This is a genomic window from Paraburkholderia nodosa (genome assembly GCF_001718195.1).
GTDB lineage: Bacteria > Pseudomonadota > Gammaproteobacteria > Burkholderiales > Burkholderiaceae > Paraburkholderia > Paraburkholderia nodosa_A.
Genome location: NZ_MCNV01000020.1, coordinates 1 through 57,671, shown reverse-complemented (window position 1 = coordinate 57,671; position 57,671 = coordinate 1). Strand labels below are relative to the sequence as shown.

At 66.0% G+C, this 57,671-nt stretch carries 50 protein-coding genes and 1 other RNA gene (1 of these 51 running past the window's edge); 29 read left to right on the top strand and 22 right to left on the bottom strand.

Going from position 1 to position 57,671, the window contains the following annotated elements; all coding sequences use genetic code 11:
- The 7 genes from BFD71_RS27750 to BFD71_RS27720 form a co-directional block, all read right to left on the bottom strand.
- On the bottom strand, positions 1-422 hold the 5' end (the start) of the coding sequence (locus BFD71_RS27750) for a bifunctional UDP-4-keto-pentose/UDP-xylose synthase (protein ID WP_069267530.1). The gene continues 628 nt to the left of window position 1, outside the view; 422 of the gene's 1,050 nt are visible here — the first part of the coding sequence; the start codon lies at positions 420-422; its stop codon lies beyond the left edge, outside the window.
- A complete protein-coding gene (locus BFD71_RS27745; RefSeq protein ID WP_069267529.1) occupies positions 419-1,375 on the bottom strand; it encodes a formyltransferase in 957 nt (318 codons plus the stop codon). Before BFD71_RS27745 ends, BFD71_RS27750 begins: the two co-directional genes overlap by 4 nt.
- Positions 1,372-2,478, bottom strand: a complete 1,107-nt coding sequence (locus BFD71_RS27740; protein WP_256094951.1) for a glycosyltransferase — start codon at positions 2,476-2,478, stop codon at positions 1,372-1,374. Before BFD71_RS27740 ends, BFD71_RS27745 begins: the two co-directional genes overlap by 4 nt.
- A gap of 189 nt (positions 2,479-2,667) precedes the next feature.
- Positions 2,668-3,831, bottom strand: a complete 1,164-nt coding sequence (locus tag BFD71_RS27735) for a DegT/DnrJ/EryC1/StrS family aminotransferase (RefSeq protein WP_069267608.1) — start codon at positions 3,829-3,831, stop codon at positions 2,668-2,670.
- A gap of 139 nt (positions 3,832-3,970) precedes the next feature.
- Complete coding sequence (locus BFD71_RS27730) at positions 3,971-4,342, bottom strand: SMR family transporter (protein ID WP_028204911.1); 372 nt, start codon at positions 4,340-4,342, stop codon at positions 3,971-3,973.
- Positions 4,343-4,480: 138 nt separating this feature from the next.
- A complete protein-coding gene (locus tag BFD71_RS27725) occupies positions 4,481-6,172 on the bottom strand; it encodes a glycosyltransferase family 39 protein (RefSeq protein ID WP_069267528.1) in 1,692 nt (563 codons plus the stop codon).
- Between the two features lie 158 nt (positions 6,173-6,330).
- Entirely contained in the window at positions 6,331-6,705 is a 375-nt protein-coding gene (locus BFD71_RS27720) for an Mth938-like domain-containing protein (RefSeq protein ID WP_069267527.1), read from the bottom strand.
- A gap of 539 nt (positions 6,706-7,244) precedes the next feature.
- On the opposite strand from BFD71_RS27720, the gene BFD71_RS27715 reads away from it, so the two are divergent.
- The 6 genes from BFD71_RS27715 (at position 7,245) to BFD71_RS27690 (ending at position 13,624) form a co-directional block, all read left to right on the top strand.
- Positions 7,245-8,483 carry a pyridoxal phosphate-dependent aminotransferase gene (locus BFD71_RS27715; RefSeq protein ID WP_069267526.1) on the top strand — a complete coding sequence of 413 codons (1,239 nt, stop codon included), beginning with the start codon at positions 7,245-7,247 and terminating at the stop codon, positions 8,481-8,483.
- A gap of 49 nt (positions 8,484-8,532) precedes the next feature.
- On the top strand, positions 8,533-9,864 hold the full coding sequence (locus BFD71_RS27710; RefSeq protein WP_069267525.1) for a homoserine dehydrogenase: 1,332 nt from the start codon (positions 8,533-8,535) through the stop codon (positions 9,862-9,864).
- 10 nt (positions 9,865-9,874) lie between these two features.
- Entirely contained in the window at positions 9,875-11,326 is a 1,452-nt protein-coding gene (thrC, locus tag BFD71_RS27705) for a threonine synthase (RefSeq protein ID WP_069267524.1), read from the top strand.
- A gap of 298 nt (positions 11,327-11,624) precedes the next feature.
- Positions 11,625-12,851, top strand: a complete 1,227-nt coding sequence (locus tag BFD71_RS27700) for a molybdopterin molybdotransferase MoeA (RefSeq protein ID WP_069267523.1) — start codon at positions 11,625-11,627, stop codon at positions 12,849-12,851.
- Positions 12,852-12,864: 13 nt separating this feature from the next.
- Positions 12,865-13,122, top strand: a complete 258-nt coding sequence (moaD, locus tag BFD71_RS27695; RefSeq protein WP_069267522.1) for a molybdopterin converting factor subunit 1 — start codon at positions 12,865-12,867, stop codon at positions 13,120-13,122.
- A gap of 19 nt (positions 13,123-13,141) precedes the next feature.
- Positions 13,142-13,624, top strand: coding sequence for a molybdenum cofactor biosynthesis protein MoaE (locus tag BFD71_RS27690; protein WP_069267521.1), 483 nt, complete (start codon positions 13,142-13,144; stop codon positions 13,622-13,624).
- A gap of 100 nt (positions 13,625-13,724) precedes the next feature.
- On the opposite strand, the gene BFD71_RS27685 is transcribed toward BFD71_RS27690, so the two are convergent.
- Positions 13,725-14,285: a group III truncated hemoglobin gene (locus BFD71_RS27685; protein ID WP_069267520.1), complete on the bottom strand. Its 561-nt coding sequence runs from the start codon at positions 14,283-14,285 to the stop codon at positions 13,725-13,727.
- Positions 14,286-14,494: 209 nt separating this feature from the next.
- On the opposite strand from BFD71_RS27685, the gene BFD71_RS27680 reads away from it, so the two are divergent.
- Together BFD71_RS27680 and clpB are read left to right on the top strand one after the other, a co-directional pair.
- The gene (locus BFD71_RS27680) at positions 14,495-14,995 is read left to right on the top strand and encodes an Rrf2 family transcriptional regulator (protein WP_069267519.1); all 501 of its coding nucleotides are present in this window, start codon (positions 14,495-14,497) and stop codon (positions 14,993-14,995) included.
- Between the two features lie 252 nt (positions 14,996-15,247).
- Positions 15,248-17,845 (top strand): ATP-dependent chaperone ClpB, encoded by a 2,598-nt coding sequence (gene clpB, locus BFD71_RS27675; RefSeq protein WP_069267518.1) that lies wholly within the window; start codon positions 15,248-15,250, stop codon positions 17,843-17,845.
- 120 nt (positions 17,846-17,965) lie between these two features.
- Here clpB and BFD71_RS27670 read toward each other — a convergent pair whose 3' ends face one another.
- From BFD71_RS27670 to BFD71_RS27660, 3 genes are all read right to left on the bottom strand, one after another.
- Entirely contained in the window at positions 17,966-18,496 is a 531-nt protein-coding gene (locus BFD71_RS27670; RefSeq protein WP_441830568.1) for a YidB family protein, read from the bottom strand.
- A 34-nt stretch (positions 18,497-18,530) separates the two neighbouring features.
- Entirely contained in the window at positions 18,531-19,121 is a 591-nt protein-coding gene (locus BFD71_RS27665; RefSeq protein WP_069267516.1) for a ComEA family DNA-binding protein, read from the bottom strand.
- 219 nt (positions 19,122-19,340) lie between these two features.
- On the bottom strand, positions 19,341-21,341 hold the full coding sequence (locus tag BFD71_RS27660) for a sigma-54-dependent Fis family transcriptional regulator (RefSeq protein WP_069267515.1): 2,001 nt from the start codon (positions 21,339-21,341) through the stop codon (positions 19,341-19,343).
- A 477-nt stretch (positions 21,342-21,818) separates the two neighbouring features.
- On the opposite strand from BFD71_RS27660, the gene BFD71_RS27655 reads away from it, so the two are divergent.
- From BFD71_RS27655 to lipA, 6 genes are all read left to right on the top strand, one after another.
- Positions 21,819-22,886 carry an ATP-NAD kinase family protein gene (locus BFD71_RS27655; protein ID WP_069267607.1) on the top strand — a complete coding sequence of 356 codons (1,068 nt, stop codon included), beginning with the start codon at positions 21,819-21,821 and terminating at the stop codon, positions 22,884-22,886.
- 48 nt (positions 22,887-22,934) lie between these two features.
- The gene (locus BFD71_RS27650) at positions 22,935-23,711 is read left to right on the top strand and encodes an SDR family NAD(P)-dependent oxidoreductase (protein WP_069267514.1); all 777 of its coding nucleotides are present in this window, start codon (positions 22,935-22,937) and stop codon (positions 23,709-23,711) included.
- A 69-nt stretch (positions 23,712-23,780) separates the two neighbouring features.
- The gene (locus BFD71_RS27645; RefSeq protein WP_069267513.1) at positions 23,781-24,758 is read left to right on the top strand and encodes a thiamine pyrophosphate-dependent dehydrogenase E1 component subunit alpha; all 978 of its coding nucleotides are present in this window, start codon (positions 23,781-23,783) and stop codon (positions 24,756-24,758) included.
- Between the two features lie 46 nt (positions 24,759-24,804).
- Positions 24,805-25,809, top strand: coding sequence for an alpha-ketoacid dehydrogenase subunit beta (locus BFD71_RS27640; protein ID WP_069267512.1), 1,005 nt, complete (start codon positions 24,805-24,807; stop codon positions 25,807-25,809).
- 4 nt (positions 25,810-25,813) lie between these two features.
- On the top strand, positions 25,814-26,935 hold the full coding sequence (locus BFD71_RS27635; protein WP_069267511.1) for an acetoin dehydrogenase dihydrolipoyllysine-residue acetyltransferase subunit: 1,122 nt from the start codon (positions 25,814-25,816) through the stop codon (positions 26,933-26,935).
- A 2-nt stretch (positions 26,936-26,937) separates the two neighbouring features.
- Entirely contained in the window at positions 26,938-27,936 is a 999-nt protein-coding gene (lipA, locus tag BFD71_RS27630) for a lipoyl synthase (protein ID WP_069267510.1), read from the top strand.
- A gap of 48 nt (positions 27,937-27,984) precedes the next feature.
- On the opposite strand, the gene BFD71_RS27625 is transcribed toward lipA, so the two are convergent.
- From BFD71_RS27625 to trxA, 8 genes are all read right to left on the bottom strand, one after another.
- Positions 27,985-29,355, bottom strand: coding sequence for an MATE family efflux transporter (locus BFD71_RS27625; protein WP_256094949.1), 1,371 nt, complete (start codon positions 29,353-29,355; stop codon positions 27,985-27,987).
- A gap of 4 nt (positions 29,356-29,359) precedes the next feature.
- Entirely contained in the window at positions 29,360-31,114 is a 1,755-nt protein-coding gene (locus tag BFD71_RS27620) for an ArnT family glycosyltransferase (protein ID WP_069267508.1), read from the bottom strand.
- A gap of 320 nt (positions 31,115-31,434) precedes the next feature.
- Positions 31,435-31,698 carry a type B 50S ribosomal protein L31 gene (locus BFD71_RS27615; protein WP_069267507.1) on the bottom strand — a complete coding sequence of 88 codons (264 nt, stop codon included), beginning with the start codon at positions 31,696-31,698 and terminating at the stop codon, positions 31,435-31,437.
- Between the two features lie 157 nt (positions 31,699-31,855).
- Complete coding sequence (locus tag BFD71_RS27610; protein ID WP_069267506.1) at positions 31,856-32,692, bottom strand: M90 family metallopeptidase; 837 nt, start codon at positions 32,690-32,692, stop codon at positions 31,856-31,858.
- Between the two features lie 35 nt (positions 32,693-32,727).
- On the bottom strand, positions 32,728-34,284 hold the full coding sequence (locus BFD71_RS27605; RefSeq protein ID WP_069267505.1) for an MFS transporter: 1,557 nt from the start codon (positions 34,282-34,284) through the stop codon (positions 32,728-32,730).
- Entirely contained in the window at positions 34,281-34,832 is a 552-nt protein-coding gene (locus tag BFD71_RS27600; RefSeq protein ID WP_069267504.1) for a MerR family transcriptional regulator, read from the bottom strand. The genes BFD71_RS27605 and BFD71_RS27600 overlap by 4 nt, the downstream gene beginning before the upstream one ends.
- Positions 34,833-34,995: 163 nt before the next feature.
- The gene (gene rho, locus BFD71_RS27595; protein WP_027818379.1) at positions 34,996-36,258 is read right to left on the bottom strand and encodes a transcription termination factor Rho; all 1,263 of its coding nucleotides are present in this window, start codon (positions 36,256-36,258) and stop codon (positions 34,996-34,998) included.
- Positions 36,259-36,561: 303 nt separating this feature from the next.
- A complete protein-coding gene (gene trxA / locus BFD71_RS27590) occupies positions 36,562-36,888 on the bottom strand; it encodes a thioredoxin TrxA (protein ID WP_069267503.1) in 327 nt (108 codons plus the stop codon).
- A gap of 455 nt (positions 36,889-37,343) precedes the next feature.
- Between trxA and ffs the strand changes: the two genes are divergently transcribed.
- From ffs to BFD71_RS27565, 5 genes are all read left to right on the top strand, one after another.
- Positions 37,344-37,442: signal recognition particle sRNA small type (ffs, locus tag BFD71_RS27585), an RNA gene on the top strand.
- Between the two features lie 219 nt (positions 37,443-37,661).
- Positions 37,662-40,043: a DNA polymerase III subunit gamma/tau gene (gene dnaX / locus BFD71_RS27580; RefSeq protein ID WP_069267502.1), complete on the top strand. Its 2,382-nt coding sequence runs from the start codon at positions 37,662-37,664 to the stop codon at positions 40,041-40,043.
- Between the two features lie 84 nt (positions 40,044-40,127).
- Positions 40,128-40,454, top strand: a complete 327-nt coding sequence (locus BFD71_RS27575) for a YbaB/EbfC family nucleoid-associated protein (protein ID WP_069267501.1) — start codon at positions 40,128-40,130, stop codon at positions 40,452-40,454.
- Between the two features lie 217 nt (positions 40,455-40,671).
- A complete protein-coding gene (gene recR, locus BFD71_RS27570; protein WP_028204939.1) occupies positions 40,672-41,268 on the top strand; it encodes a recombination mediator RecR in 597 nt (198 codons plus the stop codon).
- Between the two features lie 71 nt (positions 41,269-41,339).
- Positions 41,340-42,620, top strand: coding sequence for a CaiB/BaiF CoA transferase family protein (locus BFD71_RS27565; protein ID WP_069267500.1), 1,281 nt, complete (start codon positions 41,340-41,342; stop codon positions 42,618-42,620).
- 82 nt (positions 42,621-42,702) lie between these two features.
- On the opposite strand, the gene BFD71_RS27560 is transcribed toward BFD71_RS27565, so the two are convergent.
- The gene (locus BFD71_RS27560) at positions 42,703-43,674 is read right to left on the bottom strand and encodes an NADPH:quinone oxidoreductase family protein (protein ID WP_069267499.1); all 972 of its coding nucleotides are present in this window, start codon (positions 43,672-43,674) and stop codon (positions 42,703-42,705) included.
- Positions 43,675-43,944: 270 nt separating this feature from the next.
- Between BFD71_RS27560 and surE the strand changes: the two genes are divergently transcribed.
- Genes surE through BFD71_RS27535 form a run of 5 tightly spaced genes read left to right on the top strand, consistent with a single transcriptional unit; the run spans position 43,945 to position 48,612 of the window.
- Positions 43,945-44,706: a 5'/3'-nucleotidase SurE gene (gene surE, locus BFD71_RS27555; RefSeq protein ID WP_069267606.1), complete on the top strand. Its 762-nt coding sequence runs from the start codon at positions 43,945-43,947 to the stop codon at positions 44,704-44,706.
- Positions 44,703-45,764, top strand: a complete 1,062-nt coding sequence (locus BFD71_RS27550; protein ID WP_069267498.1) for a protein-L-isoaspartate(D-aspartate) O-methyltransferase — start codon at positions 44,703-44,705, stop codon at positions 45,762-45,764. The genes surE and BFD71_RS27550 overlap by 4 nt, the downstream gene beginning before the upstream one ends.
- Before the next feature lie 5 nt (positions 45,765-45,769).
- Positions 45,770-46,693: a peptidoglycan DD-metalloendopeptidase family protein gene (locus tag BFD71_RS27545; protein WP_069267497.1), complete on the top strand. Its 924-nt coding sequence runs from the start codon at positions 45,770-45,772 to the stop codon at positions 46,691-46,693.
- A 13-nt stretch (positions 46,694-46,706) separates the two neighbouring features.
- The gene (rpoS, locus tag BFD71_RS27540) at positions 46,707-47,813 is read left to right on the top strand and encodes an RNA polymerase sigma factor RpoS (protein ID WP_069267496.1); all 1,107 of its coding nucleotides are present in this window, start codon (positions 46,707-46,709) and stop codon (positions 47,811-47,813) included.
- 19 nt (positions 47,814-47,832) lie between these two features.
- Positions 47,833-48,612: a 3'-5' exonuclease gene (locus BFD71_RS27535; RefSeq protein ID WP_069267495.1), complete on the top strand. Its 780-nt coding sequence runs from the start codon at positions 47,833-47,835 to the stop codon at positions 48,610-48,612.
- 15 nt (positions 48,613-48,627) lie between these two features.
- Here BFD71_RS27535 and BFD71_RS27530 read toward each other — a convergent pair whose 3' ends face one another.
- Positions 48,628-49,509 (bottom strand): endonuclease/exonuclease/phosphatase family protein, encoded by an 882-nt coding sequence (locus BFD71_RS27530; RefSeq protein ID WP_069267494.1) that lies wholly within the window; start codon positions 49,507-49,509, stop codon positions 48,628-48,630.
- 391 nt (positions 49,510-49,900) lie between these two features.
- On the opposite strand from BFD71_RS27530, the gene rlmD reads away from it, so the two are divergent.
- Positions 49,901-51,205, top strand: coding sequence for a 23S rRNA (uracil(1939)-C(5))-methyltransferase RlmD (rlmD, locus tag BFD71_RS27525; RefSeq protein ID WP_441830567.1), 1,305 nt, complete (start codon positions 49,901-49,903; stop codon positions 51,203-51,205).
- A gap of 119 nt (positions 51,206-51,324) precedes the next feature.
- Here rlmD and BFD71_RS27520 read toward each other — a convergent pair whose 3' ends face one another.
- Positions 51,325-52,164 (bottom strand): outer membrane protein assembly factor BamD, encoded by an 840-nt coding sequence (locus BFD71_RS27520; protein WP_069267493.1) that lies wholly within the window; start codon positions 52,162-52,164, stop codon positions 51,325-51,327.
- Positions 52,165-52,262: 98 nt separating this feature from the next.
- Here BFD71_RS27520 and BFD71_RS27515 point away from each other — a divergent pair, with 98 nt between their 5' ends.
- The 4 genes from BFD71_RS27515 to BFD71_RS27500 all read left to right on the top strand — a co-directional run.
- Positions 52,263-53,510, top strand: a complete 1,248-nt coding sequence (locus tag BFD71_RS27515; protein ID WP_069267492.1) for an RluA family pseudouridine synthase — start codon at positions 52,263-52,265, stop codon at positions 53,508-53,510.
- Complete coding sequence (gene pgeF, locus BFD71_RS27510) at positions 53,507-54,376, top strand: peptidoglycan editing factor PgeF (RefSeq protein WP_069267491.1); 870 nt, start codon at positions 53,507-53,509, stop codon at positions 54,374-54,376. Before BFD71_RS27515 ends, pgeF begins: the two co-directional genes overlap by 4 nt.
- 509 nt (positions 54,377-54,885) lie before the next feature.
- Positions 54,886-56,820 (top strand): class I poly(R)-hydroxyalkanoic acid synthase, encoded by a 1,935-nt coding sequence (gene phaC, locus BFD71_RS27505; RefSeq protein WP_069267490.1) that lies wholly within the window; start codon positions 54,886-54,888, stop codon positions 56,818-56,820.
- Positions 56,821-56,910: 90 nt separating this feature from the next.
- On the top strand, positions 56,911-57,671 hold a 761-nt coding region (locus tag BFD71_RS27500), incomplete at its 3' end, for an acetyl-CoA C-acyltransferase (RefSeq protein WP_141710818.1).

Sequence of the window (57,671 nt, the reverse complement as noted above, 5' to 3'; positions counted from 1 at the left end):
CCGTAGGTCAGGGCGGACGCATCCGGGTCGAACTGCTCGTCCGAGCACATGCCATAGACTTCCGATGTCGACGGGAAGACGAGGTGCTTGCGGTACTTCACGGCCGAACGCACGATCGGCAGGTTCGCTTCGAAGTCGAGCTCGAACACGCGCAGCGGCTGCTGCACGTAGGTGGCGGGCGTCGCGATGGCGACCAGCGGCAGGATCACGTCGCACTTCTTGACGTGGTACTCGACCCACTCCTTGTTGATCGTGATGTCGCCTTCGAAGAAGTGCATCCGCTCATGCTTGACGAGGTCGCCGAGGCGATCCGTCTGCATGTCCATGCCGAACACTTCCCAGTTCGTGCTTTCGAGGATGCGCTTGGAGAGGTGGTGGCCGATAAAGCCGTTCACACCCAGGATCAGAACTTTTTTGGTCATGGACGGGGGACAGATGAAATGAGTTCGGAGAACGCGGCGGGGCTGATGACGGTCTCCTGACCGTTATGCTGATGCCGCAGTTCGTGGATCGCGATGGCGCGTGCGTCGCCACAAACGGCGAAAAGCGCATTATCGCTTACGTGGATGCCCACGGGCAATCCGGCGAGGGTGCGGACCCTTTCGGCGTCTTGCGAGCCGGGGCGCACGAGACGCGCGCGGGCAATCACGAAACGTTCGTTGCCGATGTCGGTGAACGCGCCCGGATAGGGCGGCGCGACGGCGCGGATCAGGTTGTACACGTGCTGCGCGCTCTCGCCGAAGTCGATGCGGCCGTCTTCCGGCTTGCGCCCGCCGTAATAGCTGCCCTTCGTGAGATCGTTCGGCAGATGCGGCGCCTCGCCCGCGATCAGCGCGGGCAGCACGCGCCAGAGCGTCTGCTCGGCGGCGACCGTCACCTTGTCGAAGACCTGCGCGGCGGTGTCGTCGGGCAGGATCGGCACCGGGGTCTGCGCGACGATCGCGCCCGCGTCGGGCTTCGCGCCCATTTCGTGCAGCGTGGCGCCCGTTTCGGTTTCGCCGTTGAGCACGGCCCAGTTCGTGGGCACGCGGCCGCGGTATTTCGGCAGGAGCGAGCCGTGCACGTTGTACGCGCCGCGCCCGGCGAGGGCGAGCAGGTCCACGGGCAGCATGTGCCGGTAGTAGAACGAGAAGATGAAGTCCGGGCGCGCTGCCGAAACGGCCGCGCGCAACTCGGCGCTCTTCGGGTCGGCGGGCGTGACGACTTCGATGCCATGCTCCTCGGCCACCGACTTCACGCTGCCGAACCAGATGTTTTCGGTCGGGCTGTCTTCATGCGTGACGACGAGCGCAACGTCGACGCCGCCCGCGAGCAACACCTGCAGACAGCGCACGCCCACGTTGTGATACGCGAACACAACGGCGCGCGGTTTCATTGGCCGGCTCCTTCATTGGCCGCGTTCGTGGTGGCCGGCCTCGCAGCCGCACCTGCCGCTCGCGCGGGTTCAGCCGGCTGCGCGAAGGCGGCCGCCTGCATGAAATCCTGGCGCGGCGTATCGACGACGGCGCGGCCATTGCGCTCCTCGAGGATCGTCTGGATCAGGTAACGCGGACGCGCGCGCACCTGCTGGTAGATGCGGCCGATGTACTCGCCGAGCAGCCCGAGCGCGAAGATGATCACGCCGAGCAGGAAGAACGTGATGGCGAAGAGCGTGAAGACGCCTTGCACTTCCGCGCCGAGGACGAAGCGGCGAATCAGCAGCAGCAGGAAGAGGCCCGCCGAGCCGAGCGAGAGGATCACGCCGATGAACGAGAGCCACTGCAGCGGCACGACGGAGAAGCCCGTCACGAGGTCGAAATTCAGGCGAATGAGGCTGTAGAGCGAGTACTTCGATTCGCCCGCGAAGCGCTCCTCGTGCGCGACCTCCACCTCGACCGGGTTCTGCGAGAACGTGTACGCGAGCGCCGGGATGAAGGTGTTGATTTCGCCGCAGCGGTTGATCGTGTCGATGATGCGGCGGTTGTACGCGCGCAGCATGCAGCCCTGATCGGTCATCTTGATGCGCGTGATGCGCTCGCGCAGACGGTTCATCGCCTGCGAGGCCTTGCGCCGCCAGAGGCTGTCCTGGCGCTGCTTGCGGATGGTGCCGACGTAGTCGTAGCCCTCGCGCATCTTCTCGACGAGCTTGCCGATTTCCTCGGGCGGATTCTGCAGATCGGCGTCGAGCGTGATGACGATCTCGCCGCGGGCCTGCTCGAAGCCCGCGAGAATCGCCATGTGCTGGCCGTAGTTGCCGTTGAGCAGGATCGCGCGCGTGGTATCGGGCCGCGCGCGGAACTGCTCCGCGAGCATCGCGGCCGAGCGGTCGCGGCTGCCGTCGTTGATGAAGATCACTTCGTACGAGGTGCCGAGCTTGTCGAGCGCCGGATACAGGCGCGCGAACAGCTCGGGAAGGCCAGCTTCCTCGTTGTAGACCGGAATGATGACCGAGACTTCCGGCGTGTCCGGGGTCAAGGTGCCTTGTTCCGTTTGACTCATGTGTGCGTCGATTCCGTTATTGGATGCTGCGGTTTGCTGCATGCGCAAATCGGCGGCGCATGCGCCGCGCCGTCCGCCTGCGTTTCCCCTGTGTCGACCCGAGTTGGCGCTTTAGCGCTGCCACGGGTCCCATGCCCGTCAGAGCGGCGTTATCCCGTCCCCGACTTCCGTTACTGCCTGTTTTGCCAACTACTTCGCAAACTTCGCGCAAATCTCGTTCACTGCGCTGCACACGCGCGCCACGTCGGCTTCGGTCATCTGCGTGAAGAGCGGCAGCGTGACCGTGCTCGCACCGAAGCGCTCCGCGTGCGGGAACATGCCCGCCTTGAAACCACGCTCGCGGTAGAGCGTGAAGAGGTGGATGGCCGGGTAATGCACGCCCGAGCCGATGCCGCGCTCCTTGAGTTCGCCCATGAAACCGGCGCGGTCGATCGCGAGCGTGTCGAGCGGCAGCGTGATCTGGAACATGTGCCAGTTGCTGTTGGCGAAATCGGCGAGCGGCAGGCCGACGCCGAGCTTAACCGCCGCGCCGCCTTCGAAGCCCGCGAAGTAAGCCCGCGCAAGCTCGCGGCGCTGCCGGATGAAACGCTCGATGTGCTTGAGCTGGCCGAGCCCGACGCGCGCCGCCACATCCGTGAGATTGTACTTGCCGCCGAGCACGTCGCAGTCCATGCCGTCGAAGCCCGTGCGCGTAATGCCCTGGAGACGGTATTTCTGCGCGAGCACGGCCTCGGCTTCGTCGTTGAGGACGAGCGCGCCGCCTTCGATCGACGTGAGGTTCTTGTTGGCGTGGAAGCTGAACGAGACGATGTCGCCGATCGCGCCGATGCGCTTGCCGTTCCAGCTCGAGCCGAACGCCTGCGCGGCGTCCTCGATTACGCGCAGCTTGTGCTGGCGGGCGATCGCGTAGAGCCGGTCCATGTCGACGGGCAGGCCCGAGAGAAAGACCGGGATGATGGCTTTGGTCTTCGGCGTGATGGCGGCTTCGAGCTTGTCGAGATCGATGTTGCGCGTGACGGGATCGATGTCGGCGAACACCGGCGTCGCGCCCACCTCGTAGATCACGTTGCTCGTGGAAACCCACGACGCGGGCGTCGTGATGACTTCGTCGCCGGGACCCACGCCGGCAAGGCGCAAACCGATTTCGAGCGTCGCCGTGCCCGAGTTGAAGGTGCGCACCGGACGGCCGCCGCAATACTCCGAGAGCGCCGCTTCGAACGCCTGGTTCTGCGGGCCGGTCGTGATCCAGCCCGAACGCAGTACGTCGGCGACGCCCTGGATGGTTTCCTCGTCGATTTCGGGACGCACGAACGGCAGGAACGGAAGGGTCGACTGCGGGGATGACTGGGTCATGAGTGCTTGCTCTTTGCTCGTCAGAAAGTGGGGCCGGGCGGCAAGGCCGCCGCGGCGCATCTTACGAAATACTTATATGGGCGCAATATGCCGCGCTGCAAGCGGCCTCGCCACGCGCGCCACAGCGCGCCGCGGCGCGTCAGCTGCGCGCCAGCACGAACACGCCGATCAGGATGATGCCGATGCCCACGAGCCGCTGCACGCTCAGCACCTCGCCGAACAGATACCACGCCGCGAACGCGTTGACCACGTAGCCGAGCGAGAGCATCGGGTAGGCGATCGAGACGTCCACGCGCGAGAGCCCGACGATCCACACGACCACGCTGAACACGTAGCAGGTGAGGCCGCCGAGAATCGGCACTTGCGTCGCGAGCTTCAGGCCAATGGGCAAGATGTTCGCACGGCTGAATTCGAAGTGTCCAACGGCATTGACACCCGCTTTCAGCAACAGTTGCGCGCAGGCGTTGAGGCCGACGCCGGCGAGGATGCAGATGAGGGAAATCGGATTCATCGGAAAGGGTGGTTCAACGGGTTGTCGGGTTGGGGCGGGAGCCCGGGCCAAGCCGCGCAGGGCGGCCGGCCCGGGTAGGCCGAACCGGCGCGGCGCGGCCCGATTATCGCCCATGCGTCAATCGGGGCCAGGAAGCGCTCAGGATTGCGGCTTTTCAACGATCACGCGCCGCGCGTCGCGCGCGACAACCTGCATCGGCAGGCCCTGCGCGGCCAGCTCTTCGTAGCGCTTCACGGGAAGCAGCGCGAGCGCATAGCGGTCGGACTTCCAGCGCGCCTCCCAGTCGGCAATGGTCGGCACCCATTTTTGCGGCTCCTCGGAGATGCCGAAGGCCAGCTCGTCGGTGACCTCGACCATCGTCATCGTATGGCGCACGTAGAAAGGCATCGTATGGTCGAGTACGCCCACCGAGTAGAACGGCGTGTCGGGCGGCAGCTTCGCAATGGCGGCGCGCACAGCGGGCGCGAGCGGCGCGCCGGAACTCAGCGTGCCGAACACGTCGTGGCCCGTGCCCGCAATGGTCGCGAGCAGCAGCCACGCGGTGCCGAGCGCAACCGCTGGCGCGCGCGCACCGGTTTCGGGCGTGCGCTTCGCCCGGTTCAGGCGCAGGCCGACCATGGTGACGACGAAGGCCACCGCGGCCGCGCCGAACACCCAGACCTGGAACTCCCGGTAGAGCGCGTTGGGATTGCGCGCGTCGCCGAGCCGCGTGAGCACGAACGAGCCCGCCATCAGCGCGACGGCGAACACCGCGTAGCCCGCGAGGTGCTTGTTCCACTGGGCGCGCGTCATGACCGGCAGATACATGCCGATGATGAGCGCCACGGGCGGCGCGATCGGCAGGACGTAGGAGACGAGCTTCGAGTGCGAGGCGCTGAAGAACAGGAAAATGAACACCGTCCACACGAGCATCAGCATGACGGGCGAGAACCCGTTGGGCTGGCGCGGCGCGCGCAGCGCATGGCGCACGCTCTGCACGCTCACCGAAAGCCACGGCAGGAAGCCCACCAGCATGACCGGCACGAAGTAGTAGAACGGGCCGGGGCGGTTCTGCGCGGGCGTGAGGTAGCGCTGGAACTGCTGGACGATGAAGAAGAAGTTGAAGAACTCGGGATTGCGCTGCTGCACGAGGATGAACCACGGCGACACGATCGCGAAGAAGACGATCAGACCGCTCACGAGATAGAGGCGCTTCCAGAGCGCCCAGTCGCGCGAAATCGCCGTATAGAGCACCAGCACGGCGCCTGGCAGGATCAGGCCGACGAGGCCCTTGGACAGCACCGCCATCGCCATGGCGGCCCAGCACACCCACATCCACAGGCGCGCGTTCGCCTTGGGCAGGGTCGGGCGCTGGGCGAGCAGCAGCGCACACAGCGTGAGTTGCATCCAGAACGCCAGGCCCATGTCGAGCGTGTTGAAGTGGCCCATCAGGTTCCAGTACGGCGCGCAGGCGAGCACGACCGCGGCGAAGAAGCCCGTGGCGGCGTTGAACACGCGCGCGCCGGTGAAGCCGATCAGCAGCACGCCCGCGAAGCCGGTGAGCGCCGTGTAGAGGCGCGCCTGCCACTCGCCGATGCCGAACCACGCGAACGTGAGCGCGTTCATCCAGGTTTGCAGCGGCGGCTTTTCGAAGTACTTGTAGTCGTTGTAGCGCGGCGTGATCCAGTCGCCGCTCGCGAGCATTTCGCGCGCCATTTCGGCGTAGCGGCCTTCGTCGCTCGGCAGCAGGTGGCGCCAGCCGAGCGGCAGGAACCAGATCACGGCGAGGGCGAGGATCAGTAGCAGGATCGCGCTGCGGTTGAGCGGTAGCCTCGATGGCGTATCGTTCATGGGTTTCAGCCTGTTCTTGTTGCAGTCGTTGCGGTCGGGGTGCGAAGCGCGCGCTGGCCGCGCACGGTGTGCGGCCGGGTCCGGGGCGCGCGCTACGCACACGGCGCGCAAGTGTACTACGCCGCCGCGCGGCGACCTGATGGCAAGCTTAAGGGGCGTCAGCTTTCGATCAGAAGCGCGGCCGCCACACGGCGGCCTTCGGCCATGAGGATGTTGTAGGTGCGGCAGGCGGCCTTGAAGTCCATCGCCTCCACACCGATGCGCTTCCTGGCGAGCGCCGCGGTCAGGCGCGGATGCGGAAAGCGCAACCGCTCCCCGCTGCCGAAGACGACCACTTCGGGGTTCAGCGGCACAAGCAGCTCGAAGAGTTCGGGCGTGAGGGCGTCGAACGACTGCACCGGCCAGGGGGTGACCGGCGATTCGGGCATCACGATGATGCTGCCCGTATGGCGTTCGAGGTTCACTTCGACGTAGTCGGCGCCGTAACCGGTCACGGTGTTCAGCGCGGCGCTGGAGTCCTGGTGTAATTTCAAAACGGGGTTCCGGGGTAAGGGCAGGTCGGGTGCGCAAGCGAGGGGCGCATATCCTGTGCCGCCGCCGGCCTCGGCGAACCGCCTTGCAGCCCGCCGTGTCACCCGCTTCGCGACCCGCCTCGTGGCCGATTGCGCATTGCGGAAGTTGGTCAAAATCCGCTAAATTATAGCTTTTTAGCCGCCGCTGCGGCGGCGCCCGCGGGTAGACCGCGCCGGCAGGCCGCTACGCGCGCCATCCGCGCATCGGGCGAGGGCAGCCACAAGCTGCTGGGGCGGTTTTGGGGTAGTCGGGTCGGCCAGCGCACGCTTTGCGAAGCGTCGCGCGTGCGCCCGGTGCTCCCCACGCAATCGTGCACGGCCTTTGTCCCGCCGGGGGCGCGCCCCTCCGGCTCCCTTGCATGTCCTGTCCACCAAGGCGCCATCCGCCGGCCGGTCGACGGCATTTCAGCCTGTTCCAGCCCTTTTACCGCGTCTTACTCGCCTCTGACGCCCTGACTGATTCTCTGACCGCTTTACTGACCGATAACCGATAGCCCGCCGTGAAACCGATTCTCAAATCCAACAAGCTGCAGAACGTTTGCTACGACATCCGCGGGCCGGTGCTCGAGCACGCGAAGCGCCTCGAAGAAGAAGGCCACCGCATCATCAAGCTGAACATCGGCAATCTCGCGCCGTTCGGTTTCGACGCGCCCGACGAAGTCATTCAGGACATGATCCTGAACCTGCCGGGCTCCTCGGGCTATTCGGATTCGAAGGGCGTGTTCGCCGCGCGCAAGGCGATCATGCATTACGCGCAGCAAAAGGGCATCAAGGGCGTCGAGCTCGACGACATCTACATCGGTAACGGCGCGTCCGAACTGATCGTGATGGCCATGCAGGCGCTCCTGAACGACGGCGACGAAGTGCTGCTGCCCGCGCCCGACTATCCGCTGTGGACGGCGGCGGTGAGCCTTTCGGGCGGCACGCCCGTGCACTACATCTGCGACGAGTCGAACGCGTGGATGCCCGACCTCGACGACATCCGCTCGAAGATCACGCCGAACACGCGCGCGATCGTCGTCATCAACCCGAACAACCCGACCGGCGCGCTCTATTCGGACGACCTGCTGCGCGGGCTCGTTGCGATCGCGCGCGAGCACGGCCTGATCCTGTTCGCCGACGAGGTCTACGACAAGATCATCTACGACGGCAAGACGCACACGGCGCTCGGCTCGCTCTCGGAAGACGTGATCACCGTCACGCTCAACAGCCTGTCGAAGAGCTATCGCGCGTGCGGCTACCGCGCGGGCTGGATGTTCCTCTCGGGCATGACGGGGGAAAACCGCCGCCGCTCGAAGGACTACACGGAAGGTCTCGGCATTCTCGCCTCGATGCGCCTGTGCGCGAACGTGCCGGGCCAGTACGCGATCCAGACGGCGCTGGGCGGCTACCAGAGCATCAACGAGCTGATCCAGCCGGGCGGGCGCCTCTATCGCCAGCGCGAACTGGCGTACAACATGCTCACGGCCATCCCGGGCGTGACCTGCGTGAAGCCGGAAGCGGCGCTCTACATGTTCCCGCGCCTCGACCCGAAGCTCTATCCGATCGAGAACGACCAGCAGTTCATCCTCGATCTGCTCTTGCAGGAGCGCGTGCTGCTCGTGCAGGGCACGGGCTTCAACTGGAAGCAGCCGGACCACTTCCGCGTGGTGTTCCTGCCGAACGTCGACGACCTGACCGATTCGATCAACCGCATCGCGCGCTTCCTCGACGGTTATCGCCAGCGGCACGGCACCTGAGCCAGTCACACGCATCCCCTTTTCAAACACTTGGACGAACACACGCTGCATGGATCCGATCAAAGTAGGTCTCTTGGGCTTCGGCACGGTGGGCAGCGGCACCTTCACGGTACTGCGCCGCAACCAGGAAGAAATCAAACGCCGCGCGGGCCGCGGCATCGAGGTGGCGCGCATCGCCGTGCGCAACCCGGCCAAGGCCACGACGGCGCTCGGCAGTGAAGCCGGGAGCGTCGAGCTGACGACCGACTTCAACGCCGTGGTCGACGATCCCGCGATTTCGATCGTCGCCGAAATGATCGGCGGCACGACGCTCGCGAGGGATCTCGTGCTGCGCGCCATTGCCAGCGGCAAGCATGTCGTCACCGCGAACAAGGCGCTGCTGGCGGTGCACGGCACGGAGATCTTCGAAGCGGCGCGCGCCAAGGGCGTGATGGTCGCGTTCGAGGCGGCGGTGGCGGGCGGCATCCCCATCATCAAGGCGCTGCGCGAAGGCCTCACGGCCAACCGCATCCAGTACATCGCCGGCATCATCAACGGCACGACCAACTACATCCTCTCGGAAATGCGCGAGCGCGGGCTCGACTTCGCGACCGCATTGAAAGCCGCGCAGGAACTGGGCTACGCCGAAGCCGATCCGACCTTCGACATCGAAGGCGTGGACGCCGCACACAAGGCGACGATCATGAGCGCGATCGCGTTCGGCGTGCCCGTGCAGTTCGACAAAGCCTATGTGGAAGGCATCAGCAAGCTCGACGCCATCGACATCAAGTACGCGGAAGAACTGGGCTATCGCATCAAGCTGCTCGGCATCGCGCGCCGCACCGATCGCGGCATCGAGTTGCGCACGCATCCCACGCTGATTCCGGCCAAGCGCCTGCTCGCGAACGTGGAAGGCGCAATGAACGCCGTGGTCGTGCACGGCGACGCGGTCGGCACGACGCTCTACTACGGCAAGGGCGCGGGCGCGGAGCCGACGGCATCCGCCGTGGTGGCCGATCTCGTCGATGTGACGCGTCTGCACACGGCCGACCCCGAGCACCGCGTGCCGCATCTGGCGTTCCAGCCGGACAGCCTCTCGAACACGCCGATCCTGCCGATCGACGAAGTCACGAGCGGCTACTACCTGCGCCTGCGCGTGGCGGACCAGACCGGCGTGATGGCGGCCATCACGCGCATCCTCGCGGACAGCGGCATCTCGATCGACGCGCTGCTGCAAAAGGAAGCGGAGCAGGTCGACGCGCAAGGCAAGGCGGAAACCGACATCATCCTGATCACGCACGAGACGATCGAGAAGAACGTCAACGCGGCGATCGCGCAGATCGAAAAGCTCGCGACGGTGAAGTCGCAGGTCACGAAGCTGCGTATGGAAGGACTGAACTAAGGCAAGGGCTATGAATTACGTATCTACGCGCGGCGCGGGCGCCGGCGAGCATCATTCGTTTTCCGACATCCTGCTGGGCGGCCTCGCGCGCGACGGCGGCCTGTATCTGCCGGCCGGGTATCCGCAGATCAGCAAGGAAGAACTGGCGCGCTGGCGCGGCCTTTCGTACGCGGACCTCGCGTTCGAGATCCTCTCGAAGTTCGCGGGTGACATTCCGGCCGACGATCTGCGCGACATCACGCGCCGCACCTACACGGGCGAGACGTACCGCAACGTGCGCCATGGCGAAGACGCAAGCAAGATCACGCCGCTCACCACGCTCGGCGAGGAAAACGGCGCGCCGCTCTCGCTGCTCGAACTCTCGAACGGTCCGACGCTCGCGTTCAAGGACATGGCGATGCAGCTGCTCGGCAACCTGTTCGAGTACGCGCTCGCGAAGGCCGGCCAGGAGCTGAACATTCTCGGCGCGACGTCGGGCGACACCGGCAGCGCGGCGGAATACGCGATGCGTGGCAAGAAGGGCGTGCGCGTGTTCATGCTGTCGCCGCACAAGAAGATGAGCGCGTTCCAGACGGCGCAGATGTTCAGCCTGCAGGACCCGAACATCTTCAATCTGGCCGTGGAAGGCGTGTTCGACGACTGCCAGGACATCGTCAAGGCGGTTTCGAACGACCACGCGTTCAAGTCGCAGCAGAAGATCGGCACGGTCAACTCGATCAATTGGGCGCGCGTCGTGGCCCAGGTCGTGTACTACTTCGCCGGCTACTTCGCGGCGACGAAGTCGAACGACGAGCGCGTCTCGTTCACGGTGCCCTCGGGCAACTTCGGCAACGTGTGCGCGGGCCATATCGCGCGCATGATGGGTCTGCCGATCGAAAAGCTCGTGGTCGCGACCAACGAGAACGACGTGCTCGACGAGTTCTTCCGCACCGGCATTTACCGCGTGCGCGGCTCGGCCGAGACGTATCACACGACGAGCCCGAGCATGGACATCTCGAAGGCGTCGAATTTCGAGCGCTTCGTCTACGACTTGCTGGGCCGCGACCCGGCGCGCGTGACGCAGTTGTTCCGCGACGTCGAGGAGAAGGGCGGTTTCGATCTCGTGGCGAGCGGCGACTTCGTGCGCGTGAAGCAGTTCGGCTTCGTTTCGGGCCGCAGCAGCCACGACGACCGCATCGCCACGATTCGCGACATCTACTCGCGCTACAAGACGATGATCGACACCCATACGGCCGACGGCGTGAAGGTCGCCCGCGAACACCTGCAGCCCGGTGTGCCGATGATCGTGCTCGAAACCGCGCAGCCGGTGAAATTCGGCGAGACGATCCGCGAAGCGCTGGACCGCGAGCCGGAGCGTCCGGCGGCGTTCGAAGGCCTCGAGGCGCTGCCGCAGCGCTTCGAAGTCGTGCCTGCCGACGCGCAGCGCGTGAAGGACTATATCGCCGCTCACACGGCGCACTGATGGACGCAGCCGGGGCCGGATCGGTTCGCGGTCCCGGCGCGTGGACATCGCATCAGCTTTTACGCGTCGGCGGGTCGATCGTACCCGCGCGCTGCATCACTTCAGCCGGGCCTGCGCACTCGCAGGCATTGCGCGCCAGGGATATCCACGGCATAAGGCACGGCGCGCCGGTCGCGCCGCTACAATAACGACAGACCAACCGCTGCTGGCGGCCCCGCCGCCCACGTCCGAGACGACCTCGATGTCCACGCCTACGTCCCCGTCTTCCGCTGCGCCGGCGCCCGCACCGCGCGCGCCGATGCTCTCCACTGCCGACGCCCTCGCCACGCTGCTTGCCGCGGCGAAGCCGCTCGCCGGTGCCGAAACGATTTCGACGTTCGACGCGCTGAACCGCGTGCTCGCCGCAGACGTCGTCTCGCCGCTCGACGTGCCGCCGATGCATACGAGCGCAATGGACGGCTACGCGGTGCGCGTGGCCGATCTCGCGCAAGGCAGCCGCCGTCTGCCGGTTTCGCAGCGCATTGCCGCGGGCCACGCGCCACAACCGCTCGCGGCAGGCACGGCCGCGCGCATCTTCACGGGCGCGACGGTGCCGCCGGGCGCAGACGCCGTGGTGATGCAGGAGCAGACCGAGGCCGCGCAAGGCGCCGTCACCTTTCTGCACGCGCCCAAGGCGGGCGAATGGATCACGCCGCAGGGCGCCGATATCCGCAAGAACACGGTGATCCTGCCGGCGGGCACGCGCCTCACGCCGGCGGCACTCGGGCTCGCGGCGTCGGTGGGGTGCGCCACGCTCACCGTCGTGCGCCGCGTGAAGGTCGCGGTGTTCTTCACCGGCGACGAACTGACGATGCCCGGCGAGCCGCTCAAACCCGGCGCGATCTACAACTCGAACCGCTTCACGCTCACGAGCCTCTTGCGCAATCTCGGCTGCGAAGTCACCGACTACGGCATCGTGCCGGACCAGCTCGAGCTCACGCGCGCGACGCTGCGCGAGGCGGCCGCTGGCCACGACCTCATCCTCACTTCGGGCGGTGTCTCGGTCGGGGAGGAGGATCACGTGCGGCCCGCCGTCGAGGCCGAAGGGCGCATCAACCTGTGGCAGATCGCGATGAAGCCGGGCAAGCCGCTCGCGTTCGGCGCGGTGCGTCGGACGCAGGGGGCGGCGGACGCGGAAACCGGCGAGGCGTTTTTCATCGGGTTGCCGGGCAACCCGGTGTCGAGTTTCGTCACCTTTCTGTTGTTCGTGCGTCCGTTCCTGCTGCGCCTTGCGGGCGCGACGCAGGTGAGCCCGCGCGCGCTCTCGCTGCGCGCCGACTTCACCCAGGCGAAGAGCGACCGCCGCAACGAATTCCTGCGAGCGCGCGTGAACCCGGCTGGCGGTCTGGACCTGTTCCCGAACCAGAGTTCCGCGGTCCTCACGTCCACGGTCTGGGGCGACGGTCTCATCGACAATCCGCCCAATCATGCGATCAGCGCCGGCGAGACCGTGCGCTTCATTCCGTTCACCGAATTGCTGTACTGAAAAGCCTCGAGCGATGAAGATCCAGTTGAAATTTTTTGCGAGTGTGCGCGAGGCGTTAGGCGTCGCGGACGAAACGGTCACGCTGCCAGATGCCATCGTGACGGTCGGCGATGTGCGCGGCTGGCTGCGTGCGCGCGGCGGTGTGTGGGCCGAGACGCTGGCGGAAGGCCGCGCGCTGCGCATGGCTTGCAATCACGTGATGACGGATCCGCGCACGCGTATCACCGAGGGCTGCGAAGTCGCGTTTTTCCCGCCGGTGACGGGCGGCTGAGCGCCACAGGAGACTCACGATGCCCGTGCGCGTACAAACGGAAGATTTCGATCTCACCACCGAAGTTGCGCAACTGCGCGCGCGCAATCCGGCGATCGGTGCGGTGGCGTGCTTCGTCGGCACGGTGCGCGATCTGAACGACGGCAGCACGATCGCCTCGCTCGAACTCGAGCACTATCCGGGCATGACCGAGAAGGCGCTGGAGGCGATCGTCGACGATGCACAACGACGCTGGGCCGGCATCGAGGTGCTGATCGTGCACAGGGTGGGCAAGCTCGCGCCGCTCGACCAGATCGTGCTGGTCGCGACGACCTCGAAGCATCGCGGCGACGCGTTCGCGTCCTGCGAGTTCGTCATGGACTACCTCAAGACCGAGGCGCCGTTCTGGAAGAAGGAAGAGACGGAGCAGGGCGCGCGCTGGGTCGATGCCCGCGAGAGTGACGATAAGGCGCTGGCGCGCTGGGGGGTGGCCTCGGGGAATGCGTCGCGGGACTCCAGCTAGGTGCTCGTCCGCAGGGTTGAAGGGACGGATTCAGCTCACTCGCGCCCCTATTTAACGCAACTAACCGCCTACTCGGATATACCGCTTGAAGCAGATGCGCTCACTCCGCGGGCGTGTTCTCGCCGACATCCATCTGGCGGCCAACGAAACGGGCGGGAAACGGCTCGCCGGTCGGGCGCGTTGGCAAGTCATGACCGTGCCCGGCGTGGCGCCTGCGAGGCGCCACGCGATCGAGAATCGCCTGTTGCTCGGGTGGAATCGTGTAGTCCCAGCCAAAGCGGCTCAGTTGCAGGCTTTGCGCGATACGCAGCGCGGGTTCCATGAATTGCACCGCCGCCGCGGGCTCGTAGCGAGCCTGAACCGTATCGAGGAAAAGATAGAGCCAGCGGCTGAAATGCTGCGGCTCGACGCCAGGCACCGGATCGTGCGCCTGCTGCACGTTGCCGCGGTAGCTTTTGGTGCCGAGCACGAGGCTCGACCAGAAGCGGCACATCTTGGGCAGATGTTCGTCCCAACGTCCAGCGAGCACGCCGTCGAACACCGGGCCGAGCATGGCGTCGTCGCGCACGCGGTCGTAGAACGCGTAGACGAGTTCGCGGATGTTTTCTTCAGTTGGCCGGGCGTGCAGCGCGGCAGCGGGAGGGGTGTCGGGGCGAGTCATTTGGGGCCTGGGTGATGCCTGAAGTGCTTGGCGTTTAGTCGGCGGCGGGGCGCCGGCACGATGCGACAACGGGCCGCATGCAAGCTGCCAGGCCCTGCGAAGCGTCCATCGGAGTGACAATGATACTCAGTCCAGGCAAAACCTGCATGCTAACTGCATGTTATTGTATGGGTTCTGTCACCTGCACCCTCTCTGTCATTGCAATCGCCATGAGACTGACCGACTACACCGACTATTCCTTGCGCGTGATGCTGTATCTCGCGCTGCGTCGCGACAGCCTGGCCACGATCCAGGAGATCTCGGACGCCTACGGCGTTTCGAAGAATCATCTGATGAAAGTGGTGCAGCGCCTGGGCGAACTCGGCTGGGTCGACACCGTTCGCGGACGCAATGGCGGCTTGCGGCTCGCACCGGCGTCGCTCGATCTGAGCGTTGGCGCCGTTGTCCGTGAGACAGAGAGCGACTTCTCGCTCGTCGGCTGCTTTCCGGACGAACACGGCGACCGGCGCAGCTGCGTCATCGAGCCGCAATGCCGACTCAAGCACGCGCTGGCCGCGGCGCGCGATGCGTTTCTCGCGGAACTCGACTGCCATACCATCGGCGAACTGGCCCAGCCTGCGGGCGAACTGACCGGGTTGCTCGGCCTCGCGCCGATCCAGTTCATGCCGCGCGCCCAGGCGGCTCGCTCCGCGTCTTCGCGCGAGCATTGAAGCGCGCGTCAGCGTCACCTCTTCGTTTTTCTTCCCCTACGAGTCGCGGCATTCAGCCGTGACGCGCTGCCTCGCGCGGCAGCGGCCGCCTCGCATTCTTCCCCGTTTTCTCACGCCTCGGCAGCAACGGTAGACGGACGCTACCCGCGCCTGAATCGCAAAAATCGGAAAAAATGACGCCAGAGCGCTTGAAACCGGCGCGTCCCCCCTCAAATTTGGTGACAGTCTAGAAATCTGGAGGTCTCGCATCAAATGAGAATCGACAAACTCACCACCAAGTTCCAGGAAGCCATCGCCGACGCGCAAAGCCTCGCGGTGGGCCACGATAACCAGTACATCGAACCCGTTCACCTGCTGGCTGCGCTCGTTGCGCAGCAGGACGGCTCCGCGCGCTCGCTCATGTCGCGTGCGGGCGTGCAGGTCCAGGCGCTGCAGAACGCGCTGAACGACGCCATCAACCGCTTGCCGCAGGTGCAGGGCACCGACGGCAACGTGCAGATCGGCCGCGAACTAACGGGGCTGCTCAATCAGGCCGACAAGGAAGCGCAGAAGCTCAACGACACGTATATCGCGAGCGAGATGTTCCTGCTCGCCGTGTCCGAGGACAAGGGCGAGGCGGGTCGTCTTGCGCGCCAGCACGGCTTGACGCGCAAGGCGCTCGAAGCCGCGATCGTCGCGGTGCGCGGCGGCGCGCAGGTGCACAGCCAGGACGCCGAGAGCCAGCGTGAAGCGCTCAAGAAGTACACCGTCGATCTGACCGAGCGCGCGCGTTCGGGCAAGCTCGACCCCGTGATCGGCCGCGACGACGAAATCCGCCGCTCGATCCAGATCCTGCAACGCCGCACCAAGAACAATCCGGTGCTGATCGGCGAACCGGGGGTGGGCAAGACGGCCATTGTCGAAGGCCTCGCGCAGCGCATCGTCAACGGCGAAGTGCCCGAAACGCTCAAGGGCAAGCGCGTGCTCTCGCTCGACATGGCCGCACTGCTCGCGGGCGCGAAATATCGCGGCGAGTTCGAAGAGCGCCTGAAGGCCGTGCTCAACGACATTGCCAAGGACGAAGGGCAGACCATCGTCTTCATCGACGAAATTCACACGATGGTCGGCGCCGGCAAGGCCGAAGGCGCGATGGACGCGGGCAATATGCTCAAGCCGGCGCTGTCGCGCGGCGAACTGCACTGCATCGGCGCGACTACGCTCGACGAGTATCGCAAGTACATCGAAAAGGACGCCGCGCTCGAACGCCGCTTCCAGAAGGTGCTCGTCGATGAACCGTCGGTCGAGGCGACCATCGCGATCCTGCGCGGCCTGAAGGAGAAGTACGAGCTGCACCACGGCGTGGAGATCACCGACCCGGCTATCGTCGCGGCGGCGGAACTCTCGCATCGCTACATCACCGACCGTTTCCTGCCGGACAAGGCCATCGACCTGATCGACGAAGCAGCTTCGAAGATCAAGATGGAAATCGATTCGAAGCCCGAAGCAATGGACAAGCTCGATCGCCGCCTGATCCAGTTGAAGATCGAGCGCGAGGCCGTCAAGAAGGAAAAGGACGAAGCGTCGCAAAAGCGTCTGCAGCTGATCGAGGAAGAGATCGACCGGCTGAGCCTCGAATATAAGGATCTCGAAGAGATCTGGACCACCGAGAAGGCCGCGGTGCAGGGCGGCGCGCAGATCAAGGAAGAGATCGACCGCGTGCGCGCGGAGATCAATCGCTTCCAGCGCGAAGGCAAGCTCGAGAAGGTCGCGGAACTGCAGTACGGCAAGCTGCCGGAGCTCGAAGCGCAGCTCAAGCAGGTGACGCTCGCGGAGGCGAACGAGCAGAACAACCCCACGCGCTTGCGCCTGCTGCGCACGCTCGTGGGCGCCGAGGAAATCGCGGAGGTCGTGTCGCGTTCGACCGGCATTCCCGTTTCGCGCATGATGCAGGGCGAGCGCGAAAAGCTGCTGCAGATCGAGGAGAAGCTGCACGAGCGCGTGGTGGGTCAGGACGAGGCCATTACCGCCGTCGCCGACGCGATTCGCCGCTCGCGCGCCGGTCTCTCGGACCCGAACCGGCCGTACGGCTCGTTCCTGTTCCTCGGGCCGACGGGTGTGGGCAAGACCGAGCTGTGCAAGGCGCTGGCGGGCTTCCTGTTCGATTCGGAAGATCACCTCATCCGCATCGACATGAGCGAGTTCATGGAGAAGCACAGTGTGGCGCGTTTGATCGGCGCGCCGCCGGGATACGTGGGCTACGAAGAGGGCGGCTATCTGACCGAGGCCGTGCGTCGCAAGCCGTATAGCGTGATCCTGCTCGACGAAGTCGAAAAGGCGCACCCGGACGTGTTCAACGTGCTGCTGCAAGTGCTCGACGACGGCCGCATGACCGATGGCCAGGGCCGCACCGTCGACTTCAAGAACACCGTAATCGTGATGACGTCGAACCTCGGTTCGCACCTCATTCAGGCGATGGCGGGCGAGCCGCAGGAAGCGGTGAAGGACGCCGTGTGGAACGAAGTGAAGCAGCAGTTCCGCCCCGAGTTCCTGAACCGGATCGACGAGGTCGTGGTGTTCCATGCGCTCGATCGCTCGAATATCGAGTCGATTGCGAAGATCCAGCTGCAGCGTCTGCGCGAGCGTCTGGAGAAGCTCGACATGGAGCTCGTGGTGTCGGACGAGGCGCTGAGCCAGATCGCCAAGGTCGGCTACGACCCGCTGTTCGGCGCACGGCCGCTCAAGCGCGCGATCCAGCAGGAGATCGAGAACCCGGTCGCCAAGCTGATCCTCGCGGGCAAGTTCGGGCCGAAGGATGTCATCCCGGTCGGCGTGCACGACGGCAAGTTCGTGTTCGAGCGCGTGGTGCACTAACGCGAGTAGAAACCTCGGCTGAGGCGCGCGCCGGCAGGCGCGCACTGAGCCGAAACGAAAAGGGCAGCGGAGTGATCCGCTGCCCTTTTTTCATGCCTGCAAGGAAGCGCTAATGGGCGCTCATGCCTGCTTGTTGCCGCCGCCGAGCAGCGACGCCAGCCCACCAAGCGTGCCGAGCACGCTTTCGGTGTTGATCTGGCCGCCTTGCGGCACTTCGCCGGTCGGCGTGCCCGCGTTGACCACGTGCGGCAGCACCTGGGCGAGCAGCCCGCTCACCTGGTCGGGCTGCATGCCGACCTTCTGCGCGAGACCCGAGACGACGTCCGAGCCGAGCACGTTGTGCAGCTGATCCGCCGAAACAGGCTGATTCTCGCCGTTGCCGACCCACGACTGCACGATGTCGCCGAGGCCGCCTTGCTGGAACTTCTCGATGAGGCCGTTCAGCCCGCCGGGCTGGTTGTTGACGAACTCCATCGCCGCGGCGAGGAGCTGGGCCTGGCCGCCGCCTTGCTGTTGCGACTGCGAACCGAGCAGGGAACCGAGGGTATCTAGCAGACTCATGACGATCTCTCTGGGTGATGGCCGCGAGGGGGACGCGGCCGGTAAGTCGGACGGCGCACGCGAGGGTGTCGCCGCGTTTTCGAGATCCAGTGCACGGCTTGCGCGCGCCGGACGGTGGCGGCAATCAGGCGCCGGAAGCGGCCGCAGCGGACGCGGCCTTGTCTTTCTTCGACTTCCTGGGCTTTTTCGCCTTCGTATCGGATGCCGTGGCCGGAGTCGCCGCAGCGGAGCCCGCTTCGGGCGCGCTGGCAGCGGCGGCTGTCTTGTCCTTCTTGCTCTTGTGCTTCGACTTGCCCGCGGCCGTGTCCGAGGCGGCTTGCGCCGTGGTCGCGGCCGCCGGCGTCTGCGCCGTCATCGGATTGGCCGTGGTCGCAGCGGGCGCGGCGCTCGTGGCAGCGGCGCTCTTGCCGCTCTTCGCGCTAGCCGTCTTGCCCGCGGGCGGCGCCGAGGAGCCGTTGATCGTGAGCCCCGCCGCCTCGAGGTTCTGCACCGACTTCGGGCCAATGCCCTTGACGCGGTTCACCAGGTCGTCGGCATCCTTGAACGGGCCGTTCTTCGTGCGTTCGTCGATGATCGCCTTGGCATGGACGGGGCCGATGCCTTTGACCGATTCGAGCGCGGTTTCGTCGGCGGTGTTCACTTCCACGGCTGCGGCGAGCACGGCGGACAGCGACAGGCCGATTGCGAGGAAAAGCATCAGCAGCTTCTTGAGCATGGCAATCACTCCATTGAGGGCATTTTCAGTGAGCCGGGAACGGACGACGCATCCAGCGGAGGGGGCTGCGGTACAAGAATAGGCCAGATGGCGTATCTGTGGATCGCGAGCGCTCGATTTATACCGGCCGGAGTGTGGCAAGTAAATCGCGCCGCACAATATTTAATACTTCTGTGCACTCTGGCGACGCGAAACGCGCGGAAGTCAGCGCAATCCGGCTCAAACGCGATGGGGCCCGACGATGGCGAGCTTCGCCATGCGCCGGTAGAGCGTCGCGCGCGAAATGCCCAGTGCCAGTGCGGCGGCGTTCGGACGCCAGCGGTGCGCCGTGAGCGCCGCGACGATGCGTGCGCGCTCGTCCTCGTCGGAGAGCGGCGACGCTGGCGGAATGCCGGCTGGGCAGCCGGACGCGCCCGGCGCTGCGAGTGGCGGCAGGCGCGCCGCGAGGTCGCCGCTCAGGTGCCGCGCTTCGACCAGCACGGTGTCGCAGACGGCGCATGCGTAACGCATCGCATTGCGCAGTTGCCGCAGGTTGCCGGGCCACGCGAACTTCGCGAGCCGCGCCGCGAGCGTGGCGTCGAGTGCGAGCGGCCGGCCGGCGGCCTGCGCTTCTTCCGCAAAGACCGTGTCGATGAGCATCGCGATGTCGCGCCGCTCGCGCAGCGGCGGCAGCGTGAGCACCGCGCCGCTCAGGCGATAGTAGAGATCGTCGCGGAATGCGCCCGCGCCGGCCATCTGCGCGAGGTCCCGGTGCGTTGCGCAGACCACGTCGATATCGACGCGCACCGGCGTTTCGCTCCCGAGCGGCAGGACTTCGCCCTCGGCCAGCACGCGCAAAAGGCGGGTCTGCAGCGCGAGCGGCATGTCGCCGATTTCGTCGAGAAAGAGCGTGCCGCCATCGGCCATCACGATCTTGCCGCGTGCGCCGTGCCGGCGCGCACCCGTGAACGCGCCCGGCGCATAGCCGAACAGCTCGCTCTCGATCAGCGACTCGGGCAGCGCCCCGCAATTGACCGCGATGAACGGCCGATTGCGTCGCGCGCTGGCGTCGTGGATGGCGCGCGCGAACACCTCCTTGCCGGAGCCGGTTTCGCCGAGCAGCAGGATCGGCAGGCGCTTGCCCGCCACGCGCTGCGCGATGCGCGCGTTTTCGGCCACGCGCGGGTCGGCGCTGCGCAGGAAGGGGCCGAGCGCGCTGCGGTCGTATTCGTGCGCGTCGGCGGTGTCGCGCCGCAGTGGCATCGCGCCATGCGCCGCGCCGGCGCCGCTGCGTGCGCTGTGTCCGCCGTAACCGCTCGTCCCAAGCGGCGCGCGGATGCGCGCATACAGCATCGAGCCGTTCGCGCGCAGGCGCAGCGCCGCGATGGTTTCGATGCGGCCGATGTCGCGCAACTGCACGTGCGACGAATCGAAGATCTCGTCGATATGACGCGGGCCGTCCAGGCACGGCATGCATTCGCGCGCGCGCCGGTTTGCGGCGACCACGTTGCCGTTTTCGTCGAAGGCGATCAGCAGTTCGGGCTGCGCTTCCACGTAATTGCGATTCTGGTGACCGAAGAGTATCCAGCACGACGCGAGACGATGCAGGAAATAGCCGTCTTCGATGAGCGTGGCACTCTGGCGCACGAGTTGGTTGACGATGCGCTGGCTCTCGCGATTGTCGGGCGATTGCACGGCCGACGCATCGAGTACGCCGATCAGCTCGCCGCCCGGCGCGAAGATCGGCGCGGCGCTACACGTGAGCGTGGTGAACGCGGCGCGGAAATGGTCGGTCTTGTGCACCGTGATGGGCGCGAGATCGGTGAGCACGTTCGCGATGCCGCAGGTGCCTTCCTCGCTCTCGGACCAGCACGAGCCGATATAGAGACCCGCGTGCTTGAAGTCGTTGCGGCGCTCTCGGTCCAGGCGATAGTCGATCGTCACGCCGTGCGCGTCGGTCAGCATCACGCAGTAATCGGCCTCGCGCACCATGTCGTGCAATCGCGTGAGGCACTGGCCGGAGGCGCGCAGAAAGGACTCCTCGCGATCGCGGATCTCGCGCAGCTCGGCGGCGCTCAGCACGCGCGGGCCGATCACGGAGCCAGGGTCCAGCTGATAGCGCTCGAACGAGCGCTGCCACGACGAGACGAGGCGCGGCGAGTCGGACGGCGCGGGCAGGCGGCCTTCTACGGCGCCGCGCACGCGCTCGGCGTGCCGGGTAGACGCAAGGGCGTAGGGCATGAGCGGTTCCAGGCGACGGCTCGCGGTGAGCGTCGGAGTAACGTCGGGTTACGTCGGACCGGAAAGCGTTCGGCGGGAGTCTTTTGTAGCACATCCTTTGCGCGCGATCACACCGCAGCGCAGCATGCGAGACGGCTGAGACGATCGTCTCAGCGGCTCGTGTCGCGCCTTTCGGCGCGGCGGACCTGGGCGTTCTGTCGCCGCTCTGGCACGCCACGCGGGGCTATGCGCGTATTCCTTCACGCGGGCGCCTGGCGGTGCGACCGGCGCTTCGCGCATGCGAGAAGGCGGCTGAGACGCCACGCGCGACGCAATTCGTGCCGACGCTACGGCGTGCAATTGGCGCGGAACCCCGTCACGCGGCCTTCTGCGCTATCGCCGCGCTTTCTCGACGTCATTGGCATGACGCTTGCAGAGTCTGGCGGCAAAGGCGGCGCACGGCAATGCACGGTGCGACGCCATCAGGAGACAAAATCCGTGACGACGCCCGTGACTGTAGGCGTGATCGCCAACCCCGCATCGGGCCGCGACATTCGCCGTCTCACTTCGCATGCTTCCGTCTTTCCCACGGCCGAGAAGGCGAACATGGTCGTGCGCCTGCTCGCAGGCCTGGGCGCGCTCGGCGTGACGCGCGTGCTCACGTTGCGCGACAACACCGGCGTGGCCGCGCTGCTCCTGCGCGCAATCGAGACGCACACGGCCATTGCCGCGCACGAACCCTGGCCCGAGGTCGTGTTCGTCGATCTGCTCGTGGACGAAAGCGTTGCCGATACGCACGCCGGTGTCGATCACATGGTGCGAGAGGAGGTTGCGCTGATCGCGGTGTTGGGCGGCGACGGCACCCATCGCGCGGTCGCGGCCCATTGCGGCGCGACGCCGCTGCTCGCGCTCTCCACCGGCACCAACAACGCCTTTCCCGAACTGCGCGAGGCCACCGTCGCGGGCCTCGCGGGCGCGCTCGTCGCGACCGGCGCGGTGCCCGCCGAGTCGGCGCTTTCGCGCAACAAGCGGCTCGTCGCGCGCTGCGTGGAAGGGCCGTCGCGCGGGCGCGAAGAAATCGCGCTCGTCGACATTTGCGTGGCGCGTCAGCCGTTCATCGGTGCGCGTGCGATTTCTGAAAGTTCGGATATCGAATCACTTTTCCTGACCTTCGCGCCGCCCGACGGCATCGGTCTCTCGTCGATCGGCGGGGCTTGGGCGCCGGTCGGGCGCGATGCGGCGCACGGCCTGCACATGACGTTCGCCCAGCCTGGCGCGCCCGAGGGCAGCGGCGCAGGCGTGCCGTTGCTCGCGCCGATTGCGCCGGGCCGCGTCGAGCGCCTGACGATGCTTACCTGCCAGCGCCTCGAAGTCGGCGTGGCGCTGCCGCTCGAAGCGGGCCACGGCACGCTCGCGTTCGACGGCGAGCGTGAGATCGAACCGGCGCGAGGCGACCGCTATGAAGTGACGCTCGACTGGCACGGTCCGCTGACCGTCGATGTCGCGCGCACGCTGCGTTACGCGGCGTCGCATCAGCTGTTGCGCGAGGCCGCCGCGCGCGCATAGCGATTGGGCTTGCTTCCTCCACGCATCACCGAAAGAAGGAGACATCGCATGGACACACCCTTGAAAGGCCAGGTCGCGATCGTGACCGGCGGCGCGCGCGGCATCGGCCGCGGCATTGCGCTCACGCTCGCGCAAGCCGGCGCGGACGTGCTGCTCGCGGATCTGCTCGAAGAACCGCTTGCCGCGACTGCGGATGAGATACGGTCGTTGGGCAGACGCGCCGCCTTCGCCAAGGTCGACGTCACCCAGGCTGTCCAGCTCGAAGGGATGGTCTCGCAGGCGCTTTCGGAATTCGGTGGCTTCGATATTCTCGTGAACTGCGCCGGCGTGATTTCAATTAGTCCGGTATCCGAATTAACAGAGCGGGACTGGGACTTCGTCATGGGCGTCAACGCGAAAGGCGTGTTCCTCGGCTGCAAGGCTGCACTGCCGCATTTCCGTACGCAAAAGCGCGGGCGGATCATCAACGTCGCTTCGATCGCGGGCAAGGAAGGGTTCCCGAATCTTGCGCACTACAGCGCGTCGAAATTTGCGGTGGTTGGCTTCACCAACGCGCTCGCCAAGGAAGTCGCGCGCGAGGGCATCACCGTAAACGCGATTTGCCCCGGCATCGTGCGTACGTACATGTGGGACCGGCTCTCCGACGAATGGAAGACAGAAGGCGAGAGCGTCGAAGAGTCCTGGCAGCGCCATCAGCTCACGCTGATCCCGCAGGGCCGCGCGCAAACGCCGGAGGACATGGGGCGGCTCGCCCTGTTCTTCGCGACGATGGACAACGTCACGGGCCAGTCGGTGAACGTCGACGGCGGTTTCACTTTTCACTAGGAGCAGTCGCATTTCCCCGCAGCAAGCCAATCCAGAGCGGTACAAGCGTCGTACACCCAGGAGACAACCATGTCAGTTCAGTTGAACAAGGAGCAGTTGCTCACCGCGTATCGCTCGATGCGCACGATTCGCGAGTTCGAGGAACGCTTGCACGTCGAGTTCGCGACCGGCGAAATTCCAGGCTTCGTGCACCTGTACGCGGGCGAGGAGGCCTCCGCGGTCGGCACGATGAGTCATCTGAACGATAACGACTATGTCGCCACCACGCACCGTGGCCACGGCCACTGCATCGCCAAGGGGGTGGACGTGCGCGAGATGATGGCCGAGATCTATGGCCGGGCCACGGGGTCGTGCCGGGGCAAGGGCGGCTCGATGCATATCGCCGATCTGTCGAAGGGCATGCTGGGCGCAAACGGCATCGTCGGCGCCGGCGGTCCGCTCACGTGCGGCGCCGCGCTCGCCGCCAAGCAGAAGAAGACGGGCGGCGTGGGCGTGTGCTTCTTCGGTGACGGCGCGTCGAACCAGGGCGTGATCTTCGAGTCGATGAATCTCGCCTCCGTGTGGCGCTTGCCGGTGATCTTCGTCGCGGAAAACAACGGCTACGCCGAGGCGACGTCTTCGACGTGGTCGGTCGCGGCTGACAACATCGCCGACCGTGCGAACGGCTTCGGCATGCCGGGCGTGATCGTCGACGGCTTCGACTTTTTCGCCGTGCACGAGGCGCTGGGCGAAGCCATTGCACGCGCACGCAGCGGCGGCGGCCCGACGCTCGTGGAGATGAAACTCTCGCGCTATTTCGGCCACTTCGAAGGCGACGCGCAAACCTACCGAGCCCCTGGCGAAGTGCAGAAGCTGCGCGAAGAAAAAGACTGCCTGAAGCGCTTCGAAGAGCGCGTGGTGCGCGCCGAACTCGCGAGCACCGGCGATCTGCGCAAGGTGGACGCCGAAGTGAAGCAGCTGATCGACGATGCCGTGACGCAGGCCAAGGCCGCGCCGCTGCCGCCAGCCGAAGCGCTGCTCACTGACGTGTACGTGTCGTACCCTTAAGCGCTGCGCACTCAGTTCATCAGGATTCCAGATCAAGGAGACGGAAATGGCACGGAAAATCACCTATTCGCAGGCCATCAACGAAGCGCTTTCCCAGGAGATGGGGCGCGACGAAAGCGTGATCGTGATGGGCGAGGACAACGCGGGCGGCGCGGGCGCGCCAGGCGAGCAGGACGCGTGGGGCGGCGTGCTCGGCGTGACAAAGGGCCTTTACGACAAGTTCCCCGGGCGCGTGCTCGATACGCCGCTCTCGGAAGGCGGTTTTATCGGCACGGCAGTGGGTGCGGCGGCGTGCGGCATGCGGCCGGTCGCGGAGCTGATGTTCATCGATTTCATGGGCGTGTGCTTCGACCAGATCTTCAATCAGGCGGCGAAGTTCCGCTACATGTTCGGCGGCAAGGCCGTCACGCCGGTCGTGATTCGCACCATGTATGGCGCGGGCTTGCGCGCGGCGGCGCAGCACTCGCAGATGCTCACCTCGCTCTTCACGCATATTCCCGGGCTGAAGGTCGTGTGCCCGGCCACGCCCTATGACGCCAAGGGCCTCATGATCGAGGCGATACGCGACAACGACCCCGTGATCTTCTGCGAGCACAAGCTGCTCTACACAATGGAGGGCGACGTTCCGGAGGAATCCTATTCGATTCCATTCGGCGAGGCCAACATCGTGCGCGACGGTGACGACGTCACGATCGTCACGTATGGACGCATGGTGCACTACGCGCTCGATGCTGCGCAGAAGCTCGCGAAAGACGGCATCGAGGCGGACGTGATCGACCTGCGTACGACCTCGCCGCTCGACGAGGAAACGATCCTCGAAAGCGCGCGCCGCACGGGCCGGGTCGTGGTCGTGGACGAAGCCAATCCGCGCTGCTCGATCGCGACCGACATTGCGGCACTCGTTGGCCAGAAGGCGTTCAAGGAACTGAAGGTACCGGTCGGCATGGTCACTGCCCCGCATACGCCTGTGCCGTTCGCGGCATCGCTCGAAGACCTCTACATCCCCTCGGCGGAGAAGATCGCCGACGCCGCGCGCGCAGCAAGGAGCTGAAGTCATGCCGATTCACATGATCACGATGCCCAAATGGGGCCTGTCGATGGAGCAGGGCCAGGTGAACGGCTGGCTCAAGTCGCCCGGCGACAAGGTCAGCAAGGGCGATGAATTGCTCGACGTGGAGTCCGACAAGATCGCGTCGGGCGTCGAGTGCGCGTTCGAAGGCGTGTTGCGGCGGCAGATCGCGCAGGAGGGCGACACGCTGCCCGTCGGCGCGTTGCTTGGTGTGGTCGCCGATGCCGAAGCGGCCGACGCGGATATCGACGCCGCGGTGGCCGAGTTCCAGCGCGACTTCGTGCCGGCGCAGGCGGGCGACGCCGACGCGGGACCGCAGCCGGAAAAGTCGCAAATCGGCGGCAGGACCGTGCGCTACCTGAAGCAGGGCGAAGGCGAGGGCGTGCCTGTCGTGCTGATCCATGGCTTCGGCGGCGATCTCAACAACTGGCTCTTCAATCACACCGATCTCGCGGCGGAGCGCACCGTCTGGGCGCTCGATCTGCCGGGTCACGGCGAGTCGGGCAAGGCGCTCGAGAGCGGGAGCCTCGACGAACTCGCGCAAAGCGTGATCGCGTTCCTCGACGCGCAGAAGATCGACCGCGCGCATCTCGTCGGGCACTCGCTGGGCGGTGCAGTGGCCATGGCGGTGGCCGAGCAGGCGCCCGGGCGGGTGACTTCTCTTGCGCTGATTTCGAGTGCAGGCCTTGGCAGCGAGATCGATGGTGCGTATATCGAGGGCTTCGTCGCGGCGGGCAATCGCAATGCGCTCAAGCCGCACGTGACGAAGCTGTTCGCCGATCCCGCCCTGGTCACGCGTCAGCTCGTCGAGGACCTCGTGAAGTACAAGCGGCTCGAAGGCGTGCAGGCCGCGCTCGGCAAGATTGCCGCGCAGGCGTTCGAAGGCGGCGCGCAGCGGCGCGTGTTCCGCGAGCGGCTTGCGTCGCTCGCGCCTCGCGCGCTCGTGATCTGGGGCGAGGTCGACCAGATCATACCGGCGCGCCATGCGCAGGGCTTGCCGTCGCAGGTGCGCGTGGAGGTGATTGCGGGCAAGGGGCACATGGTGCAGATGGAGGCGGCGCAGGAGGTCAATCGCCTGCTCAAAGCCTTAATCGACGAAGGGGCCTGAGCATGGGGGCCGCCACGTCTGGAGTGTCCCGCTCGTCGAGTACGGCGCTGGGTCAGGAGGGCCTGCGCAGCCGCGAGAAGCTCGCGCGCATTCCGGTGAAGATCGTGCCGCCTGTCAGCGCCGACGCGGTCTTGCCGAAGCCGCCCTGGCTGCGCGCGCGTCCGCTCATGAGCGAAACCGTAGCGGGCGTGGCGGCCGTATTGCGCGAGCATCGGCTTCATTCGGTATGCGAAGAAGCGATGTGCCCGAACATCGGCGAATGCTTTGCACAGCGCACCGCGACTTTCATGATCATGGGCGGGCTGTGCACGCGGCGCTGTCCGTTCTGCGATGTCGCTCACGGACGTCCCGCGCCGCTCGACGAGGACGAGCCCGCGCACCTTGCGGCAGCGGTCGCGGCGCTGGGCTTGCGTCACGTCGTCATTACATCGGTCGATCGCGACGACTTGCGCGACGGTGGCGCGTCGCACTTCGCGCGTTGCATTGCGCGGGTGCGCGAGCGCGTAGCGGGAATCGGCGTCGAGGTGCTCACGCCCGATTTCCGCGGCCGTGTCCCGCGCGCGCTCGAGGCGCTTTCGTACGCGTGGCCCGACGTGTTCAACCACAACATCGAGACCGTGCCCTCGCTGTATCGCGCGGCGCGGCCGGGCGCGGACTATCACGGCTCGCTCGATTTGCTTGCGCGCGCGAAAGCGGCGAACGGTGCGCTCGTCACGAAGTCGGGGCTGATGGTGGGGCTGGGCGAAACCGATGCGGAGTTGCTCGCGACGATGCGCGACCTGCTCGAGCATCGCGTAGAAGTGCTGACGATCGGGCAGTACCTTGCGCCGTCGCGGTTTCATTTGCCGGTGAAGCGCTACATGCATCCCGACGGATTCGCCGCGTTGCGTGCGGCGGGGCTGGCAATGGGATTTAGCGAGGTGGTGGCCGGGCCGCTGGTTCGCTCGTCGTATCACGCAGCACAGACCGTGGAGGCGGCGCGGCAGGCCGAGGCGGGGTGATCTGCATGCATTTGCAACTAACCGCCTAACGCCTCCGACGCCGACGAGCTAGGCGCGTTCTCTCACAAACCGCGTACTCACCCGCGAGAGATAAAGCAGGAGTCCAGCACCGGCAATCAGGAGGCTCGCCATGTTGGCGAGCCAGAACCCGCGCGCGCCCGTCGCCCAGGCGGGCACCGTGCCGGTCACGTCGAAGCCCAGCGCGTAGCCGCCGCCGAGGCCCACGCCCCAGAGCGCAAGCGCATAGATGATGGTCGGCACGACCGCGACCCGGTAGGCGCGCAACGCGAAGGCGGTGGTGATCTGCAGGGCGTCGAACACGTGGTAGCAGGTGACGATGGCGACGAGCGGCATGGCTGCGACTGCCACGGCAGGGTCCGGCGTATAGCCGCCGATGATGAGCGGCCGCAGTACGAACACGATCGCGCCATAGCAGCAGGCAATCGCTACGGCCGTCGCCACGCCGTGCCGCGCGAGCGTGCGCGCTTCGGCCGGGCGGTCGCCGCCCAGCGCCTGGGCGACGAGCGTCGAGGTCGCCACGCCGATCGAAAGCGGCGTCATGTAGAGCACGGCGCCGATGTTGCCGGCGATCTGATGGCCGGCGAGCGTGGTCGTGCCCATACGTGCGATGAAGATCGCCATGAACGTGTACGACGTCACTTCGATGAGGTACGAAAGCCCCATCGGAATGCCGAGCTTGAGCAGTTCGGCCTGGCGTTTCCACTCGGGCCAGCAGAAGTGCCTGAAGATTTCGAACGGTGCGAACACGTCCACCCGCGTGAGCGCGAAGGCCGCGCACAAGGCGAGCGCCCAGTTGATCGAGGTGCTTGCGAGTGCGCAGCCTGGGCCCCCGAGCGCCGGCACGCCGAGGCCGCCGAAGATGAGCCACGTGTTGAGCGGCACCTTGAGCATGAGCGCGCCGACTTGCAGGAACATCACGAGGCGCGGGCGCCCCACGGCATTGGCGAGCGAGCTGTAGATGCGAAAGGCCAGCGCCGCGGGCAGCCCGAACGAAAGCAGCCGCAGATAGCCGACGGTGCGCTCGCGCAGTGCTTCGGGCGCGTGCGCGAGGTCGAGCAGCGGGCCGGGAAAGTAGAGGATCGTAAATCCGATCGCCATCAGCACGAGCGCGAGCCAGAACGCCTGGCGCACTTCGAGACCGATTTCCGTGTCCTTGCGCGCGCCATAGAGCTGCGCCGCTACGGGCTGCAGCGCGCTGAGAATGCCCGTGAGAGCGATATAGACCGAGATGTAGATCGACGAACCCAGGCCGAGCGCGGCGAGATCGAGCGCCGAGTAGCGACCGACCATCGCGGTGTCGATCACGCCGAACGCGATGATCGCGAGTTGCCCGACCAGCACCGGCCACGCGAGCGCGGCGATGCGCCGGACGTCGCCGGCGAAAGTCGTCGTCAGCACGGTCTCAGTCCGGACGCTTGCGCCAGACATGTTTCTTGAGCGGCGGCGTCGGACGGTCGATGCGCACGTACAGGCGGAAGCGCTCGTCGCGGTCGGCGACGCGGCGGCCTTCCCAGACGAGCTTCCACACGTAGTCCGGCATCGAGCTCGGCTCGCCGTATTCCTGCGTGTCCTGGCGCAGGATCACGTCGCAATCCTCGTTGAACGCGAAATGCATCCTGCCGAAGTACGCGAAGGTGGCGATCTGCGCATCGCCGAGGCGGACGGGCGAGATGCACTGATAGTCGGCGGGCAGGTGCGCGGCGATCTGCTCGGCCACGTCCTTGTAGGTCCGGCTGTAGTTGACGACCGGCAGCCACAGCGTCATGAGCAGCACCCACATGAGCGTGGTGCCGCCGCTCGAGAGCACGACGCTGCGCCACAGCACCTTCGGATGGCGCGCCACGCGCCAGCGCACGAGCACCATCCAGCACACGGTAACGGCCACCGCGCACACGAACGAGAGAATCTTGAACTCCGGCACGAAGCCGGGTGCGAGGCGCGCGAGGTTGCGCGCGAGCGGTGTCGGGAAACCGGTCATGCCCGCGAGCCACACGAGCCACACGAAGGTGCTGAGAATCGTGAAGCTCAGCACCGCGAACCAGTCGATCGCGTTGATCGCGCCGCGCTTGAGCGTGGGCAGCGCGAAGGTCGCGAGCACCGCCAGCGCGGGCAGCACGAGCATGAAGAGCCGGTTCGATTCGTGGCTCTGCACGACCACGAGGATGAGCAGCGGCACGATCACCGACAGCGGAATCGCGATGTGCGGTTTGCGGCGCAGTCCCGCCCAGCTCACGAAGGCCCAGATCGCGAGGGGCCACGCGGGCCACGTGAAGAGCGGCAGATTCTTGGCGGCGTAGCGCAGCACGTAGCCAGGGGGGCCTGCGAAGGCGTTGACGTTGGTGTGCGCCCACTGGTTGAGGAACCAGACGGCGTCGTCGGGATACAGATGCAGCGCCAGCAGCGGCCACGAGGCCGAGACCACGAGCGCCACGGGCAGGCCCGCTACGAGCAGCCAGCGCGAGCGCGTTTCGGGGGCGATGGCGAGCATGGCGAGCGTGCCGATGAGGAGCGCGCCGACGAGCACCGGGCCGCTCGAGAGCATCACGATGCCGAGCGCGAGGCCCCACCAGAGGGCGCCCTGGACCGGCTTGTCGATGGCGCGCACGACGCCGTACAGCAGCATGGCGATGCCCACGAACTGCATGAGCTGCGGCGTGGTTTCGTGACCGCGCTCGGCGAGGCCGAAGCAGCCCAGCAGAACGAGCAGGGCGCCGTCGCCGAGCGTGCGGCCGTAGTCGCGCGGCTCGGGCTCGCCGCCGAACGCGTACTTGAACGGCTGCACTTCGGGGCGGCGGCCCAGCAGATACGCGCTGTACCAGACGAACGCGCACGCGAGGCAGAACAGCACGCCCGTGGCGATGCGCGAGGCGTTGCTCGCGTCGACCCATGGTGCGAAGAGACGGATGCACGCGGCGCCGAGCCAGTAGCCGAGCGGACCGTTCTCGGTCACGTACTTGCCGACGAGATTGGGCAGCAGCCAGTCGTGCGAGGTGCCCCCCGCCATCGTCCACATCACGCCGAAGCCCGCCGCATCCTCGTTCTTCCACGGGTCGCGGCCAAAGAGGCCGAACGCGGCGAAGACGATACAGATGGTCAGCAGCAGCCAGCGCGGCAGGGCGCTGGTGGCGGAGGCGGTCAGTCGAATGGCTGGCTTCATGCAGTACGAAGGGAGACGGATAAACCGGGCGTGTTCGAGCGGGCGGCTCGCACGCGGGGGTCAAGCAGGCATGCGCGGCAGACGGTACACCCGGCCGTGTGCCGTGGAGCAATCCGGCATTCTAGCCGGGCCGGCGATCGCGCGTCACGGCGTTAGCCGCGGGATAATCCACAGAAACATCTAAAAAGGGGCGGTAGGTCGCACCCTTATAGCTGCTGGACGGCGCAACGGTGGCGCGGGCAACAAAAAAGGGCAGCGTATGCTGCCCTTTTTGTGCACGTTCAATGCGGGACCGGCCAGCAGCCGGTGCGGCGAGGTGCTTACTTGCCGGCCTTGCCCGAGGCGCGTGCGCCGAACTTCTTGTTGAACTTCTCGACACGGCCTGCCGTGTCCATGATCTTTTGCGTGCCCGTGTAGAACGGATGCGATTCCGACGACACTTCGATCTTGGCGAGCGGGTAGGTCTTGCCGTTGAATTCGGCGGTTTCGCGCGTCTGGATGGTCGAGCGGGTCACGAACTTGAAGTCGTTCGAAACGTCGATGAACAGGACTTCGCGGTAATCCGGGTGAATGCCTTCTTTCATGGTTATTCCTTAAATCTGGCGGTAGCCAACCCGCGTGCCTGCAACACCATGTTGCCGACTTTGCCCGCGCGAGCCACTTACCCAAGGGTCGAAAAACGGCGATTATGCCAGATAATCAGCCGGTTGGCGAATTTTTGAGGCTCCCGCGCGTCAGGTTTCAGGCCGGCTGGCCGGCCAGTGCGCCCACGCGCGCCGGGTCCTGGCGGTAATAGCGCGCGAGCAGCCGGTAAAGCTCGGGATATTCCGCCTCGAATGCCTTCGGTTTGACGAAAAGCGCCTCGCTGCACACCGCGAAGAACTCCGACGGGTGGTCGGCGGCATAGGGATCGATCAGCGAATCGCGCTCGAAGCGCGCCCAGCGCCGCTCCGGCACGGCGTCCACCTTGTCGCAGAACTGGTCGTAGGCGTTGTCGAACACGTCGGCCCACGCCTGCGCGTCGAGCGGGGCGTGCCAGCGCCGAAAGAGGGGCGGATGGCCGTCGGCCTCGCCGTTAAGCATGTCGATCTTGTGCGCGAACTCGTGGATCACGACGTTGTACGCGTCGCTGCCATCGGTCATCTGCGCGTCTTCCCACGAGAGGATCACGGGGCCGCCTTCCCACGCCTCGCCGCTCGCGTCGTGTTCCACCTCGTGGACCACGCCGTCCTCGTCCTCCACGGTCTTGCGGATCACGAATTCGCCCGGATAGACGACCACGCCCACCCAGCCCTTGTAGAGATCGAGTGAAAGATTGAGCACGGGCAGCGACGCCTGCGCGGCGATCGCTACGCTCATCGGGTCGGTCAGCTCGAGATCGTGCGCCGTGGAGAACTCTTTTTGCGCGAGGAAAAGGCTCGTCATCTCGCGCAGGCGCACGAGGTCGGCGGCGTCGAGGTGCTTGAGAAAGGGCAAGCCCGCGAGCGTCGCCTGCCAAAGCGCGTCGTCGATCGCGTAGGTGCGCAGCGCCTTTTCGCGGCGGCGCGCGTCGAACCAGTGAGAGAGTTTCGAAAGCATCGCTGGGTGTGTTTTCCCGTGCGTCTGGATGTCGTTCAATCGATCTGCTTTTGCCACGCGGCGAAGATCCCGCCGCACACCGCCACGCCGATCAGGAAGTAAAACCCGTCGAGCGAACTCAGGAAGCTCGCCTGCTGCGCGACCATGCGGCTCACCTGCGCGAGCGCGAATCCGTGCGCTTCGCTCGCGGAGCGGCCCATCAGTTCGAAGGAATGCGTCAGCGCGGCGTAGGTGCTCTGGAACGCCGGGTTGAACGGATTCACGAACTCGGCGAGCCGCGTCTGGTGCAGCGCGAGCCGGTGCTGCTCGACGATGATAACGGTGGCTGTGGCGAACGATATCGTCAACTGCCGGACGATGTTTTTCAAGCGGTAACCGTGCGTGAATTCTTCGATCGCGAAGATGCGGAACGTGAGATTGGCGACGGGCAGCACGATGAAGAGCAGCAGCAGGCCACGCAGCAGCAGCGGCGGGATGAGCCAGGCTTCGCTTGCCTGCGGCGTGAGCCGCGTCATCCAGAACGAGATGAACGCCGAGAGCACGAAGCCGGGCACGATGATCCACTTTTTGTGCGTAATGAGCTTCGCGTAGCGGAAATAGAAAAAGAGGGCGCCGGCCGAGATGAGCGACGTGATGCCGGTGAGGCGTCCGGCGTTTTCGACGGGGTAGTTGAAACCGCCTTCGAGCAGCCGCGAGACCAGGTAGCTGAGCGCCGTGCTCAGGTAGTAGTAGACCATGTAGAGCAGCAGGCCCACCCGGAACGGCTTCTCGCGCAGCGCGTGCAGGCGCATGAGCGGCTTCGGATGATGCCACTGGTGCCAGCCGAACCAGGCGAGCGCCGTGATCCCGACGAGCGTGAGCAGAATGATTTCCGGCGACGCGCTGAAGAGTTCGAAGCGCACCTGCTGCATGGCGATCTGCAGCGCGCCCTGTGCAAACGCGAAGATGAGGTACGGCCAGAAGTGCGCTTCGCCGCGCTCCTCAGGCAGCAAGTGGCCCGTCTCGGGCAGCGCGAGCAGGGCCAGCACGGCATAGAGCACGCCTGCGGGCGCGGAAAACGCGAACAGGGCGCGCCAGTCGAAATGCGCGACGAGCTGCCCGCCCACGAGCGGTGCGAGCGCGCTGGAGAGCACGATGAGAATGAGGAACGCGCGCGTTGCCACTGGACGCTGCTGCGGCGTGAAGCTGATCTGGATGAGGATGCGGCAGGTGCCCATCATCGGGCCGATGAAGTAGCCCTGGAAGCCGCGCGCGAAGGCAAGCTCGATCGACGATTCGCAAAGTGCCGCCGCGATCGCGCCGACGGCATAGAGCAGCAGGCAGCTCCCCACGTAGCGGCGGTAGCCCATGCGCTCCACCCACCATTGCTGCTGCAGGATGCCCAGAACGGCGCACACGGCGTAGGCGCTCGACGACCAGACGAGCTCGTCGGGCGACGCGTTGATGCCGCCCGCGATATGGCTCGTGAAGAACGAGAAGATCGCGTTGTCGTAGTAGTCGAGACCGGTCGCGAGGGCGAGCACCCACGGGAAAAAGTCGCCGCGCAGGCGCGCCGCGCTGAAGATCGGCTCGCGAGGCTGGGCCGTGCTCATGCCGATTCGTCGTTCTCGCGTGCGTTGCCCGAAGGCTCTGCCGGTCCGCCGCCCGTCGCGGCCGCGGCCGCCTTGCGTCGCCGCGTGGCGGCGAGGCGCTGCTCGATCAGCTGATCGGACGGCTCTCCCGCGAGGCGCCGCTGCAGGTAGTCGAGGTCGTCGGCCAGCTCCATGCGCACCGTCTGCGCCTCCTTCAACTCGCGGCGCACGGCCGCGATGCGCGTGTCCAGCGTCTCGATCTGCTGCGCGAGCGCGTCGGCGATCTGCTGGAGCGACTCGTGCGAATAGCGCCGGCGGCCTTCGCCAACCTGTTCGAGCGGCCGCTTGAGCATTTCGGTGATGCCGTGCAGCGAAAAGCCGAGCGCGCGCAGCCGCAGGATGCGCGCAAATTGCTCGAGGTCGTGCTCGTCGTAGAGCCGGTAGCGGCCTTCGCTGCGCGAGGGGCTGACGAGCCCCCGCTCTTCGTAATACTTGAGCGTGCGCGGCGTGACGTTCAGGCGCTCGGCGGCGTCGCGCACCGTGAGCAGCGCGGGGGAATCCTTGGGCATGGGGAACTCTTTTTTCGCCGGGACGCGATCAAGACACGCTGCGCATTATACTTCAACGTGAACGTGCACGTACAGGTTGCGAGGTGCAGCGATCCGCTGCCGGAAAAGAAAAACGCCCGCGAAGTCGCGGGCGTTTTGCGGTGATTCGAGCGGGCGAGGGCCTTTAGCCGCCGCGGCGCATCATGTCGAAGAACTCGGAGTTGTTCTTCGTCTGGCGAATCTTGTCGAGCAGGAATTCCATGGCCTCGACTTCGTCCATGTCGTGGATGAACTTGCGCAGCACCCAGATCTTCTGGAGGATGTCCGGCTTGATCAGCAGTTCCTCGCGGCGCGTGCCCGACTTGTTCAGGTTGATCGACGGGTAGACGCGCTTTTCCGCGAGACGGCGCTCGAGGTGCACTTCCATGTTGCCGGTGCCCTTGAACTCTTCGTAGATCACGTCGTCCATGCGGCTGCCGGTTTCGATCAGCGCCGTGCCGATGATGGTGAGCGAGCCGCCTTCTTCGATGTTACGTGCCGCGCCGAAGAAGCGCTTCGGACGCTGGAGCGCGTTGGCATCCACACCGCCCGTGAGCACCTTGCCCGATGCGGGCACAACGGTGTTGTAGGCGCGCGCGAGACGCGTGATCGAGTCGAGCAGGATCACGACGTCGTGCTTCATTTCGACGAGGCGCTTGGCTTTCTCGATCACCATTTCGGCGACCTGCACGTGACGCGCAGCCGGTTCGTCGAAGGTCGAGGCGATCACTTCGCCCGCCACCGAGCGCTGCATTTCGGTCACTTCTTCCGGGCGCTCGTCGATCAGCAGCACGAACAGGACCACGTCGGGGTGGTTCTGCTTGATGGCGTGCGCGATGTGCTGGAGCATCACGGTCTTGCCGGACTTGGGCGAAGCGACCAGCAGGCCGCGCTGACCCTTGCCGATAGGCGCGATCATGTCGATGATGCGGCCCGTCACGTTCTCCTCACCGCGCATCTCGCGCTCGAGCAGCAGCACCTTGTTCGGGTGCAGCGGCGTGAGGTTCTCGAACATGATCTTGTGCTTCGAGGCTTCCGGCGGCTGGCCGTTGACCTTGTCCACCTTCACGAGCGCGAAATAGCGTTCGCCGTCCTTCGGCGTGCGCACTTCACCTTCGATCGTGTCGCCGGTGTGGAGGTTGAAGCGGCGGATCTGCGACGGGCTGATATAGATATCGTCCGTGCTGGCGAGATACGAGGTTTCCGGCGAGCGCAGGAAGCCGAAGCCGTCGGGGAGCACTTCGAGCGTGCCGTCACCGAAGATCGTTTCGCCCGTCTTGGCGCGCTTTTTGAGAATCGCGAACATGAGTTCCTGCTTGCGCAGGCGGTTCGCATTTTCGATCTCGAGGCCATTGGCCATCTCGATCAATTCAGACACGTGCAGAGACTTGAGCTCGGAAAGATGCATACGGAGAACCCGTCGGGGAGGAGTGCGACGAAAAGAATGGGGGAAAAGAAGCGAGCGGAACCGCTCAAGGACTTTTGGTTGAAACTTCGCTTCAAGCTTGCTTGAAACTTTTATAAGGGCGCCGGTAGACGCTTTATGAATTCTAGCATAGCACACGCCAGAAACCGTCAGTGAAGACCGACAGCAAGTTTCGGCGTGTTTTTATGGTGCGTGTTGTCGCGTGACAACACGCACCGTTGCTTGGCTCATCCCCTTGCTGGCCGGGCGATGCGCCCGGACGGGGAGGGGCGGCCAGCGAGGAAGTTACAGGTGGCTGTCGAGGAACGCGGTGAGCTGCGACTTCGAGAGCGCGCCGACCTTCTGCGCCGCCACGGCGCCGTTCTTGAAGAGGATCAGCGTGGGGATACCGCGCACGCCGAACTTCACCGGCGTCGACTGGTGCTCGTCGACGTTGATCTTCGCGACCTGAAGGCGCTCGCCATAATCCTTCGCGACTTCATCGAGAATCGGCGCGATCATCTTGCACGGGCCACACCACTCGGCCCAGAAGTCCAGCAGCACGGGCTTGTCGGATTTCACGACGTCCTGTTCGAACGATGCGTCGCTGATATGCTTGATTTGTTCGCTCATTGTATGAATACCTCTTTCGATTCGAGGCCGAGTAAATTGCTCGCCACGATACACCAAAACTGAAAATTCTTCCGGGGCCGCCTGGGCGGCCAGACCGAACCCCAGTCATACGTCCGAATCACACGCCCTTCGCACGCAAACCGCGTGGCCCAGCCGATTGCCGACGCCAGTGTAGCCTAAATCCCTATGCGTTGCCGACGGTGATAGTACTCATGCCGCAAGCAGGGTTTCCGTCCTCCAGGCCACATTCGGCGGCACATTCTGGCGGCGGCGCGAGCCTTTTCGCGGGGGCCATTTCGTGCGGTACCTCGTGCTCCTGCACGCTATCTGGAGGCGATGCGAGCCATTGCAAGGGGGTAGCTACCTGGGCGCGCAACGATGCCCGGCGCGGCTCGGCGCGTTTTTTCGCACTGCAGCAGTCGCATTGGCGCGCGACCGATGTTAGAATGCGCCGTGACGGGCCTCCTCGCATGGAGGGGCGGTCAACCTGGTCAGGTCGGGAACGAAGCAGCCACAGCCGTTTTCCGCCAGTGCCGAGGGTCAGGCTCGTCACCTTCCTCTTTTCTTCCGTTTTTCTCCGCAGATACGAGATTGACGCCGCGCAATCGACTGCGCGACGCGGTTCTTCGTTCGTCGTGTTTGTCACGCCTGCATCGCCACTGTTTTCGTCGTCCGCAATCGCCGGCTCGCGCCATTGCGCGGCGGCCGCGAACCGGGCATTGGCCGCCTTTCGATTCATCCGGACGCGCGAGCGTTGCTGATACAATTTCCAGATGACCTATCAAGTTCTCGCACGCAAGTGGCGACCGAAGGATTTCGCTTCGCTCGTCGGACAGGAGCACGTGGTGCGCGCGCTCACGCATGCACTCGACGGCGGCCGCCTGCATCACGCGTACCTCTTCACAGGCACGCGCGGCGTGGGCAAGACGACGCTGTCGCGTATCTTCGCCAAGGCGCTCAACTGTGAGACCGGCGTGACGTCGAAGCCCTGCGGCGTGTGCCGCGCGTGCCGGGAAATCGACGAAGGGCGTTTCGTCGATTACGTCGAGATGGATGCGGCGAGCAATCGCGGCGTGGACGAAATGGCCGCGCTGCTCGAGCGTGCGGTCTACGCGCCGGTCGATGCGCGCTTCAAGGTCTACATGATCGACGAAGTGCACATGCTCACGAACCACGCCTTCAACGCGATGCTGAAGACGCTGGAAGAGCCGCCGCCGCATGTGAAGTTCATCCTCGCGACGACGGACCCGCAGAAGATTCCGGTCACGGTGCTCTCGCGCTGCCTGCAATTCAATTTGAAGCAGATGCCGGCGGGCAACATCGTGGAGCATCTCACGCATATTCTCGGAGAAGAGAAGGTCGAGTTCGAGGCGCAGGCGCTGCGCCTGCTCGCGCGCGCCGCAGACGGCTCGATGCGCGACGCGCTTTCGCTTACCGACCAGGCCATCGCGTATTCGGCCAACCAGGTCACCGAAGAAGCGGTGCGCGGCATGCTCGGCGCGCTCGATCAAAGCTATCTGATCCGCATGATCGACGCGCTCGTGGCCGGCGACGGCGCGAACGTGCTCGCCATCGCCGACGAAATGGCGCTGCGCAGCCTGTCGTTTTCCGCCGCGCTGCAGGACCTCGCGAGTCTGTTCCATCGCATTGGCTGGGCGCAATTCGCGCCTTCATCGGTGCTCGACGAGTGGCCCGAAGCCGACGACATTCGCCGTTTCGCGGAAGCGTTGAGCCCGGAGCAGGTCCAGCTTTTCTATCAGATCGCGACCCTCGGGCGCAGCGAACTCGGCCTGGCACCCGACGAATACGCTGGCTTCACGATGACGCTCCTGCGCATGCTGGCGTTCGAGCCTTCCGTGAGCGCGGGCAGCGTGGGCAGTGCGCCTGTGTCGAAGCCCGCTGCGGCCGGTGCGGGCGCGCGTGCGGCGGCTCCGGTAGCGGCGTCGGCGCGCAGTGCGGCGCCTGCCGCTGCGCAGCCAGTCGTGCCGAAGCCCGCCGCCCCGCTGCCGCAGCCGACCGAAGCCGCACCGGCGAAGATGCCCGATGCCGAGCCGCAAGCGAGCGCGTCCGCGCCTGCGCTTGCGCCGCTCGCGAGGCCCGCGGACGAAGCGCGCGTCGTCCCGCCCTGGGAGGACGAGGGCGAGTCCGCGCCGAACCCGGGCGCAGCGCCACAAGCTGCGCCTGTGGCACCGGTCGAGCCGGCTGCGGCCGCTCCCGCGCCAGAAGAGACACAAGCTGTGCAGAGCGTGGCCGCTGCGCCCGCGCCGCAATTCGAGTCTCGTGAGGAACCCGCCGCTGCGGCATCCGCGCGTGGTGGTGCAAGCGCTGCGCTCGACGTGCTGCGCAGCAAGGGCATGCGCGTTGCCACGGGCCGTCCCGCTGCCGCTGCCGGCGCGAGCGCCCCGGCGCCCGCGCCGAAGGCCGCACCGCGCATGGAAGTGAAGGTGCCGACGCCCGATCCGGCTCGCCGCGCCGCCGCGCACGAAGCGCAGGCACGACAGACGCCGCGCAACGCAAACGCGCAGCAAGACGCTTCGGGCGCGCCGCCGTGGGACGATATTTCACCCGACGACTATGTGCCGCTCGGCGCCGATGACGCGTACTTTGCGCCGCCCGACGACGGCTTCGTGCCTCCTTACGACAGCGAGCCGTCCGCGCCGCGCGCCGCCGCTGCGATGCCGACGCCGTCGCCGGCCGTGGTCGATGTGAGCAAGCTGCCGCCGGGCATTGCGCTCGATCCGATCGGTTTCACGGGCGACTGGCCTGCGCTTGCCGCCACGCTTTCGCTCAAGGGCATCTCGTACCAGCTCGCGTTCAACAGCGAGCTGACGGCGCTCGAAGGCACGCTCCTCAAATTGAGCGTGCCGGTGCCGCAGTACGCCGAAGCCTCGCAGGTCGCGAAGCTCAAGACGGCGCTTGCCGAGCGGCTTGGCAAGACCGTTGAAGTGAGCGTGGAAGTCGGTCCCGCGCGCCGCACGGCGGCCGCGCTCGACGCCGCCGATCGCGCCCAGCGTCAACGCGAAGCCGAGCGCGAGATCGGCGCCGACCCCTTCGTGCAGCAACTGATTCGCGATTTCGGCGCGAGCATCGTGCCGGGCTCGATCCGGCCGGTCGCGCCGGAAGCCGCATCGGGCGGCACTCAGGCCGCCCACTGATTTGCGCCGCGCGCGGCGCGCAGAGCGTCGCGCGCTTTTGAGCGCATCGATTCGAACGACTACGATCCAGAAGGAGCAGTGACTATGTTGAAAGGCCAACTCGCAGGGCTCATGAAGCAAGCCCAGCAGATGCAGGAAAACATGAAGAAGATGCAGGAGCAGCTTGCCCAGATCGAAGTCGAGGGTCAGGCTGGCGCCGGTCTCGTCAAGGTCACGATGACCTGCCGCAACGACGTGCGCCGCGTGTCGATCGATCCGAGCCTGCTCACGGACGACAAGGACATGCTCGAAGACCTCGTGGCCGCGGCGTTCAACGACGCGGTGCGCAAGGCCGAAGCCACGTCGCAGGAAAAGATGGGCGGCATGACCGCCGGCCTGCCGCTGCCGCCGGGCTTCAAGATGCCGTTCTAAGGAACGTGGCGAGCGCCGCGTCTGCGTGAGGCAGGCCGGCGCCCGCGTGTCCCGCGTGCCTCGTCGCGACCCGGCAGGGCTGCGCGGCGTCACGGCGTCGAATGTAGCAAGCAGTAGCAAGCAGTAGCAAGCAGTAGCAAGCAACACCAGGCAGCAGGAAGCACCCCGAAGCAGGTTCCGCTTCAAACCCCCGTCGCGCATCTCGCGCTGAATCCGCATGAAACAACCTTCCGCTCTCGCCGCTCTCGTCGAGGCGCTGCGCGTGTTGCCCGGTGTCGGGCCGAAGTCGGCGCAACGCATGGCCTATCACCTGATGCAGCACGACCGCGACGGCGCCGAAAAGCTCGGCAACGCGCTCCTGTTCGCGACCGGGAATCTGAAGCACTGCGAGAAGTGCAATACCTTCACCGAAGCTCAGGTGTGCGAAACGTGCCTCGACGAGGAGCGTGACCCTACGCTGCTGTGCGTCGTCGAAACGCCGGCCGACCAGATCATGCTCGAACAGACCATGACGTACCGCGGTTTGTATTTCGTGCTGATGGGGCATCTGAGTCCGCTCGACGGCATCGGTCCGAAAGAGATCCATTTCGACCGGCTCGTGAAGCGCGCGTCGGATGGCGTCGTCAAGGAAGTGGTGCTCGCCACCAATTTCACGAACGAGGGCGAGGCGACGGCCCACTATCTCGGTCAGACGCTCAAGGCGCGCGGACTCGCCGTCACGCGTCTCGCACGCGGCGTGCCGGTGGGTGGCGAGCTCGAATATGTCGACGCGGGCACCATCGCGCGGGCCATGCTCGACCGGCGCTCGATGTAGCGTCCCGCCAGGCTTCGATCGCGGCGCACTCGATGTGGTGCCGCTCGCCGAACAGAATGAAAGGAGACCCCATGAGTGCAGCCGCCCCTTCCCACGATTCCCCCCATTCCCGGTCGAACGCATCCGCAGCGAAAGGCACGGGCCCGCTCGCGGGCGTCAAAGTCCTCGAACTCGGCACGCTGATCGCCGGTCCGTTCGCCGCTCGCTTTCTCGGCGAATTCGGCGCCGAGGTCATCAAGATCGAAGACCCCAAGGGCGGCGATCCGCTGCGCAAATGGCGCAAGCTCTACCCGGAAGCGGGCGGCACGTCGCTCTGGTGGGCCGTGCAGGCGCGCAACAAGAAGTCCGTCACGGTGAATCTCAAAGCCGAAGAGGGCAAGGAGATCGTGCGGCGGCTCGCGAAGGAAGCCGATATCGTCATCGAGAATTTCCGGCCCGGCCTGCTCGAAAAGCTCGGGCTCGGCTACGACGTGCTCTCGAAGCAGAATCCCGGCCTCGTGATGGTGCGGCTCTCGGGCTACGGCCAGAGCGGCCCGTATCGCGACCGTCCGGGCTTCGGCGCGATCGCCGAATCGATGGGCGGCCTGCGCCACATCACCGGCTATCCCGATCTGCCGCCGCCGCGCATCGGCATTTCGATTGGCGACTCGATCGCTGCGCTGCACGGCGTGATCGGCGCGATGATGGCGCTCCATCATCGCAACATGAACGGAGGCAGCGGCCAGATCGTCGATGTCGCGCTCTATGAGGCCGTGTTCAACATGATGGAGAGCGTGGTGCCCGAGTACGGCATGTACGGCATGGTGCGCGAGCGCACCGGCGCGTCGCTGCCGGGCATCGTGCCGTCGAATACGTACCCGTGCCGGGACGGTAGCATCGTGATCGGCGGCAACAGCGATCCGATCTTCAAGCGCCTGATGATGGCCATCGACCGCGCGGACCTCGCGAACGATCCGCAACTCGCCCACAACGACGGCCGCGTGCCGCGCACGGCGGAGATCGACGGCGCAATCGCGGCGTGGCTTTCCACGCGCACCATCAACGAAGCGCTCGACGTGCTCAATGCCGCCGACGTGCCCGTGGGCCGCATCTACAGCGTGGCCGACATGTTCGCCGATCCGCAGTTCGCGGCGCGCCAGATGATCCAGCAGTTCCGCTGGCAAGCGCCGGGGCAGCAAGAAGGCGAAGGCGTGGACATCGCGCTGCCCGCGGTCACGCCCAAGCTTTCGGCGACGCCCGGCGACACGCGCTGGCTTGGTCCCGCGCTGGGCGAGCATACGGATGAAGTCCTGAGGACGCTGGGCTACGACGCGGACCACATCGCACGGTTGCGCGAGCAACACATCGTCTAAGGCGAGTGCCTTATGCAAGACGGCTCGCCGGTGAACCACCGGCGAGCCGTTTTCGCTTTGCGTCCTGCGTGGCAGGAAACGTTCAGGGCTCGATCACGATCTTGCCCGTCACCTTGCGCGAGGCCATGTCCTTGAGCGCCTGCGCGGCGTCGGCGAGCTTGTAGCGCTTCGAGACGTACGGCTTGAGCTTGCCTTCACCGATCCAGCCCATCATCTGCGTGAACGCTGCCGCATTGTGCTGCGGTTCGCGACGCGCGAAATCGCCCCAGAACACGCCGACGAGGCTCGCGCCCTTGAGCAGCGCGAGATTGAGCGGCAGCCTCGGAATCTCTCCATTCGCGAAGCCGACCACGAGATAGCGGCCGCGCCAGCCGATGCTGCGGAACGCCGGTTCCGCATACTCGCCGCCCACCGGGTCGTAGATCACGTCGGGGCCTTTGCCGTCGGTGAGCGCCTTGATGCGCTCGCGCAAGTCCTCGGTGCTGTAGTTGATGGTGGCGTCCGCACCGAAGCGGCGGCAGACTTCGAGCTTCTCTTCGCTCGAGGCGGCCGCGATCACGCGCGCGCCGAGCACCTTGCCGATTTCGACAGCCGCGAGGCCCACGCCGCCCGCCGCGCCGAGCACGAGCATCGTTTCGCCTGCGCGCAGGGCCGCGCGATCGACCACCGCGTGATGCGACGTGCCATACGCGAGCGTGAAGGCGGCGGCCGTCGCGAAATCGGCGCCTTCGGGCAGCGCCACGCACGCCGATGCGTCCGCAAGCGCCTGCTCGGCGAACGCGCCAGTGCCCACATAGGCCACTACGCGCGTACCGGGCGCGAGCTTCACGCCTTCGCCCGCCGCGCGCACGACGCCCGCGAGTTCGGCGCCGGGCGTGAAGGGCAGCGGCGGCTTCATCTGATACTTGTTCTCGATGATGAGTACATCGGGAAAATTCACGGCCGCGGCCTTCACGTCGATCACGACCTGACCGGGGCCCGGCACGAGGTCGGGCGAGTCTTCGAGCGTGAGCGAGTCGGGTGGTCCGTACTGGTTGCAGCGGATTGCGCGCATCGTGTCTCCTGTCTTTTCCGGTTCGGTTGCTTGCAGTTGCGTCGGTCATGCATTCGCTACCGCGGGACAGTGTACGGCAATCCGCCGCAATGCGAACGATCGTGCGATTTATTTCGCGTCGATGACCGGGTGTCTTTCGAGCCGTGCCGTGGATGCGAATGCGCCCCGCACCGGCGCATGATTTCGACGTGCAGCCCAGCGGCAGACACGCCCTGGCGTATGGGCCGGGCTGTCGTTCGCGTGCCTTCTTTCCTCGGTTACAATCGCTCGATGCGAATACTACTCAGCAACGACGACGGTTACCTCGCCCCCGGCCTTGCGGCGCTGTATGAAGCGCTCAAGCCGCTCGGCGAAGTCACGGTCATGGCGCCCGAGCAGAACTGCAGCGCCGCATCGAACTCGCTTACGCTGTGGCGCCCGCTGTCGGTGTTGCGATCGGCGAGCACCGGCTTCTATTACGTGAACGGCACGCCCACCGACTCGGTGCACATCGCACTCACGGGCATGCTCGACCAGCAACCCGACCTCGTGGTCTCCGGCATCAACAACGGCCAGAACATGGGCGAGGACACGCTGTACTCGGGCACGGTGGCCGCGGCGACCGAAGGCATTATGTTCGGCTTGCCGGCCATCGCGTTCTCGCTCGTCGATAAAGACTGGGTGCATCTCGATTCCGCCGCGCGCGTCGCGGCCGAGATCGTTGCGCATTACCTCGCGAACCCGCTGCCGGGTCATCCGCTGCTGAACGTCAACATTCCGAACCTGCCGTACGAAGAGCTTGGCGACTGGCGCGTCACACGCCTCGGCAAGCGTCATCCTTCGCAGCCCGTGATCCGCGAGACCAACCCGCGCGGCGAGCCGATTTACTGGATCGGGCCGTCGGGCAGCGCACGCGATGCGAGCGAGGGCACGGACTTCCACGCGGTAGCGAACGGCCATGTGTCGATCACGCCGCTGCAACTCGATCTCACCCATACGCAAATGCTGTCCGCGACGCACGACTGGGCGCGCAAGGGCGGCAGTGCTTCATGACGGGCGAGCGCACGAAGCGTTTTCCGCTCGGGCTTGCGGATCTCGTACGCGAGCCGCGCCGGCGCGACGCGCGTCCGGGCGAAGCACGCCCCTCGCTCGCGAACGCGGGCAACAGCAGTCCGTCGAAACCGGGCGTCGGCACACTCGCGAAGCCCGGCGCGAAGGTAGGTAATCCGGCCGTCGCGAAGTCCTCCGTGAGCACACCGTTCAAGGCGCCGCCTGCGAAGCCGGTCAATGCGAAGCCGGTGAGCGCAAAGCCGGCGGGTTCGATCAAGCCTGCGCATCCTGCCGGCAACGCTGCCGCGCCGCGCGCCGCCATGCCGGGCGGCGTGAGTGTGCCGCGTGCTGCTGTGGCCGTCACGGGCGCGCCCGCCGTTGCGCTCAACGGCGCGCATGCGCTGACTTCGGAACGCATACGCGAACGCATGGTCGAACGCCTGCGTGCGAACGGCATCGCCGATGCGCGCGTGCTCCAGGCGCTCGCGGCCGTGCCGCGCCACATGTTCATCGATCCGGGTCTCGCGACCCAGGCCTACGAAGATGCGGCGTTGCCGATCGGTCATCACCAGACCATCTCAAAGCCTTCCGTGGTCGCGCGCATGCTCGAGCTCGCGGGCGCGGGCCGCGTGCTGGAGCGCGTGCTCGAAATCGGCACCGGCTGCGGCTATCAGGCAGCGGTGTTGAGCCAGATCGCACGCGACGTGTATTCCATTGAGCGCATCAAGCCGTTATACGAGCGCGCGAAGACGAATCTTCGTCCGCTGCGTATCCCGAATATCCGCTTGCACTACGGCGACGGACGGCTCGGTTTGCCGTCGGCGGCGCCGTTCGACGCGATCGTGATCGCTGCTGCGGGCTTCGACGTGCCGCAGGCGCTGCTCGAGCAGCTCGCCATTGGCGGGCGGCTCGTGGCGCCGGTCGCGGTGTCCGGCACCCAGAGTGCCGCCGGCGAAGCGACGCAGGTCCTCACGCTCGTCGAGCGTACGGGGCCGGCGCAGTGGCGGGAGTCACGCCTGGATCGCGTTTTCTTTGTCCCCTTAAAATCTGGAGTGATCTGAATCCGATGAGTATGTTGCGCGCGATCAAAAGAAACCGCCTGAATGTCGACCTGCCCGAAGCCACGCTGATCGCAGCCCAGCGCGGCGCCGCGGTCGCCGCGCTCTGTCTTCTGGCCGCCTGCGCCACGCGACTCGATCAGGCACCCGTGGTGGACCGCACCGCGCCGCTCGGCACGGCGGCTGCACAGCCGCCGGTGCCGCTCGGGCCGCCGCCTCCGGGATATTACCGGGTGAAGCCGGGCGACACTCTCTATAGGATTGCGCTCGAAAACGGCCAGAATTATCGCGACATCGCGACGTGGAACAATCTCACCAATCCGAACCAGATTGAGGTGGACCAGTTGTTGCGCGTCGTGCCGCCGGGTGCGAATCCGTCGGCATACACGCCGGGTGTCGTGACCGCGCCGGTGCCGGGCGTGGGCGCTGCACCGGGCGCTCCGGCAGCCGGGACGCCGGCGCAGCCGCCGATCTACGGTTCGGGTGCGAACGCAGCCCCGCCGACGGCCGCCGTGCCGCCGCAGCCGGGTGCGAGCGGCGGCGATGTCGCCGCGGCGCCGGGCGGCAACATCGCGCTCACGTGGCCGGTGCGTGGTCCGGTGCTCAACGGCTTCGACGATACGAAGAACAAGGGCATCAATATTGGCGGTGCGTCGGGCGATCCTGTCAAGGCAGCCGGCGATGGACGCGTGGTTTATGCCGGAAATGGGCTGCGCGGTTACGGCAATCTCATTATCATCAAGCATGACGCGACGTTTTTGACCGCGTATGCACACAACCGGACTTTGATGGTAAAAGAAGGGGATGCGGTCACCAAAGGTCAGAAGATCGCCGAAATGGGCAATACCGACTCGGACCGGGTGATGCTGCATTTCGAAGTACGCCGTCAGGGTAAGCCCGTCGACCCACTGAAGTACTTGCCGCCGCAATAAAAGCGAGCCGACCATGCCGAAATCGAAGCGCCGTCTGCAGCAATCCGAGTCTGACAGCCAAGCCGCCCAGGTTTCGGTGGAGGACGGCGCGCAGGCGGGCGACGACGACGCGTCGCCCGAACTCGACGGCGGCCGCGACTACGAAGAGCGCGAGGAGCGTGAAGAGCGCGATTCGCAGTCCGACGAAGGCGGCTCGGGCGAGGGCACCGAAACCGCCGATGCCGCACCCGACGCCGACGATTTCCGCGCCATGCTGCAGGCCGAACTCACGGCCGACACCATCCAGCATTATCTGAACCGGATCAGCGTGAAGCCGCTCCTCACTGTCGAGGAGGAGCAGCGCTACTCGCGGCTCGCCAAAGCCGGCGAGTTCGAAGCGCGTCAGGTCATGATCGAGCGCAATCTGCGCCTCGTCGTCAGCATTGCCAAGGGTTACCTCAATCGCGGCGTGCCGCTGCTCGACCTGATCGAGGAGGGCAACCTCGGCCTCATGCACGCGATCGAAAAGTTCGATCCCACGCGCGGCTTCCGTTTCTCGACGTATGCGACCTGGTGGATCCGCCAGAGCATCGAGCGCGCGATCATGAACCAGGCGCGCACCGTGCGTTTGCCGGTGCACGTGATCCGTGAGCTCAACCAGGTGCTGCGCGCGAAGCGACATCTGGAGAAGAACTCGCTCAACGCCGATTCGGCCTCCGAGCGGCGCGACGCGAGCATCGACGACATCGCGTATCTCACGGGCAAGACCACCGAGGAAGTCACTGACATTCTCGCGCTCAACGAACACACGGCCTCGCTCGACGCTCCGCTCGACCTCGACCCGGCCAGCAGCCTGCTCGACCTGCTCTCGGACGACCAGAGCCAGTCGCCCGATGCCGAAGTGCAGCATCGCGAACTGGAAACGCTTACACGCGCGTGGCTCGGCCGGTTATCCGATAAGCATCGCCATGTCATCGAACGGCGCTTCGGGCTGAACCATATCGAGCCCGCCACGCTCGAAGAGCTGGCCGACGAAATGGGCCTCACCCGCGAGCGCGTGCGGCAGATCCAGCAGGAAGCGCTGGTGCGCCTCAAGCGCTTTTTCGCTTCGAACGGCGTGCGCAAGGACGCCGTACTTTAAACCCTCGCAGTCCATCTGAATGACAGTTCCTGTACTCGTATTCGACATCGAGACGATTCCCGATGTCGACGGCATTCGCCGTCTCGACGATCTGCCCGCCGCGCTCACCGACACCGAAGTCGCCGAGCACGCCTTCGCCGCGCGCCGCGAGAAAACCGGCAGCGATTTCCTGCCGCATCACCTGCAGCGTGTCGCTGCTATCTCGTGCGTATTTCGCGACGGCCAGGGCTTTCGCGTGCGCTCGCTCGGCACGCCCGAAGACGGCGAGGCGCGCCTGATCGATTCGTTCTACCGCACGATCGAGAAGTACTCGCCGCAGCTCGTGTCGTGGAACGGCGGCGGCTTCGACTTGCCGGTGCTGCACTATCGTGCGCTCGTGCACGGCATTCGCGCGGTGCGCTACTGGGAAACGGGTGAAGAGGACCGCGAGTTCAAGTGGAACAACTACCTTAGCCGCTACCACACGCGTCACACCGACCTGATGGATGTCCTCGCGATGTATCAGCCGCGCGCTAACGCACCGCTCGACGCGCTCGCGAAGCTCTGCGGTTTTCCGGGCAAGCTCGGCATGGACGGCGGCCAGGTGTGGACCGCGTTTCAGGAAGGCCGCATCGAGGAGATCCGCAACTACTGCGAAACCGACGTGGTCAACACGTATCTGCTCTATTGCCGGTTTCAGATGATGCGCGGCGGTTTCACAGAGCGCGAATATGGGGATGAGATCGAGTTCGTGAAGCAGTCGCTCGCCGCGGAATCCGCACCGCATTGGGGCGAGTATCTCGAGGCCTTCGCGAGCTAGGCACGGCGTCGTCCCTCAGCCGAGTTCGAACACGATCGGCTGATGATCCGAAGCCTGGGTCGCGCCGTCTATCTCACAGTTTCGCAAGCGTGGGCGCAAATCCTCCGTGATGAAGACGAAGTCGCACGCGAGCGGACCGTCCGACCATTGCTTCGTGTCATACACGCCGGCCGTTGGCGGCGGCGTCGCGCCCGCATGCAGCGCGGTCCACGCGTCGATGAAGGCTGGGCTGCCCGCGAGCGGTTCGAGCATGCGCGTGTACGCCTCGCTGCCCCACGCGCTGTTGAAGTCGCCGCAGACGATCGCGGATACTGGACGCGCGGTGCGGGCGAACGGGCCCACATCGTTTTCGGCGGGCGCGGGATGCGCCGCGTGATCGGCGGCTTCCTGCTGCAGGCGCCGCAGCTCGTCGACTTGCGCGAGCCGCTGGCGCAGCGAATAAAACTCCAGATGCGTGACCAGCACGCGCAGCGCGCCGCCCGGCACGTCGAGCACGGCTTCGAGCGCCACGCGTTGCATTGAGGGTGCGGTGGAGTCGGCGGGCCACGGCAGAGCATGGCGAAAAACCTGCGCGAGCGGCAAGCGCGTGGCGAGCGTGTTGCCGAACTGGCGGCGCGGCATCTGCGCCGTGCCTTGACTGGAGGCTCGCGCGCCACGCGGCGCAGGCAAGTCGGCGCCGATCGCCTCGATGACCGTATAGCCGGGCAGCAGCGCGCGCAGTTCGGCGAACTGATCGTCGCCGGGACCACCCGGCAGCGCCCGGAAGCCGCGCGTGATCTCCTGCAGGCACAGCACGTCGAAGTCGGCGAGGCGCTGCGCCTCGCGCACCGTGCGCGCGAGATCGACGACGCCAGAAGCGTCGCGGCCCCACTGCACATTCCAGCTCACCAGTTTCATCGGCACGCTCCTCGTATGGTGCGGCGGCGGTTCGCGCACGCATGTTTAACCCTAGCCTGTTTTTCCCGATATGTCGTATGACGAATGCGATGGCAGCGACGCAGAGGGGGCGCAGCGCGCCCAATCGGTCCAGTGCGCAAACGGCAGCGACGCAGCGCGGGCGCCGACTTCGACTACAATCTCGCCTTCGCCCACAATTCACTCATCGTCAGTCAGGAATCCGCTGGTGTCTCAAGCTGCCCCCGACCCTCAAGCCGAGCCTGCCCAGGCCGAGCCTATGCCGTCCACGCCCACGAAAAGGCGCAGCAAGCGCGAGCGCCGCGCCGAAAAGCGCGCCGCCATCGAAGCTTCGGTCGCTCATGCCCCCATTCTCGAGATCGAGTCGCTCGACATGGAGGCCCGCGGCGTTGGCCGCACCGTGACCGAGACGGGCGAGCCCGGCAAGGTGATCTTCGTCGAGGGCGCGTTGCCGGGCGAGCGCGTGACCTACCTGAGCTACCGCAAGAAGCCCACGTTCGAACAGGCGCAGGTGGTCGACGTGCTGCGCGAGAGCGCGATCCGCACGAAGCCGCAATGCGCGTTCTTCGGCACCTGCGGCGGCTGCTCGATGCAGCACCTCGACGTGCGAGCGCAGATCGCCGTCAAGCAGCGCGTCCTCGAAGATAACCTCATGCACCTCTCGAAGGTGCGCTCGGAGACGATGTTCCGGCCGATTCACGGGCCGTCGTGGGGCTACCGCTATCGTGCGCGCCTCACGGTGCGCAATGTGCCGAAGAAGGGCGGTGTGCTGGTCGGCTTCCACGAGAAGAAGAGCAGCTACGTGGCCGACATGACGAGCTGCGAAGTGCTGCCGCCGAACGTCTCGGCGATGCTCGTGCCGCTGCGTCATCTGGTGGCCGCGCTGTCGATTCGCGATCGCATGCCGCAGATCGAACTCGCCGTGGGTTCGAGCGTGACGGCGCTCGTGCTGCGCATTCTCGAGCCGCTCACGGCCGCAGACGAAGACCTGCTGCGCGCGTTCGCGGACGCGCACAACGTCCAGTTCTGGCTGCAGCCGAAGGGCCCGGACACGGTGTTCCCGTTCTATCCGCTCGACAAGGAGCTGGACTACACGCTGCCCGAATACGGCATTCGCATGCCGTTCAAGCCGACGGACTTCACCCAGGTCAATCACCAGATCAACCGCGTGCTGGTGGGCCGCGCGCTGCGCCTGCTCGCGCCCGAGGCCGGCGACCGCGTGCTCGATCTGTTCTGCGGTATCGGCAACTTCACGCTGCCGCTCGCGCGTCTCGCGCGCGAAGTGGTGGGGATCGAAGGCAGCGATACGCTGACGGCGCGCGCGCTCGAAAATGCCCGCGCCAACGGCGTGGACGGCCACACGTCGTTTGCGTGCCGCAACCTGTTCGAAGTCACCGCCGACGACATCCGCGCGCTCGGCCACTTCGACAAGTTCCTCGTCGACCCGCCGCGCGAAGGCGCGTTCGCCGTTTCCCAGGCGCTCGCGGAAATCGCGCAGAGCGGCAATGGCCCGCTGCCCAAACGCATCGTCTATGTGTCGTGCAGTCCCGGGACGCTGGCCCGCGACGCGGGCGTGCTCGTCAACGAGGCCGGCTATCGGCTCAAGGGCGCGGGCGTGGTCAACATGTTCCCGCACACGTCGCACGTGGAATCGATCGCGCTGTTCGAGCGCGACTGAGCAAACGCCGCGACAGCGCAGGCGCGTAGCCTGCGTTGCGGCCGCCGAAGCCAAAAAAAACGCCACGGGAAACCGTGGCGTTTTGCTTTGCTGCGGGCCTCAGGCTAGAGGCGCGGCGATCACCAGATCTGCCACCAGGACTTGTTTTCCTTGCCGGGACGGGCGTGACCGGTGATGTACGGGCTGTCCGGGAAGGTGCCGGCGAGCACGCGGCGCGTGTCTTCGGCGAGCTGCGGCTGATCGAGCTTCTGGTACGACAGGATCATGATGTGCAGCGCGTCTTCGATTGCCGGCGCGCTCTTGTAGTCCTGAATCGCGAGCTGCGCGCGGTTGATGGCCGCCACATAGGCGCCCCGGCGATAGTAGTAGTCGGCCGCGTGCACTTCGTGCGAGGCGAGCGCGTTCACGATGTAGCGCATGCGCTGGGCGGCGTCCGGCGCGTACTTGCTCTGCGGATACTTGTCGACCACCACCTTGAACGCGTCATACGACTCGCGTAGCGACTTCGGGTCGCGCTCGCTCATGTCCTGGCCCGAGAAGCGGCCGAACAGACCCAGGTCGTCGTTGAAGTGGATCATGCCCTTGAGATAGTACGCGTAGGCGATGTCCGGGTGATCCGGGTGCAACTGGATGAAGCGGTTGATCGCCTGGTCGGCGGCGTCGTTCTCGTTGTCCTTCCAGTTGCAGTAGGCCACGTTGATCTGCGCCTGCTGGGCGAAGTGGCCGAACGGGTCGCGGCCCTGGAGTGCTTCAAAATATTTTGCGCACTTGCCCCAGTCGCCGCCGGAGAGCGCGTCCTGGGCCTCCGTATATAATTTGTTGTTGTTCCACGCTGCCGTTTCGTCGGTCTTTTCCGGCAGGCCGTGGCAGGCCGCGACCACGGCGAACGCCGCGCCGCAAGCAGCAAGCCGAATGATGTTGCCAATCTTGCCGAGCGTGTTTGCTCGCGTCGCGCGCATTGCGTTTCGGGCCACCGCGTGTTGGGCCAGTTTCGTAATCGTGTTCAAGGCTCGCATTTATCCAGTCCAGCTTCAGGTCTACAGGTGACCCAGACTCAATGACCCGTACAGTTATTCCGGGGGCCGGCGCTCCCGGCGCCCAAAACAGCATCAGAGATTATAGCCTGGGCGATGCGCCCGATGACGCAGCCTCCAGTGAGGGGCTCGACGACGAACTCGCAGGCGAGGGCGTCGGCGGCGCCCCGCGTGCGCGCGGCGACGAAGCCCCGCGCTCGGTTCAGGTGCCAGATGAGCTCGCTGGCGAGCGCCTCGACAAGGTGCTCGCCAAGGTATTTCCGGAATTTTCACGCAGCCGTCTGCAGGGCTGGATCGAAGAGCAGCGCGTGCGCGTGGACGGCAAGCCGGCCAAGGTGCGCCAGCCGGTGCCGCTCGGCGCGACCATCGAGCTCGTGCCGGACCTCCTGCCCGAGCAGCTCGCGTTCACGCCCGAGCCGGTGCCGCTCGACATCGTCTACGAGGACGACGCCATCGTCGTCATCAACAAGCCCGCCGGGCTCGTCGTGCATCCGGCCGCGGGCAACTGGAGCGGCACGCTCCTCAACGGTCTCCTGCATCGTTATGGCGAAGCCGCGGCGGGTCTGCCGCGCGCGGGAATCGTGCATCGGCTCGACAAGGAAACGTCCGGGTTGATGGTTGTCGCGCGCACGCTAGAGGCGCAGACGGACCTCGTTCGCCAGCTGCAGGCGCGCACGGTCAAGCGCCGCTATCTCGCGCTCGTGTGGGGCAACATGGCCGACGAAGGCACCATCGATGCACCCATCGGCCGCGACCCGCGCGAGCGCACGCGCATGGCGGTGGTGAAGGGCGCGTCGGGCAAGCCCGCGCGCACGCACTTCCGGCGCATCGACAAGACGCTCTGGCACAACCAGCCCGTGAGCGCCATTCATTGCGACCTGGAAACGGGGCGCACACATCAGATTCGTGTTCACTGCGCGCACATCGGTCATCCGCTGCTGGGCGATCCGGTGTACGGCCACGCGCGCGGCAAGCGCTCGGTCGCGGCGCTGCCCGATGGCTTCGCGCGCCAGGCGCTGCACGCGTGGCGTCTCGGCCTCGTTCATCCGGTCACGGGCCGCTCGATGCAATGGCGCGCCGAAGTGCCCGACGACCTGGACGCGCTGATCGAGGCGCTCGGCTTCGGCGGCGAGGAAGACGAGGACGAAGCCGGCTTCGATGAGGACATGTTCGACAGCGCGTACACCGACGAAGGCTACGTGATCGGCAGCGACGAAGAAGATGACGAAGACGACGAAGACGACGAGCAAACCGAGGATAAGCACGCATGACGACCTGCCCGGAACTGACATCCGACGCTTTGCTGCATCCCGACTGGCAGGTTTCGCCGCGCGTACGCGCCCTGGTGACGACGCGCGACGGCGGCGTGAGCGAGCCGCCATTCGGGCGTTGGCAGGCGGCGCATGGCGGTGAAGGCGTGGATCTCCCCGGCGGCCTGAATCTCGGCCGCGGCTCCGGCGACGATCTTGCGCACGTCGAGGCGAACCGCGAGCGGCTGCTCGCGCATGCGGGCGTGCCGGCCGCGTGGCTCAAGCAGATCCACGGTCCGATCGTGGTCGACGCCGCGCAGGCGCTTGCGGCCGCGCGCGCGGGCGCCCCGCTCGAAGCCGATGCGAGCGTGAGCGCCGAGCCCGGCATCGCCTGCACGGTGATGGTGGCCGACTGCATGCCCGTCTTGCTCTGCGATGGCGAGGGCCGCGCCGTGGGCGCCGCGCACGCGGGCTGGCGCGGGCTGGCCGCGGGCGTCATCGAGCGCACGGCCGAGCGCGTCGCGGCGCTCGCCGGCTGTGCGACGGCCGACCTGCATGCGTACCTCGGCCCCGCGATCGGGCCGACGGCCTTCGAGGTCGGCGCCGACGTGCGCGACGCGTTCATGACCCATGCGGAGCAGGTCGACGCGGCGCGACGCGATGCCCATCGCGCCGCCACCGCGGCGGCCTTCGTGGCGCGCCCCGAGGCGAGCGCCAAATACCTCGCCGATCTTCCCGCGCTGGCGCGGCTGCGGCTCGATACGCTCGGCGTGCGCCACGTGAGCGGCGGCGACCTGTGCACGGTTACGCTGCGCGAGCGCTTCTATTCGTACCGGCGCGATCGCGTCACCGGCCGCATGGCCGCGCTGATCTGGCTCAATCCCTGACCTCGCTGCGCCGCGCCGCCGTCGTGAAACGGCGAGGCGGCGCGTGGCGAGTCAGACGATTTTTGTTGCGCTGCAGCTATTCCCGCAACGCACTGTGCTCCTCTCACGGTGCATTAGCTCCCCGATTGCCGCATTGCACTGCAAACGCTTGCCGCGACGGCGGATTTTCGTGCGCCAGACCGCACAGCAATGTGTCGCGGCAGTTAAACAATTGATTACATCGGGAAAACGATAATTAAAAAAATATCGCAGCGCGGCAAAATCGGGCACAAGCATTGACACGCTTTGCAATGGGGAGCAAGAATGTCCTTCACCCACGGGACAGGTCGTGACGAGCGCCGCAACGGCGCCCGTATGCGTACCACCTGCCTCTCAACCAGTCCTTCGGGACACATCGGTCAAAAGCAGGCATGACGGCATCTCAACGTTCCAAGACTGCCCCGGGCACGGGCGCCTCAACTGATGGTGCGACGCGCGGCAATCCGCCTTTTGCTCCCGACGCAGCCGGCATGCAGCAGTATCTCGACGCGTGGACGAACGCCTGGAAGAGCGCCCTGAATGCTGCGCAGCAAACCGGCGGCGCGGCGCAGCAAGCGCCCCTCGCGGGACTCGCGGCCAACTGGTGGCCGCCGGCGGGCAACGGCGCGCCGGTCAATCCTTTCGCTGCGGGTAATCCCTTTGCTGCAGGCAACCCTTTCGCTGCGTCCAATCCTTTCGCTGCGGGCAATCCATTTGCAGCCGGCAATCCCTTCGCCGCGGGCAATCCGTTCGCTGCCGGCAGTCCTTTCGGCGCAGCCAATCCGTTCGGTGGCGCGAACCCGTTCGAAGGTTTCAAGCTTCCCACGGCATCGATCGAACCCACGCGCCTTCAGCATCTGCAGGCGGAATATTCGCGCGACGCGCTCGACTTGCTGCGTCAGGCCACCGACACCACGCCCAAGGCGCCCGAACTCAAGGACCGGCGCTTCAGTTCCGACGCCTGGAAGGCCACGCCCGCGTATGCATTCACGGCGGCGTGGTATCTGCTCAACGCGCGCTACCTGCACGAACTCGTCGACGCGCTCGATACCGATGCGAAGACGCGCGAGCGCATTCGCTTCGCCGTTCAGCAGTGGACCGCGGCAGCTTCGCCCAGCAACTTCCTCGCGCTCAATCCCGACGCGCAGAGCGCCTTGCTCGAAACCCATGGCGAGAGCCTGCGCCAGGGTGTGATGAACCTGATCGGCGACATGTCGCGCGGCAAGATTTCGCAAACCGACGAGTCGCGCTTTGTGGTGGGCCGCAACCTCGCGACCACCGAAGGTTCGGTCGTATTCGAAAACGCGCTATTCCAGCTGATCCAGTACAAGCCGCGCACGGCCACCGTGCGCGAGCGGCCGCTTCTGATCGTGCCGCCGTGCATCAACAAGTACTACATCCTCGACCTGCAGCCCGAGAACTCGCTCGTCGCGTATGCGCTGGAGCAGGGGCAGCAGGTGTTCCTCGTCTCGTGGCACAACGGCGACGCGTCGATCGCGGACCGGTCCTGGGACGACTACATCGAAGAGGGCGTGCTCACGGCCATCGAGACGACGCGCAGCATCAGCGAGCGCGAGCAGATCAACACGCTCGGTTTTTGCGTGGGCGGCACGCTCCTCGCCACGGCGCTGGCCGTCGCCGCGGCGCGCGGCGAACATCCCGCTGCATCGATGACGCTGCTCACCGCGATGCTCGACTTCGGCGACACGGGCGTGCTCGATGTGTTCGTCGACGAAGCCCACGTGCAGATGCGTGAGCAGACCATCGGCGGCAAGAACGGCGGCACGCCGGGGCTCATGCGCGGCGTCGAGTTCGCGAACACGTTCTCGTTCCTGCGGCCCAACGATCTGGTCTGGAACTACGTCGTCGACAATTACCTGAAGGGCCGTACGCCCGCGCCGTTCGACCTGCTGTTCTGGAACAGCGACTCGACGAGCCTGCCGGGGCCGATGTACGCGTGGTACCTGCGCAATACGTACCTTGAAAACAAGCTGCGTGAGCCGGGCGCGCTCACGGTGTGCGGCGAGGAAGTGGATCTGTCGCGCATCGACGTGCCGACCTTCATCTACGGTTCGCGCGAGGATCACATCGTGCCCTGGCGCACGGCGTATGCGTCGGTGCCGTTGCTGTCCGGGCCGCTGAAATTCGTGCTTGGCGCGTCGGGCCATATCGCCGGCGTGATCAACCCGGCATCGAAGAACAAGCGCAGCTTCTGGAGCGTCGAGGCCGACGCGAAGCATCTGCCGGAAGAAGCCGACGACTGGTTCGCGGTTGCCGAGGAAAAACCCGGCAGCTGGTGGCCGACCTGGGCCGAATGGCTCGATCAGTACGGCGGCAAGAAGGTGAAGCCGCGTGCGCAAGCCGGCTCGGCGGAATTCCCCGAGATCGAGCCGGCGCCGGGGCGCTATGTGCAGCAGCGCGATTGAGGCAATTGAAACGCTTGCTGCGGAATTCGGATTAACAACTTGACGGGCGGGGCGCATGGCGCGCCACCAAGTCGCCCGGAGGATCTGGAAATGACTGACATTGTGATCGTTTCGGCCGCACGTACGGCAGTAGGCAAATTCGGCGGCTCGCTCGCGAAGGTGGCGGCGCCCGACCTGGGCGCGATCGTCATCAAGGCCGCGCTCGAGCGCGCGGGTGTGAAGCCCGAGCAGGTGAGCGACGTGATCATGGGTCAGGTGCTGACGGCCGGTTCGGGCCAGAACGTGGCGCGCCAGGCATCGATCAAGGCGGGCCTGCCCGCGGCCGTTCCCGCCATGACGATCAACAAGGTGTGCGGCTCGGGCCTGAAGGCGGTGATGCTCGCGGCCAACGCGATCATCGCGGGCGATTCGGACATCGTCGTGGCCGGCGGCCAGGAGAACATGAGCGCCGCGCCGCACGTGCTGCCGGGCTCGCGCGACGGCTTCCGCATGGGCGACGCGAGGCTCATCGACAGCATGATCGTCGACGGCCTGTGGGACGTGTACAACCAGTACCACATGGGCGTGACGGCGGAGAACGTCGCGAAGGAATACGGCATCACGCGCGAAGAACAGGACGCGTTTGCGGCGCTCTCGCAGAACAAGGCGGAAGCCGCGCAGAAGGCGGGCCGTTTCGACGAAGAGATCGTCTCGGTGGAAATTCCGCAGCGCAAGGGTGAGCCGCTGCAGTTCAGGACCGACGAATTCGTGCGCCACGGCGTGACGGCCGAATCGCTCGCGGGCCTGAAGCCGGCGTTCAACAAGGAAGGCACGGTGACGGCGGCGAACGCGTCGGGCATCAACGACGGCGC

Coding starts and splice junctions, on each gene's coding strand:
- BFD71_RS27745 (WP_069267529.1), bottom strand. CDS start 1,375: ATGAAACCGCGCGCCGTTGTGTTCGCGTATCACAACGTGGGCGTGCGC.
- BFD71_RS27740 (WP_256094951.1), bottom strand. CDS start 2,478: ATGAGTCAAACGGAACAAGGCACCTTGACCCCGGACACGCCGGAAGTC.
- BFD71_RS27735 (WP_069267608.1), bottom strand. CDS start 3,831: ATGACCCAGTCATCCCCGCAGTCGACCCTTCCGTTCCTGCCGTTCGTG.
- BFD71_RS27730 (WP_028204911.1), bottom strand. CDS start 4,342: ATGAATCCGATTTCCCTCATCTGCATCCTCGCCGGCGTCGGCCTCAAC.
- BFD71_RS27725 (WP_069267528.1), bottom strand. CDS start 6,172: ATGAACGATACGCCATCGAGGCTACCGCTCAACCGCAGCGCGATCCTG.
- BFD71_RS27710 (WP_069267525.1), top strand. CDS start 8,533: ATGGATCCGATCAAAGTAGGTCTCTTGGGCTTCGGCACGGTGGGCAGC.
- thrC (WP_069267524.1), top strand. CDS start 9,875: ATGAATTACGTATCTACGCGCGGCGCGGGCGCCGGCGAGCATCATTCG.
- BFD71_RS27700 (WP_069267523.1), top strand. CDS start 11,625: ATGCTCTCCACTGCCGACGCCCTCGCCACGCTGCTTGCCGCGGCGAAG.
- moaD (WP_069267522.1), top strand. CDS start 12,865: ATGAAGATCCAGTTGAAATTTTTTGCGAGTGTGCGCGAGGCGTTAGGC.
- BFD71_RS27690 (WP_069267521.1), top strand. CDS start 13,142: ATGCCCGTGCGCGTACAAACGGAAGATTTCGATCTCACCACCGAAGTT.
- BFD71_RS27685 (WP_069267520.1), bottom strand. CDS start 14,285: ATGACTCGCCCCGACACCCCTCCCGCTGCCGCGCTGCACGCCCGGCCA.
- BFD71_RS27680 (WP_069267519.1), top strand. CDS start 14,495: ATGAGACTGACCGACTACACCGACTATTCCTTGCGCGTGATGCTGTAT.
- clpB (WP_069267518.1), top strand. CDS start 15,248: ATGAGAATCGACAAACTCACCACCAAGTTCCAGGAAGCCATCGCCGAC.
- BFD71_RS27665 (WP_069267516.1), bottom strand. CDS start 19,121: ATGCTCAAGAAGCTGCTGATGCTTTTCCTCGCAATCGGCCTGTCGCTG.
- BFD71_RS27660 (WP_069267515.1), bottom strand. CDS start 21,341: ATGCCCTACGCCCTTGCGTCTACCCGGCACGCCGAGCGCGTGCGCGGC.
- BFD71_RS27650 (WP_069267514.1), top strand. CDS start 22,935: ATGGACACACCCTTGAAAGGCCAGGTCGCGATCGTGACCGGCGGCGCG.
- BFD71_RS27645 (WP_069267513.1), top strand. CDS start 23,781: ATGTCAGTTCAGTTGAACAAGGAGCAGTTGCTCACCGCGTATCGCTCG.
- BFD71_RS27640 (WP_069267512.1), top strand. CDS start 24,805: ATGGCACGGAAAATCACCTATTCGCAGGCCATCAACGAAGCGCTTTCC.
- BFD71_RS27635 (WP_069267511.1), top strand. CDS start 25,814: ATGCCGATTCACATGATCACGATGCCCAAATGGGGCCTGTCGATGGAG.
- lipA (WP_069267510.1), top strand. CDS start 26,938: ATGGGGGCCGCCACGTCTGGAGTGTCCCGCTCGTCGAGTACGGCGCTG.
- BFD71_RS27620 (WP_069267508.1), bottom strand. CDS start 31,114: ATGAAGCCAGCCATTCGACTGACCGCCTCCGCCACCAGCGCCCTGCCG.
- BFD71_RS27615 (WP_069267507.1), bottom strand. CDS start 31,698: ATGAAAGAAGGCATTCACCCGGATTACCGCGAAGTCCTGTTCATCGAC.
- BFD71_RS27610 (WP_069267506.1), bottom strand. CDS start 32,692: ATGCTTTCGAAACTCTCTCACTGGTTCGACGCGCGCCGCCGCGAAAAG.
- BFD71_RS27605 (WP_069267505.1), bottom strand. CDS start 34,284: ATGAGCACGGCCCAGCCTCGCGAGCCGATCTTCAGCGCGGCGCGCCTG.
- BFD71_RS27600 (WP_069267504.1), bottom strand. CDS start 34,832: ATGCCCAAGGATTCCCCCGCGCTGCTCACGGTGCGCGACGCCGCCGAG.
- rho (WP_027818379.1), bottom strand. CDS start 36,258: ATGCATCTTTCCGAGCTCAAGTCTCTGCACGTGTCTGAATTGATCGAG.
- trxA (WP_069267503.1), bottom strand. CDS start 36,888: ATGAGCGAACAAATCAAGCATATCAGCGACGCATCGTTCGAACAGGAC.
- dnaX (WP_069267502.1), top strand. CDS start 37,662: ATGACCTATCAAGTTCTCGCACGCAAGTGGCGACCGAAGGATTTCGCT.
- BFD71_RS27575 (WP_069267501.1), top strand. CDS start 40,128: ATGTTGAAAGGCCAACTCGCAGGGCTCATGAAGCAAGCCCAGCAGATG.
- recR (WP_028204939.1), top strand. CDS start 40,672: ATGAAACAACCTTCCGCTCTCGCCGCTCTCGTCGAGGCGCTGCGCGTG.
- BFD71_RS27565 (WP_069267500.1), top strand. CDS start 41,340: ATGAGTGCAGCCGCCCCTTCCCACGATTCCCCCCATTCCCGGTCGAAC.
- BFD71_RS27560 (WP_069267499.1), bottom strand. CDS start 43,674: ATGCGCGCAATCCGCTGCAACCAGTACGGACCACCCGACTCGCTCACG.
- surE (WP_069267606.1), top strand. CDS start 43,945: ATGCGAATACTACTCAGCAACGACGACGGTTACCTCGCCCCCGGCCTT.
- BFD71_RS27550 (WP_069267498.1), top strand. CDS start 44,703: ATGACGGGCGAGCGCACGAAGCGTTTTCCGCTCGGGCTTGCGGATCTC.
- BFD71_RS27545 (WP_069267497.1), top strand. CDS start 45,770: ATGAGTATGTTGCGCGCGATCAAAAGAAACCGCCTGAATGTCGACCTG.
- rpoS (WP_069267496.1), top strand. CDS start 46,707: ATGCCGAAATCGAAGCGCCGTCTGCAGCAATCCGAGTCTGACAGCCAA.
- BFD71_RS27535 (WP_069267495.1), top strand. CDS start 47,833: ATGACAGTTCCTGTACTCGTATTCGACATCGAGACGATTCCCGATGTC.
- BFD71_RS27530 (WP_069267494.1), bottom strand. CDS start 49,509: ATGAAACTGGTGAGCTGGAATGTGCAGTGGGGCCGCGACGCTTCTGGC.
- rlmD (WP_441830567.1), top strand. CDS start 49,901: ATGGAGGCCCGCGGCGTTGGCCGCACCGTGACCGAGACGGGCGAGCCC.
- BFD71_RS27520 (WP_069267493.1), bottom strand. CDS start 52,164: ATGCGCGCGACGCGAGCAAACACGCTCGGCAAGATTGGCAACATCATT.
- BFD71_RS27515 (WP_069267492.1), top strand. CDS start 52,263: ATGACCCGTACAGTTATTCCGGGGGCCGGCGCTCCCGGCGCCCAAAAC.
- pgeF (WP_069267491.1), top strand. CDS start 53,507: ATGACGACCTGCCCGGAACTGACATCCGACGCTTTGCTGCATCCCGAC.
- phaC (WP_069267490.1), top strand. CDS start 54,886: ATGCAGCAGTATCTCGACGCGTGGACGAACGCCTGGAAGAGCGCCCTG.